This is a genomic window from Silicimonas lutimaris, from assembly GCF_047314965.1.
Classification (GTDB): domain Bacteria; phylum Pseudomonadota; class Alphaproteobacteria; order Rhodobacterales; family Rhodobacteraceae; genus JAVJUV01.
On record NZ_JBLBVK010000043.1, the window covers coordinates 1 to 54,258 of the forward strand.

The 54,258-nt window shown below is 60.5% G+C and carries 61 protein-coding genes and 1 riboswitch (1 of these 62 only partly in view); of the genes, 28 read left to right on the forward strand and 33 right to left on the reverse strand.

The window, feature by feature from the left end; translation table 11 throughout:
- Positions 1-507: 507 nt before the first annotated feature.
- Positions 508-1,218, forward strand: coding sequence for a VPLPA-CTERM sorting domain-containing protein (locus ACKLNI_RS07355; RefSeq protein WP_413718412.1), 711 nt, complete (start codon positions 508-510; stop codon positions 1,216-1,218).
- Between the two features lie 117 nt (positions 1,219-1,335).
- On the opposite strand, the gene ACKLNI_RS07360 is transcribed toward ACKLNI_RS07355, so the two are convergent.
- The 3 genes from ACKLNI_RS07360 to sseA are packed head-to-tail and all read right to left on the reverse strand — an operon-like array spanning position 1,336 to position 3,941.
- Positions 1,336-2,520, reverse strand: coding sequence for an amino acid aminotransferase (locus tag ACKLNI_RS07360; RefSeq protein WP_413718413.1), 1,185 nt, complete (start codon positions 2,518-2,520; stop codon positions 1,336-1,338).
- Between the two features lie 9 nt (positions 2,521-2,529).
- Positions 2,530-3,096: a GNAT family N-acetyltransferase gene (locus ACKLNI_RS07365; protein WP_413718414.1), complete on the reverse strand. Its 567-nt coding sequence runs from the start codon at positions 3,094-3,096 to the stop codon at positions 2,530-2,532.
- Complete coding sequence (sseA, locus tag ACKLNI_RS07370; protein ID WP_413718415.1) at positions 3,093-3,941, reverse strand: 3-mercaptopyruvate sulfurtransferase; 849 nt, start codon at positions 3,939-3,941, stop codon at positions 3,093-3,095. Before sseA ends, ACKLNI_RS07365 begins: the two co-directional genes overlap by 4 nt.
- A 151-nt stretch (positions 3,942-4,092) precedes the next feature.
- Between sseA and ACKLNI_RS07375 the strand changes: the two genes are divergently transcribed.
- Positions 4,093-5,106 carry a M48 family metalloprotease gene (locus ACKLNI_RS07375; RefSeq protein WP_413718416.1) on the forward strand — a complete coding sequence of 338 codons (1,014 nt, stop codon included), beginning with the start codon at positions 4,093-4,095 and terminating at the stop codon, positions 5,104-5,106.
- Positions 5,107-5,186: 80 nt separating this feature from the next.
- On the opposite strand, the gene upp is transcribed toward ACKLNI_RS07375, so the two are convergent.
- Genes upp through ACKLNI_RS07400 form a run of 5 tightly spaced genes read right to left on the reverse strand, consistent with a single transcriptional unit; the run spans position 5,187 to position 9,716 of the window.
- Positions 5,187-5,819, reverse strand: coding sequence for a uracil phosphoribosyltransferase (gene upp / locus ACKLNI_RS07380; protein ID WP_413718417.1), 633 nt, complete (start codon positions 5,817-5,819; stop codon positions 5,187-5,189).
- Entirely contained in the window at positions 5,816-6,796 is a 981-nt protein-coding gene (locus ACKLNI_RS07385; protein ID WP_413718418.1) for an adenosine deaminase, read from the reverse strand. The genes upp and ACKLNI_RS07385 overlap by 4 nt, the downstream gene beginning before the upstream one ends.
- A complete protein-coding gene (locus tag ACKLNI_RS07390) occupies positions 6,793-8,001 on the reverse strand; it encodes a phosphopentomutase (protein WP_413718419.1) in 1,209 nt (402 codons plus the stop codon). The genes ACKLNI_RS07385 and ACKLNI_RS07390 overlap by 4 nt, the downstream gene beginning before the upstream one ends.
- 1 nt (position 8,002) lies before the next feature.
- The gene (locus ACKLNI_RS07395; RefSeq protein WP_413718420.1) at positions 8,003-9,304 is read right to left on the reverse strand and encodes a thymidine phosphorylase; all 1,302 of its coding nucleotides are present in this window, start codon (positions 9,302-9,304) and stop codon (positions 8,003-8,005) included.
- A 1-nt stretch (position 9,305) separates the two neighbouring features.
- Positions 9,306-9,716, reverse strand: a complete 411-nt coding sequence (locus ACKLNI_RS07400; RefSeq protein ID WP_488199639.1) for a cytidine deaminase — start codon at positions 9,714-9,716, stop codon at positions 9,306-9,308.
- A gap of 172 nt (positions 9,717-9,888) precedes the next feature.
- Here ACKLNI_RS07400 and ACKLNI_RS07405 point away from each other — a divergent pair, with 172 nt between their 5' ends.
- Positions 9,889-12,171, forward strand: coding sequence for an NADP-dependent malic enzyme (locus ACKLNI_RS07405; protein ID WP_413718422.1), 2,283 nt, complete (start codon positions 9,889-9,891; stop codon positions 12,169-12,171).
- Between the two features lie 215 nt (positions 12,172-12,386).
- Complete coding sequence (gene prpE / locus ACKLNI_RS07410; RefSeq protein WP_413718423.1) at positions 12,387-14,276, forward strand: propionate-CoA ligase PrpE; 1,890 nt, start codon at positions 12,387-12,389, stop codon at positions 14,274-14,276.
- A gap of 84 nt (positions 14,277-14,360) precedes the next feature.
- On the opposite strand, the gene ACKLNI_RS07415 is transcribed toward prpE, so the two are convergent.
- Together ACKLNI_RS07415 and ACKLNI_RS07420 are read right to left on the reverse strand one after the other, a co-directional pair.
- A complete protein-coding gene (locus tag ACKLNI_RS07415) occupies positions 14,361-15,410 on the reverse strand; it encodes a hypothetical protein (RefSeq protein ID WP_413718424.1) in 1,050 nt (349 codons plus the stop codon).
- Between the two features lie 9 nt (positions 15,411-15,419).
- Positions 15,420-16,187, reverse strand: coding sequence for an NAD kinase (locus ACKLNI_RS07420; RefSeq protein WP_413718425.1), 768 nt, complete (start codon positions 16,185-16,187; stop codon positions 15,420-15,422).
- 180 nt (positions 16,188-16,367) lie between these two features.
- Here ACKLNI_RS07420 and glyA point away from each other — a divergent pair, with 180 nt between their 5' ends.
- Positions 16,368-17,663: a serine hydroxymethyltransferase gene (gene glyA, locus ACKLNI_RS07425; protein ID WP_413718426.1), complete on the forward strand. Its 1,296-nt coding sequence runs from the start codon at positions 16,368-16,370 to the stop codon at positions 17,661-17,663.
- Here glyA and ACKLNI_RS07430 read toward each other — a convergent pair.
- The gene (locus tag ACKLNI_RS07430; protein WP_413718427.1) at positions 17,660-17,986 is read right to left on the reverse strand and encodes a hypothetical protein; all 327 of its coding nucleotides are present in this window, start codon (positions 17,984-17,986) and stop codon (positions 17,660-17,662) included. The two genes, glyA and ACKLNI_RS07430, sit on opposite strands and share 4 nt — an antisense overlap.
- Before the next feature lie 78 nt (positions 17,987-18,064).
- Here ACKLNI_RS07430 and ACKLNI_RS07435 point away from each other — a divergent pair, with 78 nt between their 5' ends.
- Positions 18,065-18,826 carry an alpha/beta fold hydrolase gene (locus ACKLNI_RS07435; RefSeq protein ID WP_413718428.1) on the forward strand — a complete coding sequence of 254 codons (762 nt, stop codon included), beginning with the start codon at positions 18,065-18,067 and terminating at the stop codon, positions 18,824-18,826.
- A 49-nt stretch (positions 18,827-18,875) separates the two neighbouring features.
- Here ACKLNI_RS07435 and ACKLNI_RS07440 read toward each other — a convergent pair whose 3' ends face one another.
- Positions 18,876-19,055 carry a hypothetical protein gene (locus ACKLNI_RS07440; RefSeq protein WP_413718429.1) on the reverse strand — a complete coding sequence of 60 codons (180 nt, stop codon included), beginning with the start codon at positions 19,053-19,055 and terminating at the stop codon, positions 18,876-18,878.
- A 925-nt stretch (positions 19,056-19,980) separates the two neighbouring features.
- Here ACKLNI_RS07440 and ACKLNI_RS07445 point away from each other — a divergent pair.
- Both ACKLNI_RS07445 and ACKLNI_RS07450 read left to right on the forward strand, forming a co-directional pair.
- On the forward strand, positions 19,981-20,121 hold the full coding sequence (locus ACKLNI_RS07445; protein WP_413718430.1) for a hypothetical protein: 141 nt from the start codon (positions 19,981-19,983) through the stop codon (positions 20,119-20,121).
- A gap of 80 nt (positions 20,122-20,201) precedes the next feature.
- Positions 20,202-20,519, forward strand: a complete 318-nt coding sequence (locus ACKLNI_RS07450; RefSeq protein WP_413718431.1) for a c-type cytochrome — start codon at positions 20,202-20,204, stop codon at positions 20,517-20,519.
- Positions 20,520-20,521: 2 nt separating this feature from the next.
- On the opposite strand, the gene ACKLNI_RS07455 is transcribed toward ACKLNI_RS07450, so the two are convergent.
- The 6 genes from ACKLNI_RS07455 to ACKLNI_RS07480 form a co-directional block, all read right to left on the reverse strand.
- Positions 20,522-20,734 carry a hypothetical protein gene (locus ACKLNI_RS07455; protein ID WP_413718432.1) on the reverse strand — a complete coding sequence of 71 codons (213 nt, stop codon included), beginning with the start codon at positions 20,732-20,734 and terminating at the stop codon, positions 20,522-20,524.
- Between the two features lie 113 nt (positions 20,735-20,847).
- Complete coding sequence (locus ACKLNI_RS07460) at positions 20,848-21,033, reverse strand: CTP synthetase (RefSeq protein ID WP_413718433.1); 186 nt, start codon at positions 21,031-21,033, stop codon at positions 20,848-20,850.
- 262 nt (positions 21,034-21,295) lie between these two features.
- The gene (locus ACKLNI_RS07465) at positions 21,296-21,745 is read right to left on the reverse strand and encodes a YybH family protein (RefSeq protein WP_413718434.1); all 450 of its coding nucleotides are present in this window, start codon (positions 21,743-21,745) and stop codon (positions 21,296-21,298) included.
- A 156-nt stretch (positions 21,746-21,901) separates the two neighbouring features.
- Entirely contained in the window at positions 21,902-22,252 is a 351-nt protein-coding gene (locus ACKLNI_RS07470) for a hypothetical protein (protein WP_413718435.1), read from the reverse strand.
- Between the two features lie 302 nt (positions 22,253-22,554).
- Positions 22,555-24,354, reverse strand: a complete 1,800-nt coding sequence (gene lepA / locus ACKLNI_RS07475) for a translation elongation factor 4 (RefSeq protein ID WP_413718436.1) — start codon at positions 24,352-24,354, stop codon at positions 22,555-22,557.
- Positions 24,355-24,599: 245 nt separating this feature from the next.
- A complete protein-coding gene (locus tag ACKLNI_RS07480; RefSeq protein ID WP_413718437.1) occupies positions 24,600-24,965 on the reverse strand; it encodes a hypothetical protein in 366 nt (121 codons plus the stop codon).
- A gap of 153 nt (positions 24,966-25,118) precedes the next feature.
- On the opposite strand from ACKLNI_RS07480, the gene ACKLNI_RS07485 reads away from it, so the two are divergent.
- The 13 genes from ACKLNI_RS07485 (at position 25,119) to ACKLNI_RS07545 (ending at position 32,887) form a co-directional block, all read left to right on the forward strand.
- Positions 25,119-26,003, forward strand: coding sequence for an urease accessory protein UreD (locus ACKLNI_RS07485; protein ID WP_413718438.1), 885 nt, complete (start codon positions 25,119-25,121; stop codon positions 26,001-26,003).
- Between the two features lie 4 nt (positions 26,004-26,007).
- The gene (locus ACKLNI_RS07490; protein WP_132460490.1) at positions 26,008-26,310 is read left to right on the forward strand and encodes an urease subunit gamma; all 303 of its coding nucleotides are present in this window, start codon (positions 26,008-26,010) and stop codon (positions 26,308-26,310) included.
- 9 nt (positions 26,311-26,319) lie between these two features.
- The gene (locus ACKLNI_RS07495; protein WP_413718439.1) at positions 26,320-26,487 is read left to right on the forward strand and encodes a hypothetical protein; all 168 of its coding nucleotides are present in this window, start codon (positions 26,320-26,322) and stop codon (positions 26,485-26,487) included.
- The gene (locus tag ACKLNI_RS07500; RefSeq protein WP_413718440.1) at positions 26,484-26,789 is read left to right on the forward strand and encodes an urease subunit beta; all 306 of its coding nucleotides are present in this window, start codon (positions 26,484-26,486) and stop codon (positions 26,787-26,789) included. Before ACKLNI_RS07495 ends, ACKLNI_RS07500 begins: the two co-directional genes overlap by 4 nt.
- A complete protein-coding gene (locus ACKLNI_RS07505) occupies positions 26,789-27,184 on the forward strand; it encodes a carboxymuconolactone decarboxylase family protein (protein WP_413718441.1) in 396 nt (131 codons plus the stop codon). Before ACKLNI_RS07500 ends, ACKLNI_RS07505 begins: the two co-directional genes overlap by 1 nt.
- Positions 27,185-27,292: 108 nt before the next feature.
- Complete coding sequence (ureC, locus tag ACKLNI_RS07510) at positions 27,293-29,053, forward strand: urease subunit alpha (RefSeq protein ID WP_413718442.1); 1,761 nt, start codon at positions 27,293-27,295, stop codon at positions 29,051-29,053.
- A 106-nt stretch (positions 29,054-29,159) separates the two neighbouring features.
- A complete protein-coding gene (locus ACKLNI_RS07515) occupies positions 29,160-29,336 on the forward strand; it encodes a DUF1127 domain-containing protein (protein WP_413718443.1) in 177 nt (58 codons plus the stop codon).
- A 98-nt stretch (positions 29,337-29,434) separates the two neighbouring features.
- Positions 29,435-29,686, forward strand: a complete 252-nt coding sequence (locus ACKLNI_RS07520) for a hypothetical protein (RefSeq protein WP_413718444.1) — start codon at positions 29,435-29,437, stop codon at positions 29,684-29,686.
- Positions 29,674-30,150, forward strand: a complete 477-nt coding sequence (locus ACKLNI_RS07525) for an urease accessory protein UreE (RefSeq protein ID WP_413718445.1) — start codon at positions 29,674-29,676, stop codon at positions 30,148-30,150. The genes ACKLNI_RS07520 and ACKLNI_RS07525 overlap by 13 nt, the downstream gene beginning before the upstream one ends.
- Positions 30,140-30,781 (forward strand): urease accessory protein UreF, encoded by a 642-nt coding sequence (locus tag ACKLNI_RS07530; protein WP_413718446.1) that lies wholly within the window; start codon positions 30,140-30,142, stop codon positions 30,779-30,781. The genes ACKLNI_RS07525 and ACKLNI_RS07530 overlap by 11 nt, the downstream gene beginning before the upstream one ends.
- Positions 30,778-31,392 (forward strand): urease accessory protein UreG, encoded by a 615-nt coding sequence (gene ureG / locus ACKLNI_RS07535; protein ID WP_413718447.1) that lies wholly within the window; start codon positions 30,778-30,780, stop codon positions 31,390-31,392. The genes ACKLNI_RS07530 and ureG overlap by 4 nt, the downstream gene beginning before the upstream one ends.
- On the forward strand, positions 31,389-32,189 hold the full coding sequence (locus ACKLNI_RS07540) for a purine-nucleoside phosphorylase (protein ID WP_413718448.1): 801 nt from the start codon (positions 31,389-31,391) through the stop codon (positions 32,187-32,189). The genes ureG and ACKLNI_RS07540 overlap by 4 nt, the downstream gene beginning before the upstream one ends.
- 140 nt (positions 32,190-32,329) lie before the next feature.
- Positions 32,330-32,887 carry a transglutaminase-like cysteine peptidase gene (locus ACKLNI_RS07545; protein ID WP_413718449.1) on the forward strand — a complete coding sequence of 186 codons (558 nt, stop codon included), beginning with the start codon at positions 32,330-32,332 and terminating at the stop codon, positions 32,885-32,887.
- A 26-nt stretch (positions 32,888-32,913) separates the two neighbouring features.
- On the opposite strand, the gene ACKLNI_RS07550 is transcribed toward ACKLNI_RS07545, so the two are convergent.
- The 6 genes from ACKLNI_RS07550 to ACKLNI_RS07575 form a co-directional block, all read right to left on the reverse strand.
- On the reverse strand, positions 32,914-33,396 hold the full coding sequence (locus ACKLNI_RS07550; RefSeq protein WP_413718450.1) for a hypothetical protein: 483 nt from the start codon (positions 33,394-33,396) through the stop codon (positions 32,914-32,916).
- A 155-nt stretch (positions 33,397-33,551) separates the two neighbouring features.
- Positions 33,552-34,949, reverse strand: a complete 1,398-nt coding sequence (gndA, locus tag ACKLNI_RS07555) for an NADP-dependent phosphogluconate dehydrogenase (protein ID WP_413718451.1) — start codon at positions 34,947-34,949, stop codon at positions 33,552-33,554.
- Between the two features lie 3 nt (positions 34,950-34,952).
- Complete coding sequence (locus tag ACKLNI_RS07560; RefSeq protein ID WP_413718452.1) at positions 34,953-35,645, reverse strand: hypothetical protein; 693 nt, start codon at positions 35,643-35,645, stop codon at positions 34,953-34,955.
- Between the two features lie 74 nt (positions 35,646-35,719).
- Positions 35,720-36,334: a TetR/AcrR family transcriptional regulator gene (locus ACKLNI_RS07565; protein ID WP_413718453.1), complete on the reverse strand. Its 615-nt coding sequence runs from the start codon at positions 36,332-36,334 to the stop codon at positions 35,720-35,722.
- A 276-nt stretch (positions 36,335-36,610) separates the two neighbouring features.
- Positions 36,611-38,293 (reverse strand): 30S ribosomal protein S1, encoded by a 1,683-nt coding sequence (rpsA, locus tag ACKLNI_RS07570; protein WP_413718454.1) that lies wholly within the window; start codon positions 38,291-38,293, stop codon positions 36,611-36,613.
- A gap of 221 nt (positions 38,294-38,514) precedes the next feature.
- Complete coding sequence (locus tag ACKLNI_RS07575) at positions 38,515-38,793, reverse strand: heavy-metal-associated domain-containing protein (protein ID WP_413718455.1); 279 nt, start codon at positions 38,791-38,793, stop codon at positions 38,515-38,517.
- A gap of 57 nt (positions 38,794-38,850) precedes the next feature.
- On the opposite strand from ACKLNI_RS07575, the gene ACKLNI_RS07580 reads away from it, so the two are divergent.
- Positions 38,851-39,093: a hypothetical protein gene (locus ACKLNI_RS07580; RefSeq protein WP_413718456.1), complete on the forward strand. Its 243-nt coding sequence runs from the start codon at positions 38,851-38,853 to the stop codon at positions 39,091-39,093.
- Positions 39,094-39,106: 13 nt separating this feature from the next.
- On the opposite strand, the gene ACKLNI_RS07585 is transcribed toward ACKLNI_RS07580, so the two are convergent.
- The 4 genes from ACKLNI_RS07585 to ACKLNI_RS07600 all read right to left on the reverse strand — a co-directional run bounded on the left by ACKLNI_RS07585 (position 39,107) and on the right by ACKLNI_RS07600 (position 43,779).
- Complete coding sequence (locus ACKLNI_RS07585) at positions 39,107-40,108, reverse strand: aldo/keto reductase (RefSeq protein ID WP_413718457.1); 1,002 nt, start codon at positions 40,106-40,108, stop codon at positions 39,107-39,109.
- The gene (locus tag ACKLNI_RS07590; RefSeq protein ID WP_413718458.1) at positions 40,105-40,725 is read right to left on the reverse strand and encodes a (d)CMP kinase; all 621 of its coding nucleotides are present in this window, start codon (positions 40,723-40,725) and stop codon (positions 40,105-40,107) included. The genes ACKLNI_RS07585 and ACKLNI_RS07590 overlap by 4 nt, the downstream gene beginning before the upstream one ends.
- Before the next feature lie 97 nt (positions 40,726-40,822).
- Entirely contained in the window at positions 40,823-43,339 is a 2,517-nt protein-coding gene (locus tag ACKLNI_RS07595) for a hybrid sensor histidine kinase/response regulator (protein ID WP_413718459.1), read from the reverse strand.
- Positions 43,340-43,359: 20 nt separating this feature from the next.
- Positions 43,360-43,779: a putative pterin-binding protein gene (locus ACKLNI_RS07600; RefSeq protein WP_413718460.1), complete on the reverse strand. Its 420-nt coding sequence runs from the start codon at positions 43,777-43,779 to the stop codon at positions 43,360-43,362.
- Between the two features lie 309 nt (positions 43,780-44,088).
- Here ACKLNI_RS07600 and ACKLNI_RS07605 point away from each other — a divergent pair, with 309 nt between their 5' ends.
- Positions 44,089-44,691, forward strand: coding sequence for a response regulator transcription factor (locus ACKLNI_RS07605; RefSeq protein ID WP_413718461.1), 603 nt, complete (start codon positions 44,089-44,091; stop codon positions 44,689-44,691).
- On the opposite strand, the gene queF is transcribed toward ACKLNI_RS07605, so the two are convergent.
- The 5 genes from queF to ybeY all read right to left on the reverse strand — a co-directional run bounded on the left by queF (position 44,688) and on the right by ybeY (position 49,276).
- Entirely contained in the window at positions 44,688-45,152 is a 465-nt protein-coding gene (gene queF / locus ACKLNI_RS07610) for a preQ(1) synthase (protein WP_413718462.1), read from the reverse strand. The genes ACKLNI_RS07605 and queF overlap by 4 nt on opposite strands.
- Positions 45,153-45,156: 4 nt before the next feature.
- Positions 45,157-46,323: a methionine adenosyltransferase gene (metK, locus tag ACKLNI_RS07615; protein ID WP_413718463.1), complete on the reverse strand. Its 1,167-nt coding sequence runs from the start codon at positions 46,321-46,323 to the stop codon at positions 45,157-45,159.
- 6 nt (positions 46,324-46,329) lie between these two features.
- Positions 46,330-46,380: riboswitch (SAM-SAH riboswitch) on the reverse strand.
- Positions 46,381-46,387: 7 nt separating this feature from the next.
- Positions 46,388-47,824 (reverse strand): apolipoprotein N-acyltransferase, encoded by a 1,437-nt coding sequence (gene lnt, locus ACKLNI_RS07620; RefSeq protein ID WP_413718464.1) that lies wholly within the window; start codon positions 47,822-47,824, stop codon positions 46,388-46,390.
- A gap of 37 nt (positions 47,825-47,861) precedes the next feature.
- Complete coding sequence (locus ACKLNI_RS07625; protein ID WP_413718465.1) at positions 47,862-48,752, reverse strand: hemolysin family protein; 891 nt, start codon at positions 48,750-48,752, stop codon at positions 47,862-47,864.
- Complete coding sequence (gene ybeY / locus ACKLNI_RS07630) at positions 48,752-49,276, reverse strand: rRNA maturation RNase YbeY (RefSeq protein WP_413718466.1); 525 nt, start codon at positions 49,274-49,276, stop codon at positions 48,752-48,754. The genes ACKLNI_RS07625 and ybeY overlap by 1 nt, the downstream gene beginning before the upstream one ends.
- A gap of 143 nt (positions 49,277-49,419) precedes the next feature.
- On the opposite strand from ybeY, the gene ACKLNI_RS07635 reads away from it, so the two are divergent.
- From ACKLNI_RS07635 to ACKLNI_RS07655, 5 genes are all read left to right on the forward strand, one after another.
- A complete protein-coding gene (locus ACKLNI_RS07635) occupies positions 49,420-50,187 on the forward strand; it encodes an SDR family NAD(P)-dependent oxidoreductase (RefSeq protein ID WP_413718467.1) in 768 nt (255 codons plus the stop codon).
- The gene (locus ACKLNI_RS07640; RefSeq protein WP_413718468.1) at positions 50,187-51,098 is read left to right on the forward strand and encodes a 2-dehydro-3-deoxygalactonokinase; all 912 of its coding nucleotides are present in this window, start codon (positions 50,187-50,189) and stop codon (positions 51,096-51,098) included. The genes ACKLNI_RS07635 and ACKLNI_RS07640 overlap by 1 nt, the downstream gene beginning before the upstream one ends.
- The gene (locus ACKLNI_RS07645) at positions 51,095-51,700 is read left to right on the forward strand and encodes a 2-dehydro-3-deoxy-6-phosphogalactonate aldolase (protein ID WP_413718469.1); all 606 of its coding nucleotides are present in this window, start codon (positions 51,095-51,097) and stop codon (positions 51,698-51,700) included. The genes ACKLNI_RS07640 and ACKLNI_RS07645 overlap by 4 nt, the downstream gene beginning before the upstream one ends.
- The gene (locus ACKLNI_RS07650) at positions 51,697-52,557 is read left to right on the forward strand and encodes an SMP-30/gluconolactonase/LRE family protein (RefSeq protein WP_413718470.1); all 861 of its coding nucleotides are present in this window, start codon (positions 51,697-51,699) and stop codon (positions 52,555-52,557) included. Before ACKLNI_RS07645 ends, ACKLNI_RS07650 begins: the two co-directional genes overlap by 4 nt.
- 64 nt (positions 52,558-52,621) lie before the next feature.
- Positions 52,622-54,258, forward strand: the 5' portion of a protein-coding gene (locus ACKLNI_RS07655) for a beta-galactosidase (RefSeq protein ID WP_413718471.1). The gene runs 277 nt beyond the window's last position; the window shows 1,637 of its 1,914 coding nt (coding positions 1-1,637); its start codon is at positions 52,622-52,624; the stop codon falls past the right edge of the window.

Sequence of the window (54,258 nt, forward strand, 5' to 3'; positions counted from 1 at the left end):
AGAATATCACCCTTTCGCCTCTGACATTTACAAACGAGAACGGTAAATGCAGGCCTTCAGGAACCTTGGTGGGCGCAGGCAACTTAAGCCCCAGTTCATTCAGTCTTTCTTTGGGCGTTGACATGAATCGGTGTCCTTCATTGTCGCAAACTAGGGAAGCGTATAATCTCCCAAAGCGTTGGTCTACTTTGGGCTCAAACCAGACCTTCCATGTCCTCTCGAACCACCCGCCCCACCGGCCCGCATACCGATCTGCGGCTCGCTCTACCTCGACGGATCGGTGCTTCGCGAAAACGGCTAGGCAGCGAAAAAAAGCAGAAAATAATCGGTCCGGCGCTGCGTTTCGAGCACCGCAGCGTAACGATCGACTGTTGTGGAAATACTTCGTTTCGCAAAAAGAACCGATAACCAATTGCTTTCGAGACAAAATTATGTCGTTAGTCAGGTGAAATCATGGCTTTGACCTCTGTCTGGCTATGCGCTGCAATTAATATGAGTGATTGAGTAATGTTTGAAAAGTTTTGCCAGACCGGTCTAGTCCTTGCGACCGCGATTATAGCTGGAACCGCCAACGCAGCCACCATCGAGTTCAACAGCTTCACCGGCAATGCGATGGAAACCGCATACGGGATGCGCGACGATACGACGACGCGCGGCGCAGACTTAGATGGTGCGATAGTTACAGCAACCTTTGTGGATGGAAGTCAGGAAGCCGTAACTTGGCAGGCGCTGGATCAGTGGACCAATGGAACTGCAGTTGGCGACGACTTTTCCGTTTCTATGGGATGGATGGGGTTTGAACTGTCCACAACCAATCTGCTTGCATCCCTCGAGTTCTATCTTGCGCCCGCAAGCACTGTCTTCGACATTTCGCTTGCCGCTGAGGGCGCCGACGGGAATACGCCGACATCGCGCAGAGGGTACCCGTTCGAAATCTACGAGGGTGGTGATATCCTCGAAGGCATTATCAATGTCACCTATTTGGGCGCAGTGAATCTTGCCGGCCAAGCGGCGGCGGGCGATCTGTTCACAACAATGCTGGTCGACTTCACCCAGCTTGCGACAGGCGGACTCTTCGGCGATGTCTCGTTTCAATCCGACATGGACACGCTGCGTTATGCCGGCGACCTTGCCCCTGCCGATGTCCCCCTGCCCGCCAGTTTTGCCCTGCTTCTGTGCGGCATTGCGGGACTTGGCATCAATTCGCGGCGCAGTTAACAGCTGACAAGCCGCGTTATCTTGCTAGCAACAAACAATGGTTGCCGTCGGGAACAATTCACCCGACGGCCACGCATCCCGTTCTTGCGGACCAGTCACTAGCAAGATCGCGGGGATTCATCCGATCTCGACGGCAATCGCCTGCGCAACGATCGGTACGGTCGCCTCGTTCAGCCCGGCAATATTGATACGGCTGTCGCCGATCATATAGATCCCATATTTTTCACGCAGCACTTCCACCTGTGCCGGCGTCGCGCCCAGACGTGAGAACATGCCCCGATGTTCCGCGATGAAATCGAAGCGATCCGAGTTCGTCCGGTTCCTCAACTCCCGCGCCAACTGTTCGCGCAGCTTCAACATGCCCAGGCGCACGTCCTCCAGCTCGGTCTGCCAGTCGGCGCGCAATTCCGGATCGTCGAGGATCATCTGCACCACCCGCGCGCCGTGATCCGGCGGGAAGGAATAGTTCTGACGGTTCAGGAAGTTCAGCGTCGCCTGCGCCTCAGCCTTCGACTTCTGCTCCGGTGCAATGGCCATCAGGAGCCCGGTCCGCTCGCGGTACACCCCGAAGTTCTTGGAACAGCTCGCCGCGACGATCATCTCGGGCATCCGTGCCGCCAGAAGCCGGACGCCATAGGCATCCTCCTCCAGACCGTCTCCGAACCCCTGGTAGGCGATGTCGATGAACGGGATCGCACCTGTGGCCTCGAGGTGATCAGCCACAACCGCCCATTGCTCGGCGGTCAGGTTCGCACCGGTCGGATTGTGGCAGCAGCCGTGGAGCAAGACGAGATCGCCCGCTTTGACCCCCTTCAGATCCTCCATCATGCCGTCGAAATCCACGACCGGAAGATCGCTGGCCAGATACCGGTACTCCCGCATTGGAATCCCGAGGTATTTCACGATCGAGGGATGGTTCGGCCATGTCGGGGCCGAAAGCCAGATCGTCGCCGCACGATCCGCATACTGCATCAGTTCCAGCCCCTGCCGGATCGCCCCGGTCCCGCCCGGCGTCGCGACCGCAGCCACCCGGCCCGCGTCCACGCTATCGGACAGGATCAGGCCCCGCATGGCGGCGGCATAGGCGGGATCGCCCGCAAGACCGGTATAGGCCTTGGTTTCCTGCGTCTCGACCAGTCGCTGCTCGGCGGCCTTCACCGCCCGCATCACGGGCGTGACACCCTCGGCGTTCTTGTAGACCCCTACTCCCAGGTCGATCTTGTTCTCGCGCGGATCCTCACGAAAGGCCTGCATCAGGGCAAGGATCTTGTCTGCGGGTTGCGGTTTCAGGTCGGTCAGCATGGCATGCCTCTAGGTTGGGATGCGTGTCAGGTCTCGGTCGCGGGTCAGGATTCGCGTCTTGTCCTCGCGTCGGACAGGGGTGAACCCGTTTTTCTGATAAAGCGCAAGGGCGCGCGGATGATCCAGCGTACAGGTCTGCACCGTCATCCGTCGCGTGTCGGGCCGGTCCCAGCCCGTCAGGATCGCCGTCTGCAACAGCCAAGAGCCAAGCCCACGCCCGACGGCCTCAGGCACCATTCCGAAATAAGCCAGGTCGCAAACGCCATCGGGCTTGTCTTCCAGCATGAAAAAGCCCTGCGGCCATCCATGATCCAGAAGGGTGTAAAGCGACATCACGTCCTTCTGCAGCCAGGCCTCGATCTCGGGATGTTCCAGCTTGTGAATGTCTTCCCATGCATAGTCACGCCCCACCGCGTCATAAAGCGACAGGAACCACCAGACAGGCGGCTTGTCAGCTTTCAGAAGCGCTGCGGTGGAGCCTGACGGCAGATGCGGCCAATCATACGACGGGCGCTGCTCCATCTCCAGGTAAGTGATGGTATAGGCGACCTTGGTTCCTGCCTTCTGAAGGGTCATCCCTTCTCGACCGTCAGATAGTCAAAAGCCCCCCACTCGGCCCAGGACCCGTCGTAGAGTGCATGATTTCGATGGCCGATGCGCTCAAGCGCAAGCGAGATGATCGCCGCAGTGACGCCCGACCCGCAGGAGGTGATGACTGGCTTCGACAGATCGACACCAGCCGCATCGAAGACTTTTTTCAAGGCCTCGGGTGTCTTCATGGTGCCATCGCTGTTCAAGAGAGTGCGGTAGTGAACGTTCTTCGACCCGGGAATATGCCCCGAGCGCAAACCGGGACGCGGTTCCGGTTCCTCGCCGCGAAACCGCGATGGCGAGCGCGCATCGAGGATCTCGTGATCCTTCAGCTTCGCCGCGGCCGCCACTTGCGTCACGTCCTTGATCAGCTGGTTTTGCTTTGAAACCGTGATGTGACGGTCCCGCATGAGCGGCGGCATGTCCTCAACCGGCCGACCCTCGGCCTGCCATTTGCCGAAACCGCCGTCCAGAACCGCGATATCCGTCTTGCCCATCAGCCGGAACAGCCACCAGACCCGCGCGGCACTGAACATGCCCGCCCCGTCGTAGACCACGACCTGGTGCCCGTCGCCGACGCCCATCGCGCGCATCCGGCTGATGAATTTCTCGGGGGGAGGCGCCATGTGCGGCAATTCCGAACGCTGATCCGACAACTCGTCCAGATCGAAATAGCGCGCACCGGGAATATGCGCTGCGTCGTATTCGGCCTTTCCGTCACGACCCATGTCCGGCAGGTACCATGACGCATCGAAAATACGCAGATCGGGATCCTTCAGATGATCCGCAAGCCATTCGGTCGAGACAAGTGTTTTCGGATCGTCGGCCATGACGTTTCCTCAATGATTGCACGCCCTCCCTGCTACGCCTTGCCGGGCTTTGGCGCAACCCGCCCGAGGTCGGGGAACGCCGATTGTCGGTGCCGGAGCCTTGGTCTAAAGTGCCGCCGACAGGACGGCTGGAGGCAGGGCGGCAACACGCGTGACGGTACTGGCAAAATACCAGCGGCTTGAAGCGGAGGGCCTGTGGCGCCCGGAGCCCGAGGCGCAGCGCCGCGACGTCATTGTCTCTATCGGGGACGCGACATTGACCATTGCCTCGGCAAATGGATCGGCCCTCAGCCACTGGTCTTTGCCTGCAATCTTTCGAACCAACCCGGGCCACATGCCCGCGGTCTATGCACCTGGAGAAGACACTCCCGAAACGCTGGAACTTGCCGACACCGAAATCGTCGACGCCATCGAAGCAGTCCTGAAATCCATCCAGAGCGGCGGTTCGCACCCCGGAAGGCTGCGCTCCCTGACAATCGGCGCGGTACTTGTGGTCGCCTTGGCGGGCGCGGCCATCTGGCTGCCCCAGGCAATCACGCGATATACCGCCTCGCTAGTTCCGGAAGGTGCGCGAACAGAGATTGGTGCCAGACTGCGCGAGGAAATCCGCAAGCTAACGGGAGCGCCCTGCGCCGAGTCCGCGGGCCTGCGCGCGCTCGAGAAGCTTCAGAGCCGCCTTTTTCCCGAGGGACGCACGACGCTCGTGGTCATTCCCTCCGCCCTCGCGGAAACCACCCACCTGCCGGGCGGGACAATCCTGATCAGCCATCGCCTTGTCGAAGATCACGAAACCCCCGACGTTCTGGCCGGATATCTTCTGGCCGAGGACATTCGGCGATCTGGCGCGGACCCGCTGGAACGCGTGCTGTCCGACGCCGGTCTCGGCGCCGCACTTCAATTGCTGACGACCGGACGGATAGATGATGAAGCGCTGCGGCGCCATGCAGAGAAGCTGGTCGCCGCGGCCCCGATCCCGGTGCCTGACACAGCGCTGGTCACAAAAATGAAAACCGCCGGGGTTTCGGGGCAACCCTACGCCTATGCCATCGACTTAACTGGCGAAGGACAAACGCCCCTGATCGAGGCCAGCAAGGAAATCACGCAGACCTTGCCGCTTATCGGCGATGGCGACTGGCTGGCACTCCAGAGAATCTGCGAGGGCTGATCAGCTGAGCATTGGACACCCGGGTGCTGCCTCCTTTCGGCAGACGCCGGGAGGGTCGGCAGTAAAGGGAACCGGTCGCTTTACTTGGTTCCGTACATCCGGTCGCCGGCGTCACCAAGACCCGGAACGATATAGCCCTTGTCGTTCAGCTTCTCGTCCAGCGCCGCAGTCACGACAGGAACATCCGGATGCGCTTCCTTCATCCGCGCGACACCCTCAGGAGCGGCGAGGAGGCACATGAAGCGGATATTCGTGGCGCCTGCCTTCTTCAAAAGATCAATCGCCGCGACCGAGCTGTTGCCCGTCGCAAGCATCGGATCCACTGCGATAACCAACCGGTCCGCCAGTTCACCGGGCAGCTTGCAGTAGTACTGCACCGGCCGGAGCGTTTCTTCGTCCCGGTAGAGCCCCACGAAGCCGACGCGGGCAGAGGGGATCAGATCGAGCATCCCGTCCAACAAGCCGTTACCAGCGCGAAGGATCGACACAAGCGCAAGTTTGCGGCCGTCGAGGACCGGTGCCTGCATGGTCTTCAGCGGCGTCTCGATTTCTTCCATCGTCATGGGCAGCTCTCTCGTCACCTCATAGGCAAGCAAATGGCTGATCTCGCGCAAAAGCTGCCGGAAGACAGCCGTCGGCGTGTTCTTGTCGCGCATCAACGTCAGCTTGTGCTGGACCAGCGGGTGATTGACGACTGTCAGGTGCTGCGTCATGGGGTCTCCAGTTTCTTAAAAATCTTTTCCTTGGTGGCGTCATCGCAGAATGCCGCCTTCGCCGAGTTCCGCGCGATCTCTTCGAAGACACCGTCGTCCCACTCGAAAGCATCGGCCAGACGGTCATATTCGTTGTTCATCGTCGTATGGAAGAACGGCGGATCATCGGTACTTACTGTGACGGTCACACCGCGCTCGCGCAACCTGTGGATGGGATGCGCCCGCCAATTCGGATACACGCCCAGCGCCACGTTCGATCCGGGGCAGACCTCCAGAACAATCCCGTCCTCAGCCAGCCTGTCCACCAGGGCCAGGTCCTCGATCGCGCGAACGCCGTGGCCAATCCGCTCGACACCCAGGTCGTCAAGCGCGTCGCGGACGCTGTCCGGACCGCCCCATTCACCCGCATGTGCCGTCAGGCGCAAACCCGCCTCTCGAGCGCAGTCGAACGCCCACGCAAAGTCCTTCGGTTTCCCCGCTTTTTCGTCGCCGGCAATCCCGAATCCCACAACCCAGTCCCCGGCCGTCTCAGCGGCGCAGATCGCCGTTTCCCTCGCCTTGTCAGGGCCGAAATGGCGAATGCAGGTAATGACGCCACGCAGGACAATGCCGTCATTTACCTCGGCTTCATCGGCGGCTTCGCGGATCGCGGCAAGGTATTCGCGCCATGCTCCCACATCTCTCCCACCGCAGAAATCCGGCGACAGAAAAGTCTCAGAATAGATCACACCCGAGGCCGCACTTTCCTCAAGGACAGCAAGCGTCAGGCGCCGATAGTCTTCGGGCGTCGTCAGAACCGACGTCGCGGCTTCATAGACTTTGAGAAAATCCCAGAAATCCCGATACTTGTAAGCGCCATTCTCGTCGAAGATGCCGGACAGGTCCTCCTTCTTTTCAGCGGCCAGACCGCGGATGAAAGCGGGCGGCGCGGCGCCTTCGAGGTGCAGGTGCAGTTCGACCTTCGGCAGGTTGTTCAAAGAAAATTCCTTCCCTCACCTTGCGCGATGATCCCGAGATGCGCCGCAAGAGATGCTGCCACGTCGCGAAAACCGACAAGCCCGATCTCGTGCTTTCCCACACCGTATCCAACGACCGGAACCCGTTCGCGTGTATGATCCGTGCCGACCCATGTCGGATCGTTCCCATGATCCGCGGTGAACAGGATCAGATCTCCAGTACGCATGTTTTGGATCAGGCGCGGAACCTGAGTGTCGAACCATTCCAGCGCGCGCGCATATCCCGAGACATCCCGGCGATGCCCGAAATTCGTGTCGAACTCCACGAAATTGGCAAAGGTCAGGCTACCCTCCCCGGCCTCGGCCGTCAGACGGACGAGATGCTCCATCAGATCGGCATCCGGCCCTTTCACAACGTCATCGATACCCTTCATCGAAAAGATGTCGCCGATCTTTCCCACGGCATGCACCTTTCCGCCGGCCGCGTGCACCCAATCGCAGAGCGTAGGAGCGGGCGGCTCGATCGCAAAGTCCTTGCGGTGCGCCGTGCGCCGGAAGTCACCTGGCGTGCCCACGAACGGCCGGGCAATGACGCGCCCCACCTTCATCGCATGCAGGGTCGGCGCCAATCCGCGGCAAAGGTCGATCAGCCGGTCCAGCCCGAAATGCTCCTCATGCGCGGCGATCTGGAAGACGCTATCGACGGATGTATAGCAGATCGGCCAGCCCGTCCTCAGATGCTCGGCGCCAAGCTCGTCGATAATCACCGTTCCGGACGCGTGGCAGTTTCCAAGCGTCCCGGTGGTTCCGGCCAGCCGCGCGGCTTCGGCCATGACTGCCTCCGGGAAGGAAGGTGTTTCCTTCGGAAAATAGTGCCAGTCCCAGGGGACGGGCACTCCGGCAAGCTCCCAATGTCCCGATGGTGTGTCCTTGCCTTTCGACACCTCCGTTGCAGCGCCCCATAACCCGCTTGGATCCTTCGGAAAACCCGGCATCTCCGCTCCCGATGCCAGCCGCACCGCCGCCCCCAGTCCGAGACGTCCCAGATTTGGCATTTTGAGCGGTCCGGTTCGCACATCTTCCGCCCGGCCCGCTGCGCAGGCATCGGCAATGTGCCCGAGAGTATTGGCGCCGGTGTCAGGGGTCGTTCCGTTGAAGAATTCATCGGCATCCGGCGCACCACCTGCACCGACGCTGTCAAGAACGACCAGGAAGGCGCGGGGCATATCAACCTACCCGATCGTGAAGCAGCGGCGGCACTTCGGCGGTTTCAGCGATTGTGACCGCCTCGAGAAAGGCGCGCTCCGCCTGCAGTGCTGCTTTCTCGCTGGCAGCATGCAACCGGGCCAGCGGCTGCCCCTGCGCAACATCCTGGCCAAGGGACAGGATCTCGGAGAACCCGACAGATGGATCGATCCTGTCGCCCTCCTTCAATCTTCCTCCTCCCATGCGGACGACCGCCAATCCGATCTCGTGCCCGTCGAGCGCCGCCAGCTTTCCAGCCGAAGGCGCAGGGATTTCACGGATGACGTTGGCCTCTGGCAGGCGTTGTCGCCAATTCTCACTGAATGCCGACGGTCCGCCGAGAGCGGCAACCATCGCGTCGAATGCCTTTGCCGCTGCACCGCTCTCGAGAGCGTCACGCAGTTTCACTGCCGCAACTTCCGGCGCGGTATCCATCCCGGCCAGCACCATCAACTCGGCTCCGAGGGCAAGAGTGAGGTCCACAAGCCGGCAGTTCTTGGGCGCGGTGAGCGCCTCCATGACCTCGGCAACCTCAAGCGCATTGCCGGCTGCCGGTGCAAGAGGCTGGTTCATGTCTGTGATCAGGGCGGCCGTCTTGCAGCCTGCCCCGTTTGCAGTGCGCACCAGCGATTGCGCCAGTCGTTTCGCATCCTCGCCTGTTGTCATGAAGGCGCCCGAGCCGACCTTCACGTCGAGGATCAGGGATTGAAGGCCCGCCGCCAGTTTCTTGGACAGGATCGAAGCGGTTATCAGATCGACACTCTCAACCGTGCCGGTCACGTCCCGGATCGCATAAAGTCGCTTGTCCGCCGGCGCGATCCGGCTGCTCGCCGATACGATCGCGGCCCCGGTCTGGTCGATCATCCTGCGGAAGCCGGCTTCGTCGACATCGGTCGACACACCTGGGATGGCCTCCAGTTTGTCCAGCGTGCCTCCGGTATGGCCCAGACCACGCCCGGAGATCATCGGCACGCGCGCACCGACCGTTGCCAGCATGGGCGCAAGAAGAAGCGAGACACAGTCCCCGATTCCTCCGGTCGAGTGTTTGTCGATGACCGGCGCGCCGTCACCCCAGTTCAGCACATCGCCGGAATCGCGCATGGCAAGTGTCAGAGCAACACGCGCTTCCTCCGACAATCCCTTGAGACAGACCGCCATGGCGAAGGCCCCGGCCTGGGCATCCGTCACAGCGCCGTTCGCGAGACCTTTGGCGAACCAGTTCAACTCAGCCTGCGTGGGTTCACCGTTGTCGCGAACCTTTTCGATAATAGCACGGGCATCCATGTCAGCGCATGTGTCCCGGACCGAATGCACCGGGCAGCAAATCCGCAACGGCCATTTCCATCGTCTCGCCGCTCGTCGTCCCCATGACAATCCGTGCTTCAGGCTCCGCAAACTCGATCAGTTTCTGTCGGCACCCGCCACAAGGTGTCACCGGTCTTGGTCCTTCGGCGATGACGGCCGCTTCCGAAAACCGAGTTTCACCGGCGGCCACCATGGCGGCGATGGCTCCCGCCTCCGCGCACGTACCTTCCGGAGAGGCAATGTTCTCGACATTGCATCCAACGTAGATCTCCCCAGACCCCGTCTTCAGCGCCGCTCCCACCTTGAACTTGGAATATGGCGCATACGCGTTTTCCCGCACTGCCGCCGCTTGATCTAAAAGGCTCATGTTGCGTCCCTGATTTTTCGGCAAGGTGACCTGAGGTTTTGCGAAGTGCAAGGCAATCCGGTAGCTCCTTGCCCCGAACCCCGTTTCCTATCAGAATTCAATTCAGGTTGGCATTCCCGTTGACCTTGTGGGCGGACGGGCGTAGTAAACGCCAAGGTAAAATAGTTTAATATTAAACTATTTTTGGAGGATCCGAATGACCAGCGACCCAAGGCAGGAAGCTCTGCGCCAGGCAGCGCTTGACTATCACGAGCACCCAAAGCCGGGGAAACTGGAAATCCGGGCAACCAAGCCGCTTGCGAACGGGCGCGACCTAGCCCGTGCCTATTCGCCCGGAGTTGCAGAGGCCTGCCTCGAAATCAAGGCCGACCCGATGGCGGCGAGCCGCTTCACGGCACGGGGCAATCTGGTGGCCGTCGTTTCAAACGGAACAGCGGTTCTGGGACTTGGGAACATCGGCGGCCTGGCTTCGAAACCGGTCATGGAGGGCAAGGCTGTCCTTTTCAAGAAGTTCGCGAATATCGACTGCTTCGATATCGAGCTTAACGAGAACGACCCACACAGGCTTGCAGACATCATCTGCGCGCTGGAACCGACATTTGGCGCGATCAACCTTGAAGACATCAAGGCCCCGGACTGCTTCATCGTCGAACAGATCTGCCGGGAGCGCATGAACATTCCTGTGTTCCATGATGACCAGCACGGGACGGCGATTGTTGTTGGCGCCGCGGCAACCAATGCGCTGCGCGTTGCAGACAAGGCTTTCGAAAACATCAAAGTCGTATCAACCGGCGGCGGCGCCGCCGGCATCGCCTGCCTTAACATGCTTCTGAAGCTCGGAGTGCGGCGCGAAAATGTCTGGCTCTGCGACCTCCACGGCCTCGTCCATGAAGGCCGCGACGTGGATATGACACCGCAGAAACTCGACTATGCTCAGCCCGGCGGACCGCGCGATCTGAGTGAAGTGATCGAAGACGCCGACCTTTTCCTCGGATTGTCCGGCCCGAATGTCCTGACACCCGACATGGTCGCGAAGATGGCGTCGAGACCGATCATCTTCGCACTGGCAAACCCGACCCCTGAAATCATGCCCGATGCAGCGCGCGAAGTCGCTCCCGATGCGATCATCGCAACCGGACGGTCCGACTTTCCGAACCAGGTCAACAACGTCCTGTGCTTCCCCTTCATTTTCCGAGGGGCGCTGGATGTCGGCGCCACAACGATCAACGACGAAATGAAGATTGCCTGCATCGAAGGCATCGCGGCGCTTGCCCGCGCGACCACCAGCGCCGAGGCCGCTGCCGCGTACAAGGGCGAGCAACTCACTTTCGGCGCCGACTATCTGATTCCCAAGCCGTTCGACCCCCGGCTTATGGGCGTCGTGGCAAGCGCCGTGGCAAAGGCGGCGATGGAAACAGGTGTCGCCTCGCGTCCCATTGAAGATCTGAAAGCCTACAAGACCCGCCTCGATGGCTCGGTCTTTAAATCGGCATTGATCATGCGGCCCGTATTCGAAGCCGCCTCCACCGCGCAGCGGCGCATTGTCTTTGCCGAAGGCGAGGATGAACGCGTTCTGCGGGCTGCGAACGCCATGCTGGAAGAGACGACTGACCGGCCCATCCTGATCGGTCGCCCCGATGTGATCGACGCCCGAGCCCAGAGGGCAGGTCTGCCCATTCACCCCGGCGAAGATTTCGAAGTCGTGAACCCCGAAAGCGACCCCCGCTACCGCGACTATTGGACAACCTATCACAAGCTGATGGAACGCAAGGGTGTCGCGCCAGACATCGCGCGCGCGGTCATGCGTACCAACACAACCGCAATCGGTGCGGTCATGGTGCACCGCGGCGAGGCCGATAGCCTGATCTGCGGAACCTTCGGCCAATATCTCTGGCATCTGAACTACGTCTGCCAAATCCTCGCGACCGATGGCCTGCACCCGATCGGCGCGCTGAGCCTGATGATCCTCGAGGACGGTCCGCTTTTCATCGCCGATACCCATGTGCACCCCGAACCGACGCCCCAGCAGATTGCAGAGGTCGTGGTCGCCGCAGCGCGACACACGAGACGCTTCGGAGTAGAACCAAAGATCGCCCTGTGCAGTCACAGCCAGTTTGGAAATCTTGATTGCGACACCGGCCGGAAGATGCGGCGCGCCATAGAAATCCTCGACGGCGAACCGCGCAACTTTGCGTACGAAGGCGAGATGCACACCGACTCAGCGCTCGATGAAGAACTGCGGGCGCGGATCATGCCCAATTCACGCTTCTCGGGCCCGGCCAATGTGCTCGTCTTCGCGAACGCCGACGCCGCGTCTGGTGTGCGGAATATTCTCAAGATGAAGGCGGGCGGGCTGGAAGTGGGGCCGATCCTGATGGGGATGGGAAACAGGGCACATATTGTGACCCCTTCGATTACGGCGCGCGGACTGCTGAACATATCGGCGCTGGCCGGAACTCCCGTAACGCACTACGGGTGATTCTTTGCGACCCAAAGTTTGCAGATTTGCAAAAACTGGGAGCATTCCCTAAATAACCTGACCGTTAGCGGCAGGTTTGCAAAAATTTGCAGTCACGGCAAGCAAAGGATGCAAATTTTTTGCGTCCTTCTGACGCTGGAGGCAGCAAGACACTTGCCCCAAGGGCGTGGCGTCCCTTAACACCGCTGCATCACGCTGCAAGGAGGAGTGCGGTCATGGCATACCGGGACATTTATCAGGCATGGAAGAACGACCCTGAGACGTTCTGGATGCAGGCGGCCGAAGCCATCGACTGGGACAGGAAGCCGACCCGTGCTCTGGATGACAGCCAGGCGCCTCTGTACGAGTGGTTTACCGACAGCATGGTAAACACTTGCTGGAACGCGGTGGACCGGCATGTGGAAGCAGGGCGTGGCGAGCAAACGGCAATCATTTACGACAGCCCGATCACCGGCACCAAGGCCCACATCAGCTATGCCGAACTGAAAGACAAGGTCGCGCATCTGGCCGGCGCTCTTGCTGCCCGCGGGGTTGTCAAAGGGGATCGCGTCATAATCTACATGCCGATGGTGCCGGAAGCGCTTGTGGCCATGCTGGCGTGCGCGCGCCTCGGCGCGATCCATTCGGTGGTCTTTGGCGGGTTTGCCGCTAACGAACTTGCCGTCCGGATCGATGACGCCCAGCCCAAGGCGATCATCGCGGCGTCCTGCGGCATCGAGCCAGGCCGTGTTGTCCAGTACAAGCCGCTCCTCGACGCGGCGATCGAAGCCTCACGGCACAAGCCGGAACTCTGCGTCATCCTTCAGCGCGAGCAGGCGATTGCGTCTCTCCAGGAAGGCCGCGACCACGATTGGCACGCGTTCCAGGAAGGTGTCGCGCCGGCCGACTGTGTTCCTGTCGAAGGCAACCACCCGGCGTACATCCTCTATACCTCGGGCACGACCGGCCAGCCGAAAGGCGTCGTGCGACCGACTGCGGGTCATCTGGTGGCGCTCAACTGGACAATGAAGAACATCTACGGCGTCAATCCGGGCGACGTCTACTGGGCCGCCTCCGACGTGGGCTGGGTCGTCGGGCACAGCTATATCTGCTACGCCCCCCTGATCCACGGCAATACGACTATTGTTTTCGAAGGCAAGCCGATCGGCACCCCGGACGCCGGAACTTTCTGGCGCATGATCGAGGAACACAAGATCAAGGTGCTTTTCACCGCCCCAACGGCATTCCGCGCCATCAAACGCGAGGATCCCAATGGCGAATTCGTCAAGAAATACGATCTTTCATCCCTGAATACGCTCTTCCTCGCCGGCGAACGTGCGGATCCCGATACCATTCAATGGGCCGAACGGATGCTGAATGTTCCCGTTATCGACCACTGGTGGCAGACTGAAACCGGCTGGGCCATCGCGGCGAACCCGGTGGGCATCGAACACATGCCGATCAAGCTCGGCTCGCCCTCAGTGGCGATGCCCGGATATGATGTCCAGATTCTCGACGAAGGCGGGCATCCTCTGAAGCCGGGAGAACTGGGAGCAATCGCGGTCAAGCTTCCCCTGCCTCCCGGAACATTGCCGACGCTTTGGAACGCCGAGGATCGCTTCAGGAAAAGCTACCTGAACCATTTTCCCGGGTACTACGAAACCGGTGACGCAGGTTATGTCGATGAAGACGGGTACCTTTACATCATGGCCCGCACAGATGACGTCATCAACGTCGCCGGCCACCGTCTGTCGACCGGAGCCATGGAAGAGGTGCTTGCCAGCCACCCTGATGTCGCCGAATGCGCGGTGATCGGTGTGTCCGACCAGCTGAAAGGCCAATTGCCACTGGGCTTTCTTTGCACGAATACCGGGACAGACCGTCCGGATACCGACATCGTGGCAGAATGCGTGAAGCTCGTCCGTGACAAGATCGGTCCGGTCGCGGCCTTCAAACACGCCGTTGTGGTGAACCGGCTTCCAAAGACTCGTTCGGGGAAGATTCTTCGCGCCACCATGGTGAAGATTGCGGATGGTGAAGACTTCAAGATGCCTGCCACGATCGACGACCCGGCCATCCTGGACGAGATACGTTCGGCGCTTCAAACACTCGGCTACGCCGGGTAACGGCGGCGGGGCTCTGCCCCGCGCCTTGCGCGCCAGTTCCCCAAGCTTTTGAAAGAGGAGAAGCGCAATCTTCGATGAACTGCGCTAAACCGACAGGGCTGCCTCGGACAGATTGCGGAGTTTCGCCATGGCCAGGTCTCGGCCAAGGAATCCGAGACCGCAATCCGGCGCCGCCATGACGCGCTCAGGTGGGAGTAGCCGAAGTACTTCGGACATCCGCATCCTGATCTCGTCGACCGTCTCCAGCCGGCTGGAAGCAACGCGTACGAAACCCACGATCAGGGTCGACACTTCGAACAGTGGAAACAGGCGGTCGGGATTGTGACGGTGGGCATCCTCTATGCTGATCTGATCCACAACCCCGTCGACCGCGCGCGCGATCTTCACATAACTCTCAGGGTCTGCCTTCGGGTAATCCGTATCGTCCAACCGGTTGGGATATCCGCAGCACATGTGGACCACGCGGGTAACTTCCTCCGGCACGCCCTCGAAGCATCGCTCCAGCGCTCGCATCCCATAAGCAAGTGCCTCATCCGGTTTGCGGGCGAAGATCGGCTCATCGATCTGGATGTACCGGCATCCGGCTTGGGCCAGCGCCAGAATTTCCCTATTCAAGGCTGCCGCGAGATCCTCGGCCTGACGCTCGGCATCGTTGTAAAAAGCATCCGCCGTCGTGTCCGAAATCGTCATTGGCCCGGGCAAGGTCATCTTGACCGGCCGCCCGGCGGCAGCCTCGGCAACCTGCCAGTCACGCACGAGAACGCTTTCGCCCCGAGCCTTCACCGGACCGCGGATGGTTGGCAACTCCGTGACATAGGCGCCATTTCTAAGCACGCGTTTCGTCAGACCGTCGAAGTCGAACCCGTCGAAGTGACGGCACTGGTAATGCACGTAGTTTTCGCGCCGCACCTCGCCATCCGTCGGAATATCGATCCCGCAAGCGATCTGGTCCGCCACGACCTCGGCCGTTGCCCTGTCCAGGAGAGCCTGAGCCTCCTCGGTTTGCCCCGCCTGCCATCCCTTCAATACGCGTTCGTTATAGTCCTCGGCATCGTGACCAACCTGGAACCAATCCGAAATGGGCACGTAAGGTGGCTTGGGATAGGCCCCGATACAGGTTGTCGTCAGTGACATCGGTCCACCTCAGGAGAATTGCTCGCGTATCAGACGCTCTTCCAGCCCATGGCCCGGATCGAACAGGATCCTGTGGCGGACGGTTTCGTCGCTGCGCACCTCGACCCAATGCACGTTCCGCACGGGCCTGCTGTCGGCATCGGCCATGACCGGACGTTTCTCGGGGTTCAGGACATCGAAACGGACGATGGCCGCTTTGGGAACAAGCGCACCGCGCCAGCGGCGTGGGCGAAAAGCGGCGACAGCGGTCACGGCCAACACTTCCGAGCCGATGGGAAGAATCGGACCATGTGCCGAATAGTTGTAGGCCGTGGAGCCGGCAGGGGTGGCGACAAGCGCGCCATCGCAGACGAGTTCCTCAAGGCGCGGCTTGCCGTCGACCGAAATGCGCAATCTCGCTGCCTGAGGGCCGGCGCGAAGAAGGGAAACCTCGTTTATTGCCAGCGCCTCGGTCACGGTGCCGTCCTCGCTCCCAGCCCGCATGTGCAGAGGGTTGATCACCGCTTCTTCCGCCTCGGCCAACCGGGCAGGCAGGTCATCCTCGCTGTACTCATTCATGAGGAAGCCAACGGTGCCGCGATTCATCCCGTAAACCGGCTTGTTGAGCGGCCGCACATCGTTCAGCGTCTGCAGCATGAACCCGTCACCGCCCAGCGCCACGATGACATCCGCATCTTCGGGTGATGATTGTCCATATCGCGCCGTCAGGCGGTCCAGCGCCTCGAGAGCAAGTTCCGCGTCGCTGGCGCGAAAGGAAATGGATTTCGAGGGACGCATCAGACCGCTAACCTTTGGGTTTCTCGGAACGATTGCCCGCCTCAAGCGGAATTACAAGGCCGCGCCGAAATAACCTGCGACGCAAACACGCCCCTTTGTGCCGGATTCACTGCTTTCAGCCTCGGCCAAATGCCGCTATGAGACCGCGCAACAGCATTGGCCCTGACCGGAGGCTTGACAATGAACGCACCGCACCGTGACGACGGTTTTTTCACCGAAACGCTTGAAAGCCGTGACGCCGAAATCTTCGGCGCGATCCGCAAGGAACTCGGACGTCAGCGTGACGAGATCGAACTGATCGCGTCCGAGAACATCGTCAGCCGCGCGGTCATGGAAGCCCAGGGCTCGGTGATGACAAACAAATACGCCGAAGGATATCCCGGACGCCGGTACTACGGTGGCTGCCAGTACGTCGATATCGCCGAAACGCTTGCGATCGAGCGGGCGAAGGAGCTTTTCGGTTGCGGCTTCGCAAACGTTCAGCCGAATTCAGGCAGCCAGGCCAACCAGGGTGTCTTCACCGCGCTGCTTCTGCCGGGCGATACTATCTTGGGGATGAGCCTTGATGCCGGGGGCCACCTCACCCACGGCGCGAAGCCGAACCAGTCTGGCAAATGGTTCAACGCGATTCAGTACGGTGTCCGCAAGCAGGATCTGACACTCGACTACGATCAGGTGGCGGAACTCGCAGCCGAACATCAACCGAAGCTCATCATCGCGGGCGGTTCGGCCATTCCGCGCCAGATCGATTTCGCCCGCATGCGTGAGATCGCGGACAGCGTCGGAGCTTACCTGCACGTCGACATGGCTCATTTCGCGGGCCTCGTCGCGGCAGGAGAGCATCCCTCGCCCTTCCCGCACGCTCACGTTGCCACCACGACCACGCACAAGACACTGCGCGGCCCTCGCGGCGGGATGATCCTCACCAATGACGAGACGATCTCCAAGAAGATCAATTCAGCTATCTTTCCGGGCATCCAGGGCGGTCCGCTGATGCATGTCATTGCCGCCAAGGCGGTCGCCTTCGGTGAGGCGCTGCGCCCCGAGTTCAAGCTCTACCAGAAACAGGTCATCGCCAACGCCAAGGCGTTGGCTGACGAGTTGATGAAAGGCGGGCTTGATATCGTGACCGGCGGTACTGACACGCATGTTATGCTGGTCGACCTACGCCCGAAGAAGGTTACAGGTGTCGCCACTGAAAAGGCCTTGGGCCGCGCGCATATCACCTGCAACAAGAACGGCATCCCTTTCGACACCGAGAAACCGACGATCACGTCAGGCGTTCGTCTCGGTTCACCGGCAGCCACGACGCGTGGTTTCGGCGAAGCCGAATTCCGCCAGATCGGTCGCTGGATCACCGAAGTGGTCGACGGCCTTGCTGCAAATGGCGAAGACGGCAATGCCGAGGTCGAGACCAAGGTCAAGGCTGAGGTGATGGAACTGTGCCAGCGGTTCCCGGTCTACCCCGGGCTTTAATCGAAATAGCCGCGCCAGAGCAGGAAGAAGAAGACCGACAGAACGACGGTCACGAAGACGAAGGCGATCTTCGCGATCAAGTCCAGGATCTCGCCCCGTCGCTCTGCGGCGGGGTTCTGCTTTTCCAGGTAGCGCAACAACCGCTTTTCCGCGCGAGCCAGACGGCGATCATCCACCAGCCGAGACAGCTTGGGGTGAGCCGACATCTTCTCGGCTTCGATCAGGGCCGCAGCATCGGCCCGGAGATGACGCGGCAGCTTGCGCCCAGCCCGTTCCGTCACCTCTGCCAATCCCTCGCCACGCACGCGCAACTGGGTCGACATTTTTTCTGCCAAGGCCTGAAAGCGATCCTGTGTATCCATATATCTGGCGATACCGCGATGTGAGGTCTAAGAAAAGGCATGCTGAATGTCGTCACTCATGGAACGCGCACGGGAACCGCACCGCTCCTTATCGCGCACGGACTGTTTGGATCCGCCCGGAACTGGGGCGTGATCGCCAAACGCCTGTCGGATGAGCGGGAAGTGAGAGCCGTTGACATGCGCAATCACGGGGAAAGCCCGTGGCAGGACACTCATACCTATACCGATATGGCGGACGATCTGGCGGCTGCAATTGACGGGACACATGATGTCCTCGGGCACTCCATGGGCGGAAAGGCAGCGATGGTGCTGGCGCTGACCAGACCGGACCTCGTCAGAAAACTGATCGTCGCCGACATCTCACCCGTCGTCTACGGACACACACAAATGCCGATGATAGAGGCCATGCGCAGCCTCGACCTTGCCCGCATAGAGACAAGGGGAGATGCGGACAGACAGCTTCAGTCTGTTGTGCAAGAGGACGGCGTACGCGCCTTCTTGCTGCAGTCACTGGACGTGAAATCAAGGCGTTGGCGACTCAATCTGGAAGCGCTCGCCCAGGAAATGGACAAGATCATCGGGTTTCCAGATATCGACGGTCAATTCGATGGACCCGTGCTGTTCTTGTCCGGCTCACATAGCGACTACGTCCGCCGCGAGCATCGTGACAGGATTCGTTCGCATTTCCCGAACGCCGTCTTCGCAAAAATCCCAGGCGCAGGGCATTGGCTTCACGCCGAGAAGCCGCGCGAATTCGAAGCGGCGATCCGCGCGTTCCTGAAGCATGGCCACAAGACCTGATTGAGGAAGGGCGGACATTCCTCGCCGCCCGCCCGTCCGCAGTTTCGCGTCAACTCCAGAGAGCTTCCTTGATATAGGACGCCGTGTTGCTGATCGCCTCTCCGATGTCCCGCCCGATGCGAATGATCGTCTCATCAGGCGCGGATATCAGGTTGCCATGTAGTGTCTGGCCGAATGCAAAATAGATGGTTCCGGCACAGACTATCAGTGAAATCCAACGAAGGCTCAAAACACACCCCCATGATTTGAATGGTTGCAACCATAACACGAAATTACCGAAAATTCGATCCTACTTTCGTCGGGGAGAAAACGTTCTCGAGGCGGAAGCCTAAAACCAAAAATGTTGAAACCATTTTTGAGACTCCCACTGGATGCAGACATCCACATGACATCTGGTGAGATTAGGCTAGACGGCGACAATATGTTGTTGCTTTCCCGTGCCGTGCATTGTATGCGGGCCACACAGGTGCTAATGACGCGGTCGCATCTCTGACATGCGGGGCCCACTGCGAAAGCAGTCGGGCCTCGTTCATTTTCGGGGGGACAGTGATCTTGAACGGGTAAAGGCGCCAGGTGCTCAGACGCGGTCCTCGCATCGTGGCCGAAGCCACTCCCTGACGCCTTCCCGAACCGGCAACCCGAAGGTCGCCTGCTCAGCCGCTCCAGCCCGGATTTCCACCGCCTTCCCCGGCACTTGCGCACCCGTTCCGGCACTGGACCTCCTGACCCTTCACGCTCGATTCCAGGCTCATGTCCCTTTACCGACCGCTCCAGCTCCGAGGGGCCTTCGCGTCCCCGCTTCGGTTTCCCTCTGCGGTGATCCAACTGTCGCCAAAACAGACTGCCATGCCAACAGAAAAGCACTGCAGCATGGAAATTACTTGGGGATAACGTGTTGATATCATTGGGGAGAAACCGGTGGATAAATCACCGAACTGACGCATTTCCGGATACTTATTCGGGGAAAATCATCAGCTGGAATTTGGCACCACGAAAACTCGCAGTTTCTGCATCTGCAAAGATGGAAATGGCGGGAATCGGCACGTCTCACAACGAGAATCGGCGCTGTCTATTGCGCGAAAACACGTCCCGTACTAGGTCGGGCGAACGCGGCATGGAGACGACGCCCTTCATGTCTTTGAGGAGAAGACAAAATGCACAAACGACTTGCCCTGATCGCAATGCTGGCTATTGGCGCCATGTCTTCCAGCGGATGTGTTCCACTGGTCATCGGCGCCGGCGGCGCCATCGCCGCCGACACGATCTCCGAGGACCGTGGGCGCGACCTTTTCTGATTCTGATAATGTTCCTTTGACCCGCATCAAGGCGCCGGCTCCCCGGAGGGGACAGGATTTTCCTAGAAAGGGAGGTCAAAATGGAACACCGAATTGCAACCATCACCTTGGGCGCATTCTTGGTTTCCTCGGCTGCTGCGATGGCGGCGGATGCGGAGAATGGTAAGCTCTTGGCTGAAGAAAACTGCGCACGCTGCCACGACGTGGCACCAGGGGGCGCTTCAAAACTCTATCCACCCAGCTTCACGGCAATCGCGGGATATCGCGCGGAAGAGCAGATCATTTCTCGAATTCTGTATCCCACGCTGCATTCGCCAATGCCGGCATGGTCCAACTGGATCAGTCGGGACGAGGTCGATGACCTGGTGGCCTTCATCCAATCGCTCGAAGGCAGCTGACGTCAGTTTCCGAACATGGCTCCGGCGCTGCCGGCTATCCCCTTGAGGCCGCCAAACGCCGGAGTCGTGGCGCCGGTAGCAACGCCATATTCGCCGCCAAACACGCCGACAAATCCGCCAATCAGGCGCTTAACTCCGATGGAATTACCGGTGTACTCCTCATAGCCGAAACCAACGGCAAATAAGACAAGTACGATTGCGATCAGCCTAACCATTCAGGAATTTTACGCTGAGACAGGCATTTCACCAAGAAAAAAGCTCAGACCCGCTCCGATGCGGAGGCAGCGGTCCAGTTCCTTGAAAATGCAGCAACCGTCTGCCACCGGCTCTAGACGCTCCGCGCCAGCCTTCGGGCCACCAGCCAGGACGCAGGGAAAGACAGAACAACGCCGAGCATAGCAGCGATCAGGAGCGGCCAAAGAGTATCAAACCCCATGACCAGCGCCGCGACTATCGCCACTCCTGCGACCGCTGATCCGACGAAGAGATGCACCAACAGAAACAGCAAACTCAAAGAACTCCCGCAAAAATCATGCGGGAAGAATGACCAGGGCAGAACAGGCTTTCCTTGATGCAGGTCAGAGGTGGCACGCCGCTAGCGTGGAAACAAGAGCACCACGACAGCGAAAACGAAAAGTGGAGCCAGAGTGAACTATACCTTCTGACTGGCCGGCTGGTCCTTCAGCGGAGTCTTGCTCCACATTCTGTTCAACGCATGGGTCAACAGAACGAGCAAGTTATATAGAACGCTTTCCATCCTCCCTGCCCTCCCCAAGTCAGCTGTTCGAATTGAAGATGTCGCGGTAAATCTTCCACGACCCGTCATCCTGCCGGCGGAAAATGGTCATGAACTTCCCGTCCATGTGCACCGCGTTCCCCCCCGAGGTCAGATCGGCCGTATAGGTTCCCCGTGAGAAGGCCCAGTCGCCCATCACCACCGTCTCCACGGGCGAGATCTCCATCGCGGATGCGGGCATCGCCGCAAAGGCCTTGGGCACGCCGACCGTCAGCACGTCGAGACCCCGCGCAGGCATCCCCGGTGGCATCTGCACACCGCCCTCGTCCCAAAGCGCCAGCCAAGCGTCTGCATCGCCGGCCACGCGGGCGGCTTCATAGGCATCCCAGATCGCGGCGATATCCTCCGCGTCTCCGGCCAGCCCCGGGACAGGAGCCAGGCTGCATACGGCAAGCGCCACACCGGCAACCATGTTTGCACGTCGTTTCATGGTCATCATCCTCCGTTCATCAATGAAAAAATGATAACCGGTGATCAGATGCCAATAATGATATGTGTCAAAGAGTTCACGGCGTGCACCTTTTTTTGCCGGAAGCCTGTCGACACTCACGCCAAAGGGACGGAGGGCCAGCGGCCCTCCGCGGTGTCAGATCAGAACGGAAAGGACGGCTGAAAGCCCTGTAAGGCCGATCAGGGCCGCCGAGACCATCTTCAAGCCAGGAATGTTCCGCGCCTTCACACCCTTGCCATAGGCCGTTCCCGCAACATCGTCCGGCATATCCTCGCGCAAGGCGATGATATCGTCCAGGGCCACGCCCCCGGCAAGAATGCCGTAGGCGGAGATCGCGATTGCCAGCACCAGAAGCGGTGCGGAATAGCCTTCACCGAAATGCAGTGCCGCACCGATGCCCAAGAGGACAAACAGCGTGGTGCGCATGATACCGAAATAGTCACCGGAACGCGAAATCACTAGCTGAAGCCTGTGGTCTTCAGTCATGGGTTCCCCTCCCTTTGTTGATCCGGTCGATCCCGGATAATGTTCCTATAACAGATTTTTCAGGTTTTGGCGAAATTGCCGGGGCGAGCGCCTTCAGCCCGCAGAGCCCGTGATACCACTAACGTTAAGGACGAGTGTGATCGGCTGGGGTCGGACGGGGGACGCAACAGAAGCTTGGAAATGAGGGCCAAGCCGGAATAGGAAATGCGCAACGAGCTTAGTGCGCAACCCTAACTTACTAAGACCAACCGGACAGGCCGCAGCGCATTGATTCCGATTATGATGGCTGACTGAAAACCGCCTCAACTATCCATCTTCAGCGCATTAATAAACGCTTCCTGCGGGATCTCGACCTTCCCGAACTGGCGCATCTTCTTCTTGCCGGCCTTCTGCTTGTCGAGCAGCTTGCGCTTCCGCGTCGCGTCGCCGCCATAGCACTTGGCCGTCACGTCTTTCCGCAGCGCCGACAGCGTCTCGCGCGCGATGACCTTGCCGCCGATGGCCGCCTGGATCGGAATCTTGAACATGTGGCGGGGGATCAGATCTTTCAGCTTCTCGCACATGGCGCGGCCCCGAGCCTCGGCCCGGTCGCGGTGCACCATCATCGATAGCGCGTCCACCGGTTCGTCATTGACCAGGATCTGCATTTTCACGAGCTTGTCCTCGCGGTACCCGGTCATCTGGTAATCGAACGAGGCGTAGCCCTTGGTAACCGATTTCAGCCGGTCATAGAAGTCGAACACCACCTCGTTCAGCGGCAGGTCATAGACCACCATCGCGCGGCTGCCCGCATAGGTCAGGTCCAGCTGGATACCGCGCCGATCCTGGCAGAGCTTCAGAACGTCGCCCAGGTATTCGTCTGGCACCAGGATCGTCGCCTTGATCCGCGGCTCCTCGATATGCTCGACATAGGTCAGATCCGGCATGTCGGCGGGATTGTGAAGCTCCTTCATCGTCCCGTCCTTGAGATAGACGTGATAGACCACCGACGGCGCCGTAGTGATCAGGTCGATGTCGTACTCGCGCTCCAGCCGGTCGCGGATCACCTCGAGGTGCAGAAGACCGAGGAAGCCGCAGCGGAACCCGAAGCCCAGCGCGGCGGAGGTTTCCATCTCGTGCGTGAAGGACGCGTCATTCAGCGCCAGCTTCTCGATCGCGTCGCGCAAGTCCTCGAACTCGTTGGTGTCGACCGGGAACAGGCCGCAGAACACCACCGGGATCGACGGCTTGAAGCCCGGAAGCGGCTTTTCGCACGGCCTCTTCTCATGGGTGATCGTGTCGCCGACCTTGGTATCGCGCACCTGCTTGATCGAGGCGGTGAAGATGCCGATCTCGCCCGGACCCAATTCCTTGATGTCGACCATCTGCGGCTTGAGCACCGCGAGCTTGTCGATCCCGTACCGCGCACCGGTCTGCATCATCTTGATCTGGTCGCCCTTGCGAATGACCCCGTCGATGACGCGGATCATCACGACTACGCCGAGGTAGCTGTCGTACCAGCTATCGACCAGCATCGCCTTCAGCGGCGCATTGCGATCGCCCTTGGGCGCGGGAAGTCGCGTGACGATGGCCTCCAGCACATCTGGGATGCCGAGACCGGTTTTCGCCGAGATCTGCACGGCGTCCGAGGCGTCGATGCCGATCACGTCCTCGATCTGCTCGGCCACGCGCGCGACGTCCGCCGCGGGCAGATCTATCTTGTTCAGCACCGGCACGATTTCATGGTCGGCATCGATCGCCTGATAGACGTTTGCCAGAGTTTGGGCCTCCACGCCCTGAGAGGCGTCCACAACAAGGAGCGATCCTTCGACAGCCTGCATCGACCTGCTGACTTCATAAGCAAAGTCAACGTGGCCCGGCGTGTCGATCAGGTTCAGGATGTACGTGTGGCCATCTTTCGCTGGATACTCGATCCGAACGGTGTTGGCCTTGATGGTGATCCCCCGCTCGCGCTCGATATCCATCGCGTCCAGAAGCTGCGCCTTCATGTCTCGTTCCGCCACTGTCCCGGTAAGCTGGATCAGCCGGTCGGCAAGCGTGGATTTTCCGTGGTCGATATGGGCCACGATCGAGAAATTTCGGATATGCGCGAGGTCGGTCATGTTGCGGGATATGGAGTGGATTTTGGGGGTTGTCGAGGGGTTTGATACAAAGGGGGTTAGGGGACAAAGAAGGCCCTATACCGCCGTTATGGACGGTTGAGATCACCGCATCTCTCCAGAGAATTGCCCATAGTCTCAGCACGAAGCCGATCACCCGAGACCCAGCCCTCCTCCACGCCAGCCAGAATCCGAAAACACTTTGAGGCACTCTGAAGTTGGGCTCATTTCACGGCCATGCCAAACGCTCAACGAAACCGCACTTCCCGAACCCCACTCGGATTCACCCGGCGAAATTCGAGGACGATCTCCGAAACAAACCGCCTGAACGTCTCCTGCTCTCCGGGCTCGCTAACATCGAACTTGCGGCTGCGATAACCGGGCGCCCATTCCATGGCGACGACCGCAGACATGCCTGCCTGCCGGCCTTTCTTGTTGAACCCGAACGCACGGAGCGTCAGACGGGTCCCGCTGCCAGGCACAGTGGCGACATCGAGCGCGCCCTTGACCGCTTCAAGCCATTCCTCGCTGGTCGCGGCATTGGCGCGCAGGGGCAAACCGACAGCGACAGCGCCACCCAAAAGCAGTTTCGTGGTCTCGCGACGGGTCAGCATGGTGTATCTCCTGCGACGAGAGTGTTCCGACTCCGCCGCTGGAGTCCATGCCAATCTTTTCGAGACAAGATTCAATGCTGCACACAGATTGAGCAAATAGATGAAAATCTAATCAATTGTGGTAACGGCCCTTGTGGTCTCTGTGTGGAATTCTTGTTCGACTTCGGGAAACTCGCTCTGATCTCGAAAAGACTTTCGGGGGGCTCGTCCATTAACCAGCAGGTGACAAAGATCGCGCCGATGGCGCAGCCCCGGGCACGGGGCGAAGCTCGCCTGTCATCGAAACTGGTCACGGGACGAAGCTGTTTGGACGGTTTGCGCCAGTCCGGCGCGTCAAAGATACTGTTTCCTTCAGGACGTCCGCACCTTGAGGCCATTCTCATCAATACGGCGGGCGGCGTGACCGGAGGAGATCGCTTCCGGCTGGAAGCAGAGGCTGGACCGGGCAGCCGTCTGACCATGACAACCCAGGCAGCCGAGCGTGCCTACCGCGCCCAGCCCGGAGAAATCGGCCGTGTCTCGACACGTCTTTCGGTCGGCGCCGGGGCTCGCCTCGACTGGCTGCCGCAGGAACTGATCCTGTTCCAGGGCGCTGCAATGGAGCGCCGGCTCGACATAGAACTCGCCGAAGACGCCAGCCTCCTGATGGTGGAACCCATAATCTTCGGACGCCGCGCCATGGGCGAGAGACTGAGCAGCGCCGAATTCCGTGACCGTATCGAAGTGCGCCGAAACGGGCGCCCGCTTTACCTCGACGGGGTGAGACTTTCCGGCGACCTGACGAGGGCGCTCTCATCCGACGTGACGGCTGGTGGTGCCGGAGCGGTGGCCAGCCTGCTCTACGTCGCACAGGATGCCGGCTCGCATCTTGGTGCTCTCCGGGCGATGCTGCCGCCCACCGGTGGCGCGAGCCTCCTGGCGCCCGATGTTCTGGCGCTCCGCTGCCTTGCGCCAGACAGTTTTGAGCTGCGCCGCGCGCTTCTGCCAATTCTGGACCGGCTGACCGGTCACACGCTCCCCACGTCATGGAGGTTATGACGACATGCAATTGACCCCTCGCGAAAAAGACAAGCTGCTGGTGGCGATGGCCGCCGAGGTCGCGCGCAAGCGCTTGGCCCGCGGGGTCAAGCTCAACCATCCCGAGGCAATTGCTCTGATAACCGATGCTGTCGTCGAAGGTGCACGTGATGGCCGCTCTGTCGCCGATATGATGGAAGCGGGCGCGCAGGTAATCACCCGCGACCAGTGCATGGAGGGCGTGCCCGAAATGATCCACGAAGTTCAGGTCGAGGCGACATTCCCCGACGGCACCAAACTCGTCACCGTTCACAACCCGATCAGATAGGAGACCAACATGCGTACTTTCTCGATTTTCACCATCCTGGCCGCAACGCCCGCCGCCGCGCACGACGCCTCCCTGCCGCATGCCCACAACGAATGGGCGCTGCCCGTGGGCCTGGGCCTGATCGCGCTGGCCAGCTTGGTCGCCGCTGCAAGGGCGCGCGTCACGGTGCGGAAATGATTCCCGGACAAATTTACCCTGCCCCGGGTGACATCACGCTGAATCCGGATCGCGAAACAATCACTCTGATGGTCGCCAATACAGGCGACCGTCCCGTGCAGGTCGGCTCGCATTATCACTTTGCTGAGGCCAACAGCGCGCTCGAATTTGATCGTGACGCTGCACGCGGGCTCAGGCTGGACATCGCTGCCGGAACCGCCGTCCGCTTCGAGCCGGGCCAGTCACGCGAAGTCAACCTGATCCCGTTCTCCGGGGCCAGGAAGATCTACGGCTTCAACCAGAAGGTCATGGGCGCTCTTTGATGGGAACGGTTCCGCTGCTTTCGGACGACGAGGCGGCCCCGGAAGCGCGGGCCGTCTTCGACGAAATCCGCGCCACGCGCGGCACCGATTACGTGAACAACTTCTGGCGTGCTCTGGCCCATGACCCCGCTCTGATGCGCGCCACCTGGGACCGGCTGAAGATCGTCATGGAGCCGGGCGAACTCGACCCTCTGGTCAAGGAGATGATCTATGTCGCTGTCTCGACTGCCAACGGCTGCAGCTATTGCGTTCATTCCCATACCTCCGCAGCGAAGGCCAAGGGGATGACGCCCGAGCAGCACGGCGAGTTGCTGGCAGTGATTGGCATGGCGATGCAGACGAACGGCCTTGTGACAGGGCTGGGCGTCGAGGTGGACGAGGCGTTCCAAGCATGAGGTCTTGCCGGAGACCGGAAATTTTGGCGGTCATGCGAGCGCGGTCGGCCGTGTTTTGACCAGGAAGAAGATCAGGTGCGGCGCGTCGCGCCCAAAGGAGTGAGAGAAATGCCAGCGAAGATATCCAGAGCTTCCTATGCCGCGATGTTCGGCCCGACCGTGGGCGACAAGCTGCGGCTGGCAGACACGGATCTGATCATCGAGGTCGAGCGCGACCTGATCGCCGAGGCCGCTGGCGCGGCGATGACCGGCGGAACGGGAGCGAATTCCCTCGCCTACGGAGAAGAAGTCAAATTCGGCGGTGGCAAGGTGATCCGCGACGGCATGGGCCAGTCTCAAGCGACGCGGGCCGAAGGCGCGGTCGACACGGTCATCACCAACGCGCTGATCGTCGACTGGACCGGCATCTACAAGGCCGATGTCGGCCTGAGGGATGGCCGCATCCACAAGATCGGCAAGGCCGGCAACCCCGACACGCAACCGGGCGTGAACATCATCGTAGGTCCGGGCACCGAGGCCATTGCCGGCGAAGGCAAGATCCTGACCGCGGGCGGCTTCGACAGCCATATCCACTTTATTTGCCCGCAACAGATAGAGGACGCGCTGCACTCGGGTCTGACCACCATGCTGGGCGGTGGCACCGGTCCGGCGCATGGCACGCTCGCGACCACCTGCACGCCGGGGCGGTGGCACATCGGGCGGATGCTGCAGGCCGCCGACGCCTTCCCGATGAACCTCGCCTTTGCGGGCAAGGGCAATGCCAGCCTGCCTGCGGCTCTCGAGGAGCAGGTCAAGGCCGGCGCCTGCGCTCTGAAGCTCCACGAGGACTGGGGCACGACGCCCGGCGCAATTGATTGCTGCCTGTCGGTCGCCGACGACATGGACGTGCAGGTGATGATCCACACCGACACGCTGAACGAAAGTGGTTTCGTCGAGAATACCGTGGCCGCTATCAAGGGCCGGACAATCCACGCCTTTCATACTGAAGGTGCGGGCGGCGGACACGCGCCCGACATTATCAAGATCTGCGGCGAGGAGAACGTCCTGCCTTCGTCGACCAACCCGACGCGACCCTTCACCGTCAACACGCTGGAAGAGCATCTGGACATGCTCATGGTCTGCCATCACCTCGACAAGTCGATTCCCGAGGACGTGGCCTTCGCCGAAAGCCGCATCCGGCGCGAGACCATTGCGGCCGAGGATATCCTGCACGACATGGGCGCCTTCAGTATCATCGCGTCGGACAGCCAGGCGATGGGGCGCGTGGGCGAGGTGATTATCCGCACCTGGCAGACAGCCGACAAGATGAAGAAACAGCGGGGCAAGTTGGCCGAGGAAACCGGCGACAACGACAACTTCCGGGTGCGCCGCTATGTTGCGAAGTACACGATCAACCCGGCAATTGCGCATGGGCTTTCCCAACACATCGGTTCAATCGAGGAAGGCAAACGCGCCGACCTTGTCCTATGGAACCCGGCCTTCTTTGGCGTGAAACCCGAAATGGTACTTCTGGGCGGCACCATCGTTTGCGCCCAGATGGGAGACCCGAACGCCTCGATCCCGACACCCCAGCCGGTCTATACGCGGCCCATGTGGGGCGCCTACGGCCGGTCCGTTGAGCATTCGGCGGTGACTTTCGTGAGCCATGCGGCCAACCGAGAGAACATCCGCCAGACACTCGGGCTGGCCAAGAACTTGCTACCGGTCGAGAACACGCGGAACATCGGAAAGAAGGATCTCAAGCTGAACGACGCCTGCCCGCATGTAGAGGTGCATCCCGAGACCTACGAGGTGAGGGCCGATGGCGAGTTGTTGACCTGTCAGCCCGCCGAGGTGCTGCCGATGGCGCAGAGATACTTCTTGTTCTGAAACATCATTGGAATGCATAGCGGAGTTGCGGGAATGGAAGTGGTGAATGCCGCGCATATCACCTACCTGAAAGCCAAGGGGGGAAACCCGGAACTGGAGGTTTCCAATGGCAAACAGGTTTTTCGACGGCTTGACACGCGGTCTCACCGCCTATGCCGAACGTCATGCTCGCATGGATCAAATCCGCGCTCTGAACGCGAAAACGGACGACGAACTGCTCGCAATGGGGCTGACCCGCGGAGACATTCCGCGCCATGTCTACAGGGACATCTTCTTCGTCTGATCAAGACCGGACGGGGCCTTTGGGCCCTGTCCGCTCAATCTGTTCCAATAGCAGTTCTGATCACTCAGGACGGTCCCGCGGAGATTACGTCCGGAGCCGTGACTGAAGCTGTAGATCGACGCGGCCTCGACAGCCGCGCTTCGAAAATTTTTTTCCCGAGCGGCACCTCGACGGCAAGACCGGAAACCCACACCGGGTTGATGAGCGGGCATTTTAACTTCGTGGTGGGCGGCAATCGAGCTGCCTTCAATGCGAAATTGAGTGCGCCTTGCGTTGGTTCGGCAAACGGCGACCTCCCCGGACAAAACTCCCTGATTGCGAAAATGGAGCGATCACCATGCATCCTGTGAGCCAGACAGTCAGAAAGGCGGGCGACTGGTCCACGGCCTCGGACAGGTGTCTGCTGACCTATGAAGACAGGTTTTTCCGGCGAAAGAAGCTCACCTCCGAAGGCGGTCTCGCCTTCGTGGTCGATATGAAGCAGACCACGAATTTCGATCACGGAGATGCTTTCGAACTGCCAGGAGCAATCCTCATCGAGGTCGTCGCGGCCCCCGAGGCACTCCTTGCTGTCACCGGGCCGGACCTGACACGTCTTGCATGGCATATCGGCAACCGCCACACACCCTGCCAAATCGGGGCCAACCGCCTTCTGATCCGGGACGACCCGGTGATCGGTCACATGCTCGAACACCTTGGCGCGACCATTACCCCAGTGACCGAACCCTTCACGCCCGAAGGTGGCGCTTATGGCCACGGACGCACCCACAGCCATGAACACGGCCACACCGCCCATCACGCCCATGACCACTGAGCTGCTCACTCTCACGCAATGGCTGTCTCCCGCGTATCCCATCGGGGCGTTCGCCTACTCTCATGGCATGGAACTGGCGATCCGTTCTGGTTGGGTGCGTGATGGCGATACTCTTGGCAGCTGGCTTGCGGGCATCGTCGCCGAGGGCTCGGGACGAACCGACGCGATCCTTCTTGCGGCCGCGTATGGCGCCGAGACATCAGAACGGCTGGATGAACTGAACGCGATTGCACGCGCCTTTTCGGCCTCGGCCGAGCGTATACGCGAAAGCGAACGCCAGGGCGTGGCTTTCGCAGCCACGACGCGCGCAGTCTGGGGCCTCGACCTCCCGGACCTGTTGTATCCTGTGGCGGTTGGCCGGGCCGCGAGTGTCAAAGCTTTGCCCTTGCTGGACACTACGGCACTGTACCTGCAGGCCTTCGCGTCCAACCTTGTGTCGGCGGCCGTGCGCCTGGTTCCCCTGGGACAGACCGAGGGTCAGACGGTTCTGGCGGCGCTCACCCCAATCTGCGGCGACATCGCCACCGAGGCGATTTCGGCTGATCCCGATGACCTCTGGTCCAACACCTGGGGATCGGATATCGCATCCATGCGGCACGAAACCATGGAACCAAGGCTTTTCCAGTCATGACCACGATGAACGGACCTCTTCGCGTTGGCATCGGTGGCCCCGTGGGTGCGGGGAAGACGACGCTTACCGCCAAACTCGCCAAGCTCCTCCACCCCCAAACTTCGGTCGCGGTGATCACCAACGATATCTACACCCAGGAGGATGCCGAGGCTCTGATGCGGATGCAGATCCTGCCCGGCGACCGCGTGATGGGAGTGGAAACCGGGGGATGCCCCCACACCGCGATCCGCGAGGATGCCTCAATAAACCTGGCCGCGGTGGCCGAGATGTGCGCGCGCCATGACGATCTCGAGATCGTCTTGATCGAATCCGGCGGCGACAACCTGTCCGCTACATTCTCACCCGAACTCGCGGACCTGACGATCTATGTCATCGACGTGGCGGCGGGCGAGGAAATTCCGCGAAAAGGCGGTCCCGCAATTACCAAGTCGGACCTCCTTGTCATCAACAAGACCGACCTGGCCCCCCATGTGGGCGCCTCTCTCGAGGTTATGGACCGGGACGCGAAACGGATGCGCGGCGATCGACCGTACCTTTTTACGGCCCTGCGTCACGATAACGGCCCGGAAGCTGTTCTTGCGGCCATCCGTGAGATCGGGGGGCTGGCATGAGTTTCGAAGCAGCTCTCGCAGCGATCCGCGCCCAGGCACCTGACATCAGGCCGCGTGTGGGTTTCATCCTCGGCTCCGGGCTCGGGCATCTGGCGGACTCGGTCGATGGTGTCGCCATCGACTATACCGAATTGCCGGGTTTCCCCCATGCAAGCGTGTCCGGCCACAGCCCGAAACTCGTTCTCGGTAGACTGGAAAGAGTCGAGGTCGCCGTTCTGGGCGGACGCGAACACTACTACGAGAACGGCCGCGCCGATGCGATGCGCTTGCCTCTGGAAGTTCTGAACTCGCTCGGCATCGACACATTGTTCGTGACGAACGCCTGCGGATCGTTCCTCCCCGAAATCCCACCGGGCAACCTGATGCTGGTCAACGATCACATCAACTACTCGGGCCGAAGCCCACTGATCGGCGAACCCACAGACAGGCGGTTCGTCAATCTGACCGAAGCCTATGACCCGGGCATTCGCGCCCAGCTGCAGGCTGTGGCCAAGGACGAGGAGATACCGCTGATCGAAGGCGTCTATGCATGGTACTCTGGTCCGAATTTCGAGACGCCTGCCGAGATCCGCGCGCTGAAAATCCTGGGTGCCGATGCCGTCGGAATGTCGACAGTGCCCGAAATCATCCTAGGACGCTTTCTCGGTCTGAGATGCTGCGCCGTGTCGGTCGTCACCAACATGGCTGCCGGCCTTGGGAACGAGCAGATCAGCCACGAGCATACCAAGGCAAGCGCTCCGGTCGGCGCGGCCAAGCTGGAGAAGATCATACGGGGCTATCTGCGCGGCCTGACCTGATATCCGCACGGCCTTGAAATCGCCCAATAGCCGACAAATTGCGATCCAATTCCTGAGCCAGCGTCGGCCTCATGTGGACATGGGGCAAATCAAATCTTTGGAATGTAGGCCAGCCTTTTGGCAAGGGCGTCTCTGCCCTGATGTTTGCCGCCCTTCTCTGCATGCCGTCCGCAGCCGATGCGACAGCCAAGCGTCCGCACCTTACCCCTGTAAAGGAAACCGCAGCGCCCGAGGGCTTTGCGGGCGTCTGCGCGCGGTACACTTGGGCATGCGCGCGAGCCGGTGGCAGCAAGCACGGCAGCCGCGAATTGATGAGAATGGCCGACGAGGTCAATCAGGCGATCAATCGCAGCACGCGGGAAGTTTCCGACGAAGCTCAATACGCCCGCAGCGAGTACTGGGCTCTGCCCACCGCGCGCGGCGGCGATTGCGAGGATTTTGCGCTCGCGAAGAAACAGGCACTGATCGGCCGCGGGGTCGCTCCCCAGAACTTGCTGATTGCGACTGTTCTCGATCGCAAACGCAATCCGCATGCCGTGCTGGTGATGCGCACCGAATCCGGTGATTTCGTACTCGACAACCTGACTGACCGAATCCTCGATTGGCGGGCGACGGGCTACACATTTCTGAGAATGCAGAACCCGTCTTCACCCGGTCACTGGTCGGCCATCCTGACAGGCGGGATCCTCGGGGGCTGACGCCCCCGAAGTCGTCTTACTATCGATCAGCCGTTGCCCGGATTGCTTTCGTCATGACGGTCGGCGTCGTTACCGTGTCCATTGTTGCCGTCATCATCCGAACTGTCGTCACCCGCGCCGTCGTCTCCGGACGAGCCGGAACCAGTTCCGCCGTCCGTGCTGCCGTCACCGCCGGGATTTCCAAGACCTCCGGAGCCGCCTGATCCATCTTCGATCCCTTCCGAGATCGACGCGGTCGCGGTATCGGCCAGCGGCAGGCCCAGGTCGGGACAATTGGCCAGCATGTACTCCACCAGCCGGCGCCAGTCCTTACGCTCGCTCAATTGATCAACGACATAAGCTGGGACCATCTGGTCGAATTCGCACAGCCCGTAGGGAAGCCTGATCTTCAGCACTTTCCCATATTCCAAGTTTGCGGTGTTCTGACGAGGATTCAACTCGCCCGACGTTGCCGTCGTTGCGAACATCATTGCTCCGACCGCGGCAAAAGCCACGAACGTTTTCTTCATTGTGTTCTTCATTTTTTTTTAGCCCTTAGAGATCGTTTAGATCTCACCCCAAAGTAAAGATTTCGTAATCCTTACCGAGGTCAACCGCAATATGTTGCATTTTCAAGAACGAAACAGGAGCCAGCGCGTTGCAGGATTACGCCATCAGAACCGCTCTACTCGGCCCAAGGACCGTGGAATCCCGTTCCCGGCCGGTCGATGCGCTCGAACCCATGACGCCCGAAGTAATCCCTCTGCGCCTGAATCAGATCCGCAGTACCTCGTCCGCGGCGAACGGTGTCGAAGTAAGACAGCGCCGAGGACAAGGCAGGTACGGGCAAGCCGTGATGAACCGAGGCTGCCACAACGCGCCGGAGCGCAGGCACACCAGCCGACAGGCGCTCGACGAAAGCAGGCGCAAGGATCAGCTGGCCATGCGGTATCCCGGCACGGATCGCACTCGCGATATCGTCCAGAAGTGATGAACGAATGATGCATCCCGCCCGCCAGATCTCGGCGACGCGTGCAAGATCCAAAGACCAGTCGAAATGTTCCGACGCCGCGGCGAGCAGTGCCATGCCCTGCCCATAGCCGATGATGCGCGCAGCAAAGAGCGCTGTTTCAAGATCCGCATCCAGAATTTCGGCGGTGTTGTCCTTCCCGTGCGGATAGGCCTTTTCCGCATCCTTCCGCATGGCCTTTCCCGCTGACCACGACCTCGCCGCCACGGCGGCCTCGATCGTCGTTGCAGACTGACCAAGCTTCAGTGCCTCGATAACGGTCCAGCGACCCGTTCCCTTCTGACCCGCGCTGTCCACGATCACATCCACCATGGGCTCTCCGGTCTCCGCGTCGCGAGAGGCGAGGATCTTGGCCGTGATCTCGATCAGATAGGATTGCAGCGGCCCCTCGTTCCAGTCGGCAAAAAGCTCCGCCATCTCGCCCATGCCACGCCCGCCAGCGCGCAACAGCCCATAGACCTCGGCGATCAATTGCATGTCGGCATACTCGATACCGTTGTGCACCGTTTTGACGAAATGGCCTGCGCCGTCCGGTCCAAGCCAATCGGCGCAAGGATCCTTCCTGTACTTGGCCGCAATGGCACTCACGATGTCTTCGATGGCCTCGAAACTCTCACGCTTGCCGCCGACCATGATCGACGGTCCATGCCGCGCCCCTTCTTCCCCACCGGAGACGCCCATCCCAAGGAAGCCCAGCCCCAGTTCCTCTAAAGCCTGGGTTCTACGCCGTGTGTCGTTGAAGTCGGCATTCCCGGCATCGATGATCAGATCGCCCTTGTCCAGCAAAGGCACCAACTCATCGATCACCGAGTCCACCGCCGCGCCTGCCTGAACCATGATGATCACCGCGCGCGGCGCTTCCAGCGCTGCGACCAGATCATTCAATTCGTAGGCAGGTGTCAGCCTTGTCGCCAGATCGCCTGCGCTCTCCATGAAGGCGTCGACCTTGTCGTTCGATCGATTGTGAACAGCCACGTCAAAGCCGTTGTCGGCCATGTTCAGAGCAAGCGCTGCGCCCATCGTGCCCAGACCCGTCAATCCAATTCTTGCCATGAGCTACCTCTTGTGGATCACGGCCACCTGATCGCGCCGTGTCTTGGTATATTTCACCTGGAAAACGAAACAGCCCGATATTTCGGACGCCAGAGACCGGAACTCCGCCTCCGTCGCCGGATCGTCGTGATGAAATTCGCGGGTCTCGGAAAAGCCACGAAACAACTGCGCTGTCTTGGTAATCCCCGGGCGCTCGAACGTCTCGGGTTGCCAGCGCAAATCCTCGATCACGTACAATCCGCCCGATGGCAGCCCCGGAAAGATTTCAAGAAAAGCGTTCTGCTGATGATGGCTGGCATGACTGGCATCGTCGATCACGATATCCGCCGACCCTATCTCTCCAGCGGCACGAGCGATCTCAGATCTGTCGTCCATGTCGCACTGGATGAACTTGAAACGCGGATGCAGGAACCATGAGAAATCGGAAATATCCAGACCGATGATCTGCGCTTCGCTGAAGTAGTCCAGCCACATCCGGATCGACGGCAAGTCCCTCGTCTCCCTGCCCGCGTCGATCCCGTGCTCGGGTCCACCGATCAGAAGCCCCATCTCCAGAAACGTGACAGGGCGCTCTCGGAAAGGCCGGAACAAAAGCTCGTAAAGTTCTGTGTAGCGATGCTTCTTCGGGCCCTTGTCCGAGCCGTACTTGTCTGCCAGTTCACCCAGAGACGGCGCCGCGGGCATCGTGTCTTTCATCAAGCTGCACTCCGGTTCGGAGGCAGTCTAGACAGACCGGGCGGCAGCGTCGAGGGCCGCCCGGCGCAAATGCGTCACGCCGCCTGGGGCGGTGCCATCACGTCAACCAGAGCCTCGACCAGCGCATCGTCCTTCAGCCGCAATGGGGCATTGAGCGCATCAGCCATGGCCATGCGCAGGACCAGCCCCAGAAGCGCAGTGTGAATGGCCGCAGCGGCACGTCGGGCGTCGACCAACCGTCGGTAACGTCCACTGTCCACCAGCTTGCCAGCCAGAGTGTCATACATCTGCGTCGTCGACGGGTGAATTCGTCCGAGCGTGGTCAACATCTGACCGTTTCGCCCGGGTCTCTGACCGATCTGCGGCGTGACATACATCAGGCGGAACCTGTCGAGGTCCGATGTATGAAAAACGGCCAGCGCCGTCACGTAAGAGCGAATTGCATCCCCTGCCGAGTCCGACACGCGTATTGCACTCTGTCCGGCCGCGCTTTCGGCCTCCAGAGCCGGACGCACCAGCGCTTCGATCAAACGCGCCTTGTTCGGGAACCAATACAGGACGGCCTGTTTGGATACGCCGACCTTCTCTGCAATGGCGTCGAATGTAAGCCTGTCCGGCCCGCCGTTGCGCACGACCTCGCGCGCTGCAGTCAAAATCCGTTCCGCGGTATCCCCACGTTTCAATGGCATCGTGAACCCCCTGCACCTACCAACGGTAACGGTTTCGCACGGCATATTGGCTTACGGGAAGGAGATAAGTGTGCAGAAACTCATGGTTTCCGGAATGGCATCAATTTCTTCGCAAGCACTTTTTTCACTTCAACCATTGCACAGGGCAAATTCGCTACTTGCATGCCTTCTCGGTCATGCGTGGCGCGGTTTTGGGTCATGGAAGGAAGAAGGCTGCCGAATAAAAAAGGCCCCGCCGTCGCCGGCGGGACCTTCGGTCCGGGTTAACCGGCCCTCTTAGTCGTCGTCGCTCTTTTTGAGAGCAGCGCCAAGGATGTCGCCAAGCGAAGCGCCCGAGTCGGACGAACCGAACTGTTCGACAGCTTCTTTCTCTTCGGCGATCTCACGGGCTTTGATCGACAGGCCCAGACGGCGCGTCTTGGCGTCGACATTGGTGACGCGTACGTCAACCTTGTCGCCAACCGAGAAGCGATCGGGACGCTGTTCAGCACGGTCACGCGACAGGTCCGAACGGCGAATGAAGGACTTCATGCCTTCGTACTCGACCTCGATGCCGCCATCTTCGATCGCGGTGACAACCACGGTGATGACCGAACCGCGCTTCACGCCTTCGACAACACCAGTGAAGCTGTCATCGAGAGCCTTGACGGACAGAGAAATCCGCTCCTTCTCGACATCCACTTCCGTGACAACGGCCTGGACGATGTCGCCCTTGCGGTAGTCTTGGATTGCATCTTCGCCACGCTGGTCCCAGCTGAGATCGCTGAGGTGCACCATTCCGTCGATGTCGTTCTCGAGACCGATGAACAGGCCGAACTCGGTGATGTTCTTGACCTCGCCCTCGACATTTGTGCCGACCGGGTGAGTCTCGGCGAAGACCTCCCACGGATTGCGCTGGGTCTGTTTGAGCCCCAGCGACACACGGCGCTTGGCCGAGTCGATTTCCAGCACCATGACGTCGACTTCCTGCGAAGTCGAAACGATCTTGCCGGGATGGACGTTCTTCTTGGTCCAGCTCATTTCGGAGACGTGGACCAGACCCTCGACACCGGCTTCCAGCTCGACGAACGCACCGTAGTCGGTGATGTTCGTCACGCGGCCCTGGTGAACAGAGCCCAGCGGGTAGTTTCTCTCGACCGCATCCCAGGGATCTTCCTGAAGCTGCTTCATGCCAAGGCTGATGCGGTGGGTGTCCTTGTTGATCTTGATGACCTGAACCTTGACCGTCTCGCCGATCGATACGATCTCGGACGGATGGTTCACGCGGCGCCACGCCATGTCGGTGACATGCAGAAGACCGTCTACTCCGCCCAGATCAACAAACGCACCGTATTCGGTGATGTTCTTGACGACACCGTCCACGGAATCGCCTTCCTGGATCTTCGAGATGACCTCGGCGCGCTGTTCGGCGCGGCTCTCTTCCAGGATGGCACGCCGCGAAACGACGATGTTGCCGCGGCGGCGATCCATTTTCAGGATCTGGAAGGGCTGCTTCAGACCCATCAGCGGGCCGGCATCGCGCACGGGGCGCACGTCGACCTGAGAGCCGGGCAGGAACGCAACAGCGCCGCCCAAATCGACGGTGAAACCGCCCTTGACCCGGCCAAAGATCGCACCGTCCACGCGGGCGTCATTGGCATAGGCTTTCTCCAGCTTGTCCCAGGCAGCCTCGCGGCGGGCTTTGTCGCGGCTGATGACCGCTTCCCCACGCGCGTTCTCGACACGGTCAAGATAAACCTCGACCTCGTCGCCAACGGCAATTTCAGGGGCTTCACCGGGGTTAGCGAATTCCTTGAGATCGACACGGCCTTCCATCTTGTAGCCGACGTCGATGATGGCTTGTCCCGCTTCGATCGCGATGACCTTGCCTTTGACAACAGACCCTTCGTCGGGCGTGTCGATTTCGAGGCTTTCGTTCAGGAGGGCCTCGAACTCCTCCATGGTTGCTTTAGCGCACATGCGTGTTTCGTATCCTATCTTTCGATTTTGCTGGCCGAGCGGTTGTCTCCGCCGGTCTTGGATTGGTCTCTGACGATCATGCCCATGAAACGCAAACAAGAAGGGCCGGTGGTGACCGACCCTGCTCAAGTCTCAGGCTCACAGCTGTAATCGCCGCTTCGACGGGGCGCTCTATAGGGGGGATTGCCTGGCAAAGCAAGTCCACCCTTGCATTATGAACGTCAGCCGACCGCTGTTGCCTCGTAACCGGCAGATTTCATGGCGGCCAACAACTCATCCGTTGAGCGGTTGCCGGCGATCTTGACCCGCCTCGCCTCAAGATCGACCTCGACTCCGGCATCCGGATCGACACTCAGCAATGCTTTCTCAATCGTTGCCTTGCAATGGCCGCAACTCATATCCGGAACGTGGAACTCTTTCATGGAATGATCTCCGGTATTTCCTACGCAGCGATCTAGAGTATCCGGCGAACCAAAGGTCAAGCGCAGGATCGACGGCATACCAAGGCATACGGTATACGATTGAACACATTGATTTTATTGCATAATTTTCTTGAAATGGTCGCCTCTGCGCGCTACCTCGTCAGAAACGAAGCCATCAGCCGCCGAAAGGATCCACTTGTGCCGAAGCCAAACACCAAGTTCGACCTCAGCCTCGAGGACATGGAGCTGATCGAGACGGCTCTGCAAAAAACACAGGCCACCGGACAGGCGGACCCGCGCAAGATACACGAGCTTCTGGGCCGGCTTCACAATCAGAAGACGTTCTTCCGGCCTCAGGGAACCTACGTCTCCGGCTAAGGGTTACTCGCCTCTAGCAATATTTCTCGGGGCCTTTCCACTGGTCCTCCGAGTATCTGTCACCATGCGCCCAGCCAACTGGCAGCACCCTCTCGATCGCTTGCAGGTCGCTTTCTGACAAGGCGATCTCCGTCCCGCGTACCAGCTCGGCCAGATGTCCAACCGATCTTGTACCCGGAATGGGGATTACGTGATCTCCCTGGGCGATGCACCACGCGATGGCCAGCGCGGCGGCCGGTTCACCCATCTCGCGCGCAAGCGCCCGGAAGCCGTCGGTAATCTGAATATTCGCGCTGTAGTTTGGCTCCCGGAACCGCGGATTCGTCTTCAGGAACGGGATTTGGGTCAGCTTGTCACGACCGAATGGGGCGTCGGTCAGATACGTACGCCCGACCGGAGAAAAGGCCACCAACGCAACTCCGAGTTCCTCACAGGCCTGGCATAGACCAAGCTCGGGATACCGGGTTCCAAGCGAGTACTCTGACTGCACGGCCGCCACCGGAAAGGCCGTCACCGCGCGGCGCAGTGTCGACGGGGCTATCTCGGAAAAGCCGATCGCCTTCGCCTTACCCTTCTTTACCAACTCCCCCATTTCGCCGGCAACGTCTTCAACCGCGCGCCCTGGTTCAAGGCGGTGCGCATAGAAAAGGTCGACCGCCTCGACACCCAGAAGTTTCAGGCTCCGGTCCAGCGTCGCCTCCATGAACTCGGGCGCGTTCGAGATGCGTCGACCGCCCGTTGCTGGATCTGGCGCAAAAGCGGCCTTTGTCGCGATGGTCATCCGTTCGCGTGCGCCAGGGCGATCTTTCAGCCACGCGCCGATTATCTCCTCGGACCTTCCGTTCCCATAGGCGGCCGCCGTATCGATATGGCTGACATCCGCGTCGATGCAGGCGTCAAGAACCGCATGCGATTCTTCCAACGTGGCATGCCCGTAGATCCCAGCGAACGACATCGCCCCGATGCCGAACTGCGAAATCAAGGGACCATCCTTGCCTAGCCGCGTACGCTTCATATTGCCTCCTCCAGCTTTGCCCTGACCGCCGCCTCGGCCACCGCGACGGCCTCTTCGATGCTCATGTCTGTGGTATCTATCGTCACGGCATCCTCGGCCGGACGCAAAGGCGCATCCGATCGGCCCATATCACGGGCATCGCGTTTTCTCACTTCATCAAGCACGTCTTCCAAGCGGGCGGCTTGCCCTGCTTCCTTCAACTCCCGGAACCGGCGCTCGGCGCGGCACTCGGCGCTTGCAGTGACGAACAGTTTCACTTCGGCATCGGGGCAGATCACCGTGCCGATGTCGCGGCCATCCAGAACGGCGCCGCCCTCGCGCCGCGCAAAATCACGCTGGAATGCCACCAGCGCCGCGCGCACCTCGGGAATCGTAGCGACACGACTTGCAAGTTCCGCCACAGCCTGCGTACGCAATCCGTCCCGCTCAAGATCTTCAGGAACCACGGCCTTTGCAGACTCTTCGGGCGAGAAACCCGTTTCCAGAAGTTTGCGGCCAGTCGCACGATACAGAAGCCCAGTATCCAGGTGCGCAAAGCCGAACGTCTGCGCCACGGCACGACTGATGGTGCCCTTTCCCGCCGCGGCAGGTCCGTCGATTGCCACTGTAAATCCCATTTCGCCTTTCCCACGGCATCGCCGCGACATCGCTACATGTTACAAACTACTAGGATAATTGGCGATGAACGAAAAGGCGGCACTGGGAAACCCTCAATCACGCCGCGGCACGAACGGCCTCAAGCGAAGACCTGACCGCCGCTACCAGCTCACGGATGCCGGAGCCTTCCGGCTCCTTGAGCGCCTTGTTCAAGGCAAGCAGGCAGGAATGCGTTTCCGTTAAGCCGACAAGGGCGGACAACCCCATCATCTTGTGAACGTCTTCAAGGACGGCCTCAGTATCGGTGCCTCCCCGCAAGCCCCTGTCCATTTTTTCAAGCGAGGAGAAGATCTCGGCGATTGCTTTGCTCCGCACCTGCGACGCCGCTTCACCGCCAAGAACTTCAACAAGCTCCCGCTCCATATCCAGTCCGCGGTCCAGGGAATCATGCCCTCCGAAACTCCCCGACAAGACTTCGGCGAGGCGTCCGCGTGACAAGGGCTTGATCAGAACGTCGCTGAACCCGGTCTGCCGAAACTGGCGAATGTCCTCAGGCAGCGTGTGTGCGGTCAGGGCCACAATCGGGGTCCCTCCATTCGGCCCCGTTCCTTCACGGATCTGGCGTGCCGCGGAAACCCCGTCGAGACGCGGCATGGAAATATCCATTAAGATCAGGTCGAACCGTTTCCTGCCAGCATATTCAATCCCATCAAGACCATCAAACGCCTCAGTGACAATGCAGCCAAAGCCCAACAGCATTTCCCGGGCAACCAACCGGTTGATCTCGTTGTCTTCGACGAGAAGGACCTGGCGTCCACGCGCATCCGGCGTCTTGACCGTCGGGTTCGACTTCTTGTCAGGCAGCATTCCTCCGCATTCAGGAAGCGGGATGCGCACCCAGAAGACCGAACCTTCACCCAATTCACTCTCAACTCCGATTTCCCCCTTCAGGATCTCCACAAGCCTGCGCGTGATGCCAAGACCCAATCCGGTGCCTTCCGTGCCGCGGGCAAAGCTCGCGTCAAGCGTCACGAAATCTTCGAAAATCCGGTTGAGGTTCTCATCCCCAATTCCGACGCCTGTGTCGATCACGCGAAGCTCCACCTCGTCGGAGCCCGGTGCCGCTTCAGCCTCGATGGTAATCGTTCCGTTTTCCGTGAACTTGATTGCGTTACCGACCAGGTTGACCAGAACCTGTTCGATCCGGCCACGATCACCGGAAACTAGCGATGGGATTTTCCCAAGGAAATTCACCTTGACCACGTTGCCCCGTGCTCCGGCGGGACCTCGCAAACTCTCGGCCACCGATGTAACCAATTCGGATAGATCAAGACCTTCATTCGCTGGCTCAGTCTTGTCGGCATCCATTCGGGAAATGTCCAACACGTCATTTACGTGTCGCAGCAGCATCTGCCCGGACGTTCCCATTACTTCTACGAAGTGACGCTGGCGACCATCAAGCTCCGTCGATTGCAACAAGTCCAAAGTGCCGAGAATCCCGTTCAACGGTGTCCGCATCTCATGGCTCATTACAGCCAGAAGGTCCGCCTTTGCCTTTTCCCCAAGAACCGCCCTGTCGCGCGCCTCGACCAGCTCCTTCTCTGCCGAGACGCGCTTCGAAATGTCGCGGATGAATGAAATATAGATTTCACCTTCCGCACTTCTCGCTGTCGAAATCGACATCTCTACAGGGAAGACGGACCCATCTCGACGCATGGCCTCCATCTGGAAAAGCCCGCTGTCGATCATGCGCTTTGCACCGGTTTCCAAGTGGCGTCGCATGCCGTCGTCGTGGGCCTGGCGCTGCGCCGGTGGGACAATCAGACCGGACATCTTCTGGCCAATAACCTCGGAACGCTCATAACCGAAAATGCGTTCCGCGGCCTTGTTGAATTCGATCACCCTATTCTGGCGATCGACAACAACGACAGCATCCAGCGATGTGCCGACGATAGAGCCGAGACGACTGCGCGTTTGCTCGATCTCGTCGGTCTGGCGTCGGGTAATTGCCAGCACATGTGCCAGCACAACCACGAACCCCAAGAGCAACAGGACAAGGAACAGGACCAGCATCGCAAGGTCGAACATCGCCTCGGCGGCACGTTCCCGATTGGATTCCGTAATTTCGGAATACACCTTGACGCCTACGAGCGTCGTCATCCGAACATCCGGCCTGATGGCGTCCGCGGCTTCTATGAAATCCGGCAGGCTGGCCGCCAGCCGATCATCCGGCCCGTCAATAAGCGGTATGTTGTCGTCCAGAAAGTCCCGGACACGAGTCATGGCCTCTCTGACGCCTTGATCCTCGAGCACCGGAAAAAATGCTTGCGCAGAAGTTATGATCGTGGCCCGGGAATACACGACGTCGAACCTGCGACGCAGTTCGCTTAACGAAGCGGGGTCATCTGGTGTCGCAACCAGCGCAGCCGCGTGCAAAGCGCCGAATTCGACCTCCAGTTGGGACAGCGTCCATTGAAGATTGTCACCCGGCGCGGTCGCGAGCTTGTTGAGTTGCTGGCGTGCGTCCGAACTCAGCAACCAGACGCAATAGACCGATGCAGCAAGCAGGCCAAGAAAAAGAGCAAAGCCGCGCCCACCGGCGCGGCTGATCATTTTGGCCAGGTATTCGCGCATTACTCCATACCGCCGTGCCCTCAGGGCAGAATTTCGATCCGGTCCAGTTGCCAGATACTACGAGAGTATATCACTTCAGAACGATAATCGGAATTCAAGTCATAAGGATATACCAGCCAGAGCGGCCCCTTGTCCCGCACGGACATCGGTTCTCCGTTTCTGTGATGCGCCAGAATTGGCCCATTCTCCACGCCGTCGGATACCGGCACTTCAACGGCATAGTCATTGATTGCCCGCGCCATAAAGACACCTTCGGTCACGCCGAGGTCCTGAAGCAAAGCCCGAAGTGATACCCCGGTGAAATCCTGAACGCCGTCAGACCAGATCGTGGTTGTCTGAAAACTGGACAGCCCAAGCGCCTCCAGATCGGACAGAGTGTACTCTACAACATCATCAAGACCCGTCACGGTCAGGATCACTGGTTCATGTGACTCCGCCAAGACCTGTCCCGCAAGACATCCGGACACAAGCACAGCCAGAATTCGCCGCCTTTGGAAAACCATACGCCACTCCCTTTCGGTTCAATAGTTCCGAAGCAATTCCGATACAATCATCGCCCTCAATGCCATTAAACAGGTAAGCGGTCACCAATACGAAGGTATACGAAAATAGCCTAAGGTATATAACTTACACCTGCTACAAAGGGTGCCGAAAACCCCGGCTCCATTTGCATCACCCGCCGAAACCAGCCATTCCCCCCGTGCGAACGATCCATTAAGCTGCTCAATGAAAGAAAGTCTGATACTCGAATGCGATTGCTAGTTGCCGATGATCACGATCTGGTGCGGGAAACGATTGCTCTGTTTCTCGAAGCGGAAGGCATAACCGATATTGTGTCGGTGGACTCACTCGAAGCGGCCCTGAAGGCGATCTCGGAGAGTGGAACCTTTGATCTGGTCCTTTTGGATTACAATATGCCCGGCATGGATGGTCTGACCGGGCTCCACAGAGCACTTGAAGCGAATAAGAACCGCCCCGTCGCTATCCTCTCAGGAACCGCAAGCTCGCAGGTCGCGAACGAGGCCATCGCCGCCGGCGCTGCCGGCTTCATCCCGAAGACCCTTGGCTCGAAATCCATGCTCAGCGCAATCCGCTTCATGGCCGCCGGCGAGGTCTTCCTCCCGTTCAGTTTCATGCAGCAGGCCGAAAAGAAAACCGTGGGCAATCTGACCGAACGCGAAACCGAGGTTCTGCGCGGACTCGTGGAGGGCAAATCGAACAAGGAAATCGCGCGTGATCTGGACCTGCAAGAGGTCACGATCAAACTTCACGTCAAGACCTTATGCCGAAAGCTTGACGCCAAGAACCGGACGCAGGCCGCAATGATCGCCCGCGATCGCGGTCTTCTCTAGCCCCTGCCGCGATAGGGCGCGACGCCCTGATCAGGAATCCAGACGCCAACCGGCGGTTCCCCGGACTGCCAGAAGACGTCGATCGGTATTCCGCCCCTTGGGTACCAGTAGCCACCGATCCGGAACCATTTTGGTTCCAGCAGTTCGCACAGCCGCCTGGCAATCTCCACTGTGCACCATTCGTGAAATGCTCCGTGGTTCCGGAAAGAGCCAAGGAAGAGTTTCAAGGACTTCGATTCAACCAGCCACTCACCCGGCACATAGTCAATGACCAGATGCGCGAAATCGGGCTGCCCCGTCATCGGGCAAAGTGACGTGAATTCAGGAGCGACGAAACGCACCGCATAGTCCAGGTCCTGATGTGGCGCGGGCACGCGCTCCAGCACCGCTTCATCTGGCGAGGCCGGCAACTCGGTCGCCTGACCCAGTTGGGTCAGGCCACTGACGTCGTGCCCGCTCATTCGCCTAGACCGCCTTCTTCAGCGCATCGACAAGATCGGTCTTTTCCCAGGAAAACCCGCCATCGGCATCGGGGGCACGCCCGAAGTGACCATAGGCAGCCGTGCGCTGATAGATCGGCTTGTTGAGTTCAAGATGTTTGCGAATGCCGCGAGGGCTAAGGTCCATCACCTGCTGCACCGCGGCTTCGATGGCCGCGTCGTCCACCTGTCCTGTGCCATATGTATCGGCATAGACCGACAGCGGCTTCGACACGCCGATCGCGTAGGACAGCTGAATCAGGCAGCGCTCAGCCATCCCGGCGGCCACGACGTTTTTCGCAAGGTAGCGCGCCGCGTAGGCCGCCGACCGGTCCACCTTCGTTGGATCCTTGCCCGAAAAGGCACCGCCTCCGTGAGGCGCGGCACCGCCGTAGGTGTCCACGATGATCTTGCGGCCGGTCAGCCCGGCATCACCGTCTGGTCCTCCAATCACAAAGGTCCCTGTCGGGTTCACCCACCATTCGGTCGCATCCGTGATCCAGCCTTCTGGAAGGACCTCGCGAATGTAGGGCTCCACGATCGCGCGAATATCCGCGCTCGTCTGGTCTTCGCTTTCATGCTGGGTCGACAGGACGATCGAGGTCACCTCGACCGGCTTTCCATTCTCGTATCGCACAGACAACTGTGACTTGGCATCAGGACGCAACGTCGGCTCTGCACCCGATTTCCGCGCTTCCGTCAGACGCTTCAGGATCGCATGCGCGTAATGGATCGGCGCAGGCATCAGTTCCGGGGTCTCGCCCACTGCATAGCCGAACATGATCCCCTGGTCGCCGGCGCCTTCGTCCTTGTTGCCGCCAGCATCAACGCCCTGGGCAATATGGGCCGATTGCGCGTGAAGGTAATTGTCGACCTTCATGTTCGCCCAGTGAAATCCGTGCTGTTCGTAGCCGATGTCGCGGACGCACTCGCGGGCGATCTCCTCGACCCGCGCAATCACGGAACCCGGCCCACGCACTTCCCCACCGATCACCACCCGGTCGGTCGTCGCGAAAGTCTCGCACGCCACGCGCGCCTCGGCCTCTTCAGTCAGAAAGGCGTCCAGCACGGCATCGGAAATCCGATCGCAAACCTTGTCCGGATGACCCTCGGACACGCTTTCCGAGGTAAAAATGTAGTTCTTGCGGCTCATGGGAAGTGCTCCATTAAATGTTTGACCCGCCACGTCAGGAAGCCGTTGTGGGGGCTGAAAGCGATTACGACGTAGGCGACCGATTTGCAATGGCGTTGCGCCGGCGTCTGTAGAAGAGTGTTGTTATTATGACTGAAAGGATAACGGCCAGAGGAACGTCCCCAGTCCGGGAATAAGGCGTTGGTGGCAAAGTCGCGGGCAAGGCCGCATCGATGAAACCTGCTTCCCCGAGGGGCAGCGCTTCACGCACTTGTCCCCTTGCATCGATCACCGCGGAAACACCGGTATTCGCGGCGCGGATCAACGGCAATCCCTGCTCGACGGCGCGGAACCTCGCCTGATCAAGATGCTGGTAGGGTCCCGAAAATGTGCCGAACCATGCGTCGTTGGTAATTTGAAGCAGATAGTCCTGGCGCCCTTCAAGATCGGCGGAATGCCGGGGGAAAATCGCCTCGTAACAGATCAGCGGAACGGTCCGGCCCAGGGGCGTGTCGATCATGCGGATGCTGTCTCCGGGGGTGAAACCATATCCCGTTGTTGCCGCAAGGGCGCGGATAAGATCGATCCGCATGGGAATGTATTCACCGAACGGAACCAGATGCACCTTGTCATAGGTGGCGGCAACACGGCCATCCCCATCAATCAGGGCAGAGCTGTTGTACCAATCGCCCTCTTCGGTTCTGCGGTTGATACCGGTGAACACCGGGACGCCACCCGATACCGCGGCGATCCGCGAGAGTACGGGACCCGCGATATCCAGCGGATAGGGAATGGCCGTCTCGGGCCAGACGACCAGATCCACCCCGTTCCTCGGTGCCGCCGTGTACTCCAGGGCACGCGCGACGAAGATGTGGGCGAGCTCGGGATCCCATTTCTCCCTTTGCGGCGCGTTCGGCTGAACCAACCGCACCACCTTGTCCGTCAGCTCGGTCTCACCTGAGCGAAGCCCTGATCCGATGACCGTCACCACGACAAGTGATCCGATCAGGAAAATCGTTCGCGTTCTCGGAAAAACGCGATCCATGACCACAAGGCTTCCCAGAACTAGCGTCAGAAGCGTCAGCCCGTATGGGCCTACGACCGCAGCCATAAGCCGGACATCCAAGTCTGCCCATATGTACGCGGGCAAGACCCACGGGAACCCGGTAAGCACATGCCCGCGCAGCATCTCGGCTCCGGCCAGGCACAAGGCCCATGAAATCGCGCGATGACCTCCAAGCCGCGCCGAGACCCATCCCGCAGCCCCCCAGAACAGCGCCAGCCCCGACGCCATGAGTACAAGCGCAAAAGGCGCCATCCATCCATGCGTTGCTGCATCGACCATGAATGGCTCGACGATCCAGTGAAGCGCGAGGGCAAAATAGCCAAGCCCCCCGCTCCAGCCGGCAAGGGCGGGGCGCCCGCCAAATGCCACCATCCAGGCAAGCGCCGCAAAACCGACCAGAGAAATCGGCCACAGGCCGAATGGCGCATGGCCCAGCGCGGCTGCAGCACCAGCCAAGGCTGCGAAGAAAATTAGCCGGCCCCGGCCCACGCGGCTATTCGGCCGCCTGCTGCGCCGCGTTCAGCCTCACACGAAGCCGCTTTATGCGGCGCGGGTCGGCATCAACGACCTCGAAATCGGGGCCATCGGGATGCTTGACCACTTCGCCGCGCGCGGGAACACGCCCCGCCAGCATGAAAACCAGCCCGCCCAGAGTGTCGATTTCTTCCTCGTCCTCTTCGGGAACAAGCTTCATACCGACCTCGGCCTCGAACTCCTCGATCGGCGTGCGCGCCTGCGCCAGGAAACAGCCCGCCGTTTCCTGCGTCCAGTACCGGCCCTCGGCGATGTCATGCTCATCCTCGATCTCGCCGATTACCTGCTCGATCAGATCCTCGATCGTTGCGAGACCGTCCACGCCTCCGTATTCATCGATGACAAGCGCCATGTGCATCCGGTCGCTCTGCATTTTTTGCAGCAGCACGCCAATCGGCATCGACGGCGGCGCATAAAGAAGGGGGCGCAGCATCTTCCCTAAAGCAAACTCCTCGCCGTTTCCGTTGAAGCCGTGCTTCAGCGCAAAATCCTTCAGGTGGACCATGCCAACAGGAGAATCCAGCGTTCCCTTGTAAACAGGCAGACGGCTCAGGCCGCTTTCGCGGAACACTTCGACCAGATCATCCTTTTCGATATCCACCGGAACCGCCACGATCTCGACCTTCGGGATCATGACATCCTCGACGCGCATTCGCGTTAGGTTTGCAAGATTAGCCTTGCTACCTTTTTCTGCCGAGACCATCGACGACAAACCACTATCGTCGTCGGAAGTTGAATCACCGCCGCCAAGCACCTCGAACAGCCGTCCGAAGAAACCCCGCGTACTCTCGTCGTCTTCCTGGCGCGCGCCCTGCGCTGCGCTAGAAGACCCGTCGCCCGTTTCGCCCATCAATCCTTTCCATCATCAATCGGGCCCGCAGAGCCCGACCCATTATATGGGTCTGGCACCCCAAGCTTGCCAAGTATCGCTATTTCGACAGCTTCCATCAAGTCACCGTCGCCCTCGCGCACATGATCGTAACCCAAAAGATGCAATGTTCCGTGAACAATCAGGTGAATTGCATGATCCGTTAGCGGTTTCCCGCCGGCTTCGGCCTCTCGCGAACAGGTATCGAAGGCGATCGCGATGTCACCGAGTTCGGGATCACCGACCGGTGCGGCAGGAACCCCTCCCTCAACTTCCGCGCCGCGTTCCTCAGAGGGCCATGACAGCACATTTGTCGGCTGCGGCTTGCCACGGAAATCCGCGTTGAGTTCGGCAATCCGCGCGTCGTCGCATCCCATCACAACGATCTCCCACGCGTCAGGCTCTAGCCCAAGATGTAGAAGCGCAGCCGCGACTGCGCGCTCCGCGGTCTCCTCAAGCCCGGCTGCCTCCCAGCGCTGATCTTCGATGACGACATCCACTGACATGGCCTTTCCTTACAGACGAAGCCGCGGCGCCGCCAGAGCAGTCCACTATGTGAAACTTCGAATGAGGTCTGGTGCTCGCGCCTTGATTTCTCCCGTCATTCTGCGATGAGCTAAACCAAAAATCGGAACCTTCAGGCCAGACCATGACGACCGCCATCTTCCCCGACCTCAAAGAAGCCTCCGTTTTCGTAACCGGAGGCGCATCAGGCATCGGGGCCGCGCTGGTCGAAGGTTTCGCGGCACAGGGCGCGCGCGTCGCCTTTGCGGATCTTCTTGACGGGAACGCATGCGCCGATGCCATTGCGGACAGAACAGGCAATCGGCCCCTGCCCCTTCAGACCGACGTCACCGACGTGCCTGCCCTTCGCGCCGCCATTGCCGAAGCGGCCAGTGTCCATGGCCCGGTTACGGTACTTGTGAACAACGCCGCCTGGGATGACCGCAGGGGCGCACTCGACGTGGACGAGGCTTACTGGGACAAGATGCAGGCGCTAAACCTGAAGCATCAGTTCTTCGCCGCGCAGGCCGTCGTGCCGGGGATGCAGGCCGCGGGCGGCGGGAGAATCGTAAATTTCAGTTCGATCAGTTACATGATGGGCATGGGAGATTACCCGGCATACACGTCGGCCAAGGCCGCAATCACAGCGCTGACACGGTCTTTTGCGCGGGAATTCGGCCGCGACAATATCCGCGTCAACGCCGTCATGCCCGGTTGGGTACTGACCCCGCGCCAGATGGAGCTCTGGGCTTCGCCCGAGGCGCTCGATGCCTTCCAGTCAAAAATGTGCCTGCCCGAGCATCTGAAACCCGAAGACATGGTGGCCCCGGTCCTGTTTCTCGCCTCGGAGGCCTCTACGGTGATGACCGGCCAGGCGTTGGTCGTCGACGGCGGCGTCGTGGTGACCGGGTGATGGGTGCAGAAAGCCGATACGCCGACTGGATCGCCGTGGACTGGGGCACCTCCCACCTGCGCGCCTGGGCCATGCGGCAGGACAAGCCCGTGGCGGAGAGTGCGTCCGAGAAGGGCATGGGAACCCTTGAGCGTTCCGGCTTCGAACCCGCCCTCCTCGATCTGATCGGCCCGTGGCTCGGACAGGATCGCATGACCGTCGTTGCCTGCGGCATGGTTGGCTCGCGCCAGGGCTGGACCGAGGCGGCCTACGGAGCGGTGCCAGCCAATCCCATGCCCGGGCGCATGACACGGGCCGAGACCCATGACAAACGGCTCGCCGTACACATCCTGCCGGGCCTGAAACAGGACAACCCTGCGGATGTCATGCGCGGCGAGGAAACTCAGATCGCCGGATATCTTGCCAGTGCGCCGCGCTTTGACGGCGTCATATGCCTGCCCGGCACCCACACGAAATGGGCGCAGATTTCCGCGGGCGAGGTCATCAGCTTTCGCACGTTTATGACCGGCGAATTGTTCGCGCTATTGTCGACGCAGTCTGTTCTGCGTCACACCGTCGGCAACGGTTGGGACGAGACAGCCTTCGCCGAAGCCGTCAGCGACGCCATTGCCAGACCCGAAGCAACAGCGGCGCGTCTCTTTTCACTTCGTGCCGAGGGTCTCCTGCACGGTCTTGGCCCGGCTGCCGCCCGTGCGCGCCTCTCGGGCGCGCTGATCGGCGCGGAACTTGCCGCATCCCGCCCCTACTGGCTGGGACAGGATATCGTCATCATAGGCGCGACCGGTCTGGCCTCTCGCTACCAGGAAGCGCTGGCCCAGCAAGGGCTTGCGCCACGCACCATCGACGCAACAGAGGCCACGCTGGCGGGATTGACCACAGCCTGGCGCACCCTCGAAGAGGCCGTGACATGAGCCACCCCCTGATCGCCATCCTGCGTGGCATCACCCCGGACGAAGCGCTGCCGGTCGGCGAAGCCTTGATCGAGGCCGGAATCGACAGGATCGAAGTCCCGCTGAACTCGCCGCATCCGCTGCATTCCATCGAGAAGATGGCCGACAGCTTCGGTAGCCACGCCCTGATCGGCGCAGGCACCGTGCTGACCGCGGCCCAGGTACGCGAAGTCGCCGATGCGGGCGGCCGCCTGGTGGTCTCTCCCAACTGCGACGAGGACGTGATCCGAGCCACGGTTGCGGCAGGTCTGCAAAGCTTCCCGGGCGTTCTGACCCCGAGCGAATGCTTCGCGGCTTTGAAATACGGGGCAACCGGGCTCAAGGTCTTTCCGGCCTTCCAGATGGGCGTCGAAGGGCTGAAGGCGCTCCGCGCGGTGCTGCCCGCTGAAACCCAGGTCTACATGGTTGGCGGCGTCGGACCTGAAGGCTTCGCCGCCTGGCGGAGGGCCGGCGCGAACGGCTTCGGGTTGGGCAGCAATCTCTACCGTCCGGGCGATACCGCCGAAAAGGTCGCCAATCAGGCACGCGCAATCGTCACGGCATGGGAGGCCACGGAAAAATGAGCCAGGTCTATGATGAAACCGTCTGCTCGCTGGGCGAAGGCCCGCTCTGGCATCCGACACGCGGCCAACTCTACTGGTTCGACATCCATGGCTCCGCTCTCCATACGAACGAGAACGGCACGCACCGGCGCTGGGACTTCGACGAGAACGTCTCGGCGGCAGGTTGGGTCGATGACACTCACTTGCTGGTGGCTTCCGAGACCCGGCTTTTTCGCTTCAACGTGGAAACCGGTGCCTCGGAAGACGTGATCGGACTCGAGGCCGACAACCGCGACACGCGCTCGAACGACGGCCGCGCCGACCCTTGGGGCGGCTTCTGGATCGGCACCATGGCCAAGCATGAAGGCACGCCGACAGGCGCATTCTATCGCTTCTATCGCGGCGAGTTACGCCAGCTCTACGGCGGCATCACGATCCCGAACGCCTGCTGTTTCACGCCCGATCGCACTCAGGCGGTTTTCTGCGACACCATCGATAACAAGGTAAAGCGGGTCGCGCTCGATCCCGAAACCGGCTGGCCCGCCGCGGAACCCGAGGTCTGGCTCGATCTCTCGGGCGAACCCTGGGGCGTCGACGGCGCCGTCATCGACGCCGACGGTAATTTCTGGAACGCGCAATGGAACGGCTGGCGCGTCGCCTGCTACGCACCGGACGGCACGCTCACCCGAACCGTCGCGGTGGGGGGCGCGCATTCCTCGTGCCCCGCCTTCGGAGGCAAAGACCTGACCACCCTCTTCGTGACGACAGCCGGCGGCAGGGTCACGGACGAGGACCGGACCCGCTCGGCAGATCAGGGCAAGGTCTTCTACGAAGAGAACGTCGCAAAGGGTCAGGCCGAACACAGGGTCATTCTCTGAACTGAAGCCGAACCTGTCTGTATACGCATCGCCGCCTTTCCGGCGGCAAACCTCAGAGGACATCATGACACCGACTCTCGGCGTCTGCTACTACCCCGAACATTGGCCGGAAGAGCAATGGGCCGATGATGCGCGTCGCATGAAAGAAGCTGGCCTGACCTGGGTCCGGATCGGCGAATTCGCTTGGTCGCGCATGGAGGCCCACCCCGGAAAACTTACTTTCGCCTGGCTCGACCGCGCTATCGACACGCTGGGCGCCGCCGGTCTCAAGGTCGTGCTTGGCACGCCCACCGCCACTCCGCCCCGCTGGATGCTCGAGCGCCACCCCGACATGCTGGCCGTGGACGCGCAGGGACGACCGCGCAAGTTTGGCTCTCGCCGTCACTACTGTTTCAGCCACGAAGGCTACCGCGAGGAATGCCGCCGCATCGCGCAGCTCTTGGGAGAACGCTACGGGAAAAACCCCCATGTGCAGGCTTGGCAGATCGACAACGAGTACGCCTGCCACGACACCACGGTCAGCTATTCCGACGCCGCCCTCCGCGGGTTCCGCAACTGGCTGGCACAAAAATACCAGTCTCCCGACGCCCTCAACCGCGCCTGGGGCAACGTTTTCTGGTCCATGGAGTATGCCGACTTTTCGGAAATCGACCTGCCCAACCTGACAGTGACAGAGCCGAACCCGGCCCATGTGCTCGATTTCCGCCGCTTCTCATCGGATCAGGTGGCTGCGTTCAACAAGGTTCAGACGGATGCGCTTCGCCCGCTGACCGACCGACCCCTTATCCACAACTACATGGGCCGCGAAACCTCGTTCGATCATTTCAAGGTCGGCGCCGACCTTGATATCGCGTCATGGGACAGCTACCCGATCGGCTTCCTCTCCGACCGCCTCGACGCGTCCGACGAGGACAAGTGCCGCTATCTCCGTCAGGGTGACCCCGACAACCAGGCGTTCCATCACGATCTCTACCGCGCCGTCGGACGCGGCCGTTGGTGGGTTATGGAACAGCAACCCGGCCCGGTGAACTGGGCACCGTGGAACCCGGCACCTCTGCCGGGCATGGCCCGCCTCTGGGCATGGGAAGCCTTCGCGCACGGTGCCGAGGCAGTCTGCTATTTCCGCTGGCGACAGGCACCTTTCGCGCAGGAACAGCACCACGCCGGACTGCTCCGCCCTGACAGCGAGGCAGCACCTGCTCTTTCTGAAGCTATTGAAGTAGCTCGTGAATTAATTGACCTCGAGCAAGTCTCTCCGACGAACGCCCCCGCTGCCCTGATCTTCGACTACGAAGCATCCTGGGTCTTCGAGACCCAGCCCCAAGGTGCGGACTTCACCTATTTCGGTCTCGTACTCGATGCCTACCGAGCACTCCGCCGTGCCGGGGTATCAATCGATATCGTGCCGCCCGACGCACCGCTCGAGGACTACAGTCTGATCCTCGCCCCGGGCCTTGCAATCATGTCCGACGCGCTGAAAAGCCGTCTTGCGGCCTCGGGCGCGATCACCATCGTTGGACCAAGGTCCGGAGCCAAGACCCCCGAAGGATCAATCCCCGTGCCGCTTCCCCCGGACCTGCCGGGCCTCGACGCGACCGTCAGCCTTGTCGAAAGCCTTCCTCCTCGTGTCAGCGAACCCTTCGATGGCGACGGCGCGTTCATCCGCTGGTCCGAGCATCTCGAGGGCGGGGCGGATGCCCT

Excerpts from the sequence above, each read along its gene's own strand:
- ACKLNI_RS07590 (WP_413718458.1), bottom strand. The coding sequence starts at position 40,725 with ATGGGATTTACAGTGGCAATCGACGGACCTGCCGCGGCGGGAAAGGGC.
- ACKLNI_RS07550 (WP_413718450.1), bottom strand. The coding sequence starts at position 33,396 with ATGAAGAAAACGTTCGTGGCTTTTGCCGCGGTCGGAGCAATGATGTTC.
- ACKLNI_RS07495 (WP_413718439.1), top strand. The coding sequence starts at position 26,320 with ATGCGTACTTTCTCGATTTTCACCATCCTGGCCGCAACGCCCGCCGCC.
- ACKLNI_RS07500 (WP_413718440.1), top strand. The coding sequence starts at position 26,484 with ATGATTCCCGGACAAATTTACCCTGCCCCGGGTGACATCACGCTGAAT.
- ACKLNI_RS07640 (WP_413718468.1), top strand. The coding sequence starts at position 50,187 with ATGGGTGCAGAAAGCCGATACGCCGACTGGATCGCCGTGGACTGGGGC.
- ACKLNI_RS07430 (WP_413718427.1), bottom strand. The coding sequence starts at position 17,986 with ATGTCGACCCAGTTGCGCGTGCGTGGCGAGGGATTGGCAGAGGTGACG.
- gndA (WP_413718451.1), bottom strand. The coding sequence starts at position 34,949 with ATGGCAAGAATTGGATTGACGGGTCTGGGCACGATGGGCGCAGCGCTT.
- glyA (WP_413718426.1), top strand. The coding sequence starts at position 16,368 with ATGAACGCACCGCACCGTGACGACGGTTTTTTCACCGAAACGCTTGAA.
- ACKLNI_RS07420 (WP_413718425.1), bottom strand. The coding sequence starts at position 16,187 with ATGCGTCCCTCGAAATCCATTTCCTTTCGCGCCAGCGACGCGGAACTT.
- ACKLNI_RS07650 (WP_413718470.1), top strand. The coding sequence starts at position 51,697 with ATGAGCCAGGTCTATGATGAAACCGTCTGCTCGCTGGGCGAAGGCCCG.
- ACKLNI_RS07405 (WP_413718422.1), top strand. The coding sequence starts at position 9,889 with ATGACCAGCGACCCAAGGCAGGAAGCTCTGCGCCAGGCAGCGCTTGAC.
- ACKLNI_RS07490 (WP_132460490.1), top strand. The coding sequence starts at position 26,008 with ATGCAATTGACCCCTCGCGAAAAAGACAAGCTGCTGGTGGCGATGGCC.
- ACKLNI_RS07415 (WP_413718424.1), bottom strand. The coding sequence starts at position 15,410 with ATGTCACTGACGACAACCTGTATCGGGGCCTATCCCAAGCCACCTTAC.
- ACKLNI_RS07365 (WP_413718414.1), bottom strand. The coding sequence starts at position 3,096 with ATGACCCTTCAGAAGGCAGGAACCAAGGTCGCCTATACCATCACTTAC.
- ACKLNI_RS07580 (WP_413718456.1), top strand. The coding sequence starts at position 38,851 with ATGGTCGCCTCTGCGCGCTACCTCGTCAGAAACGAAGCCATCAGCCGC.
- upp (WP_413718417.1), bottom strand. The coding sequence starts at position 5,819 with ATGACGCAGCACCTGACAGTCGTCAATCACCCGCTGGTCCAGCACAAG.
- queF (WP_413718462.1), bottom strand. The coding sequence starts at position 45,152 with ATGAGCGGGCACGACGTCAGTGGCCTGACCCAACTGGGTCAGGCGACC.
- ACKLNI_RS07445 (WP_413718430.1), top strand. The coding sequence starts at position 19,981 with ATGCACAAACGACTTGCCCTGATCGCAATGCTGGCTATTGGCGCCATG.
- ureG (WP_413718447.1), top strand. The coding sequence starts at position 30,778 with ATGACCACGATGAACGGACCTCTTCGCGTTGGCATCGGTGGCCCCGTG.
- prpE (WP_413718423.1), top strand. The coding sequence starts at position 12,387 with ATGGCATACCGGGACATTTATCAGGCATGGAAGAACGACCCTGAGACG.
- ACKLNI_RS07635 (WP_413718467.1), top strand. The coding sequence starts at position 49,420 with ATGACGACCGCCATCTTCCCCGACCTCAAAGAAGCCTCCGTTTTCGTA.
- ACKLNI_RS07540 (WP_413718448.1), top strand. The coding sequence starts at position 31,389 with ATGAGTTTCGAAGCAGCTCTCGCAGCGATCCGCGCCCAGGCACCTGAC.
- ACKLNI_RS07470 (WP_413718435.1), bottom strand. The coding sequence starts at position 22,252 with ATGACTGAAGACCACAGGCTTCAGCTAGTGATTTCGCGTTCCGGTGAC.
- ACKLNI_RS07560 (WP_413718452.1), bottom strand. The coding sequence starts at position 35,645 with ATGAAAGACACGATGCCCGCGGCGCCGTCTCTGGGTGAACTGGCAGAC.
- lepA (WP_413718436.1), bottom strand. The coding sequence starts at position 24,354 with ATGACCGACCTCGCGCATATCCGAAATTTCTCGATCGTGGCCCATATC.
- ureC (WP_413718442.1), top strand. The coding sequence starts at position 27,293 with ATGCCAGCGAAGATATCCAGAGCTTCCTATGCCGCGATGTTCGGCCCG.
- ACKLNI_RS07645 (WP_413718469.1), top strand. The coding sequence starts at position 51,095 with ATGAGCCACCCCCTGATCGCCATCCTGCGTGGCATCACCCCGGACGAA.
- ACKLNI_RS07360 (WP_413718413.1), bottom strand. The coding sequence starts at position 2,520 with ATGCTGACCGACCTGAAACCGCAACCCGCAGACAAGATCCTTGCCCTG.
- ACKLNI_RS07395 (WP_413718420.1), bottom strand. The coding sequence starts at position 9,304 with ATGGATGCCCGTGCTATTATCGAAAAGGTTCGCGACAACGGTGAACCC.
- ACKLNI_RS07605 (WP_413718461.1), top strand. The coding sequence starts at position 44,089 with ATGCGATTGCTAGTTGCCGATGATCACGATCTGGTGCGGGAAACGATT.
- ACKLNI_RS07585 (WP_413718457.1), bottom strand. The coding sequence starts at position 40,108 with ATGAAGCGTACGCGGCTAGGCAAGGATGGTCCCTTGATTTCGCAGTTC.
- metK (WP_413718463.1), bottom strand. The coding sequence starts at position 46,323 with ATGAGCCGCAAGAACTACATTTTTACCTCGGAAAGCGTGTCCGAGGGT.
- ACKLNI_RS07355 (WP_413718412.1), top strand. The coding sequence starts at position 508 with ATGTTTGAAAAGTTTTGCCAGACCGGTCTAGTCCTTGCGACCGCGATT.
- ACKLNI_RS07465 (WP_413718434.1), bottom strand. The coding sequence starts at position 21,745 with ATGAAACGACGTGCAAACATGGTTGCCGGTGTGGCGCTTGCCGTATGC.
- rpsA (WP_413718454.1), bottom strand. The coding sequence starts at position 38,293 with ATGTGCGCTAAAGCAACCATGGAGGAGTTCGAGGCCCTCCTGAACGAA.
- ACKLNI_RS07390 (WP_413718419.1), bottom strand. The coding sequence starts at position 8,001 with ATGCCCCGCGCCTTCCTGGTCGTTCTTGACAGCGTCGGTGCAGGTGGT.
- ACKLNI_RS07545 (WP_413718449.1), top strand. The coding sequence starts at position 32,330 with ATGTTTGCCGCCCTTCTCTGCATGCCGTCCGCAGCCGATGCGACAGCC.
- ACKLNI_RS07505 (WP_413718441.1), top strand. The coding sequence starts at position 26,789 with ATGGGAACGGTTCCGCTGCTTTCGGACGACGAGGCGGCCCCGGAAGCG.
- ACKLNI_RS07530 (WP_413718446.1), top strand. The coding sequence starts at position 30,140 with ATGACCACTGAGCTGCTCACTCTCACGCAATGGCTGTCTCCCGCGTAT.
- sseA (WP_413718415.1), bottom strand. The coding sequence starts at position 3,941 with ATGGCCGACGATCCGAAAACACTTGTCTCGACCGAATGGCTTGCGGAT.
- ybeY (WP_413718466.1), bottom strand. The coding sequence starts at position 49,276 with ATGTCAGTGGATGTCGTCATCGAAGATCAGCGCTGGGAGGCAGCCGGG.
- ACKLNI_RS07625 (WP_413718465.1), bottom strand. The coding sequence starts at position 48,752 with ATGGGCGAAACGGGCGACGGGTCTTCTAGCGCAGCGCAGGGCGCGCGC.
- ACKLNI_RS07515 (WP_413718443.1), top strand. The coding sequence starts at position 29,160 with ATGGCAAACAGGTTTTTCGACGGCTTGACACGCGGTCTCACCGCCTAT.
- ACKLNI_RS07525 (WP_413718445.1), top strand. The coding sequence starts at position 29,674 with ATGCATCCTGTGAGCCAGACAGTCAGAAAGGCGGGCGACTGGTCCACG.
- ACKLNI_RS07450 (WP_413718431.1), top strand. The coding sequence starts at position 20,202 with ATGGAACACCGAATTGCAACCATCACCTTGGGCGCATTCTTGGTTTCC.
- ACKLNI_RS07435 (WP_413718428.1), top strand. The coding sequence starts at position 18,065 with ATGCTGAATGTCGTCACTCATGGAACGCGCACGGGAACCGCACCGCTC.
- ACKLNI_RS07565 (WP_413718453.1), bottom strand. The coding sequence starts at position 36,334 with ATGCCATTGAAACGTGGGGATACCGCGGAACGGATTTTGACTGCAGCG.
- ACKLNI_RS07480 (WP_413718437.1), bottom strand. The coding sequence starts at position 24,965 with ATGCTGACCCGTCGCGAGACCACGAAACTGCTTTTGGGTGGCGCTGTC.
- ACKLNI_RS07455 (WP_413718432.1), bottom strand. The coding sequence starts at position 20,734 with ATGGTTAGGCTGATCGCAATCGTACTTGTCTTATTTGCCGTTGGTTTC.
- ACKLNI_RS07595 (WP_413718459.1), bottom strand. The coding sequence starts at position 43,339 with ATGCGCGAATACCTGGCCAAAATGATCAGCCGCGCCGGTGGGCGCGGC.
- ACKLNI_RS07575 (WP_413718455.1), bottom strand. The coding sequence starts at position 38,793 with ATGCCGTCGATCCTGCGCTTGACCTTTGGTTCGCCGGATACTCTAGAT.